Source organism: Pseudomonas sp. 3A(2025) (assembly GCF_054589175.1).
This window is the reverse complement of record NZ_BAAILM010000039.1, coordinates 41,117-93,292: the sequence shown is the minus strand read 5'-3', so window position 1 is coordinate 93,292 and position 52,176 is coordinate 41,117. Positions and strand designations below refer to the sequence as shown.

Genomic DNA, 52,176 nt, shown 5'->3' with positions numbered 1-52,176 from the left:
GCGACTGGCGGCCCGCCGCCTTGCACCCCATGCAAGGCGGCGGGCCGTTGCATATCGGTAGCACCGTAAATGAAATCCGTGCGAGTTAACCTGTCGTCCTCTTTGCAATCTGCCGAGCTTTGCATGCCTGATCTGCTTGACCGTTACCCCTTTTCGTCGGGGACCTACCACGAGATGCTCGACGCCCCAGGCACGCTGCGCGCGCACTGGCGGCGCTTGCACGCCCATCTGCAACGCAGCAGTTCGACGCAGTTGGTGCAGCGTCAGGCGCTGTTGACCCGGCAGATTCAGGAAAACGGCGTCACCTACAACGTCTATGCCGACCCCAAGGGCGCCGACCGGCCCTGGGAGCTGGACCTGCTGCCGCACGTGATTGCCGCAGACGAATGGCAACAGATCGAAGCCGGCATCGCCCAGCGCGCGCGCCTGCTCAATGCCGTGCTGGCTGATCTTTATGGCCCGCAAACCCTGATCGCCGAAGGCTTGCTGCCGGCCGAACTGGTGTTCGGTCATGACAACTTCCTGTGGCCGTGTCAGGGCGTGAAACCGCCGGAAGGCACTTTTTTGCACATGTACGCGGTGGATCTGGCGCGCACCCCGGACGGTCGCTGGTGGGTGACCGCCGACCGCACCCAGGCACCCTCGGGGGCCGGTTACGCGCTGGAAAACCGCCAGAGCGTCGCCCGCGCCCTGCCGGAAATCTACCGCGACCTCAAGGTCCGCCACCTGGCGGGCTTCTTCGACACCTTGCAACAGACCTTGGCTCGCCAGGCGCCAGCGGGTGATGAAGCGCCGCTGGTGGTGCTGCTGACGCCGGGGCGATTCAACGAAAGCTATTTCGAACACTTGTACCTGGCTCGCCACCTCGGTTATCCGCTGGTTGAAGGCGGCGACCTGACGGTGCGTGACGCCCGGGTTTATCTCAAGACCCTGAGCGGGTTGCGCCGGGTCCACGCGATCATGCGCCGGCTCGACGACGACTTCTGCGACCCGCTGGAGCTGCGCACCGACTCGGCGCTCGGCGTTCCGGGGCTGCTTGAGGCGGTGCGCCAGGGCCATGTGCTGGTCGCCAATGCCTTGGGCAGCGGCGTGCTGGAGTCGCCGGGGCTGTTGGGCTTCTTGCCCAAAATCTGTGAGTACCTGTTCGGCGAGACGCTGCTGCTGCCGTCGATTGCGACCTGGTGGTGCGGTGAGCCGCCGGTGCTGGAGCAGGCGCTGGAGAAGCTGCCCGACCTGCTGTTCAAGCCGGCGTTTCCATCGCAGCGCTTTGTCCCGGTGTTCGGCCGTGACCTCGATGACGAACAGCGTGAAGCGCTGGCGCGGCGTATTCAGGCACGCCCCTATGCTTATGTGGCCCAGGAACTGGCGCAGTTGTCCCAGGCGCCGGTCTTGCAGAGCGATGGCGCCGGCTTGCAGGCACGAGCGATCGGTATGCGTTTGTATGCCGTGGCCAGCGACGACGGTTACCGGGTGTTGCCCGGCGGCCTGACCCGGGTGGCGGCGCAGGCCAACGCCGACGTGGTCTCGATGCAGCGCGGCGGGGCCAGCAAGGACACCTGGGTACTGGGCGAACGTGCCCAGCCCAGCGAACCCTGGAAAGGCCGGCGCAGCATCGGCGTGCACGACCTGATTCGCCGTGACCCTTACCTGCCGTCGCGGGTGGTGGAAAACCTGTTCTGGTTCGGTCGTTACAGCGAGCGTTGCGACGACAGCGCCCGGTTGTTGCGCATCATGCTGGCGCGCTATATCGACGGCGACGACCCGCTGGCTTTGCAGGCAGCGGTCGAACTGGCCGAACGCCTGGGCCTGCTGCCCGAGGCCGAAGAGGACGAGACACTGGAGCAGCGCCTGCTGACCGCCGTGCTGGGCGAGGACTGGGTGTTCAGCCTGCGCGCCAGCCTGCAGCGTTTGCAGTGGGCGGCCTCGCAAGTGCGCGGCAAGCTGTCCCGGGAAAACTGGCAGGCGCTGGTCGAGCTGCAACGCGAGGCGCAGAGCCTGGAAACCGAAGAGCCGGATTTCGGCGAACTGCTGGATTTTCTCAACCGTCTGGTGATGTCGCTGGCGGCGTTGTCGGGGTTTGCCCTGGACGACATGACCCGCGACGAGGGCTGGAGCTTTCTGATGATCGGCCGGCGCATCGAGCGCCTGCGCTTTCTCAGCAACACCCTGGCGGCGTTCTTGCGCGGCGCGGCGGTCAAGGACCAGCCGGCGCTGGAATGGCTGCTGGAGCTGGGCAACAGCAGCATCACCTATCGTTCGCGCTACATGGCGGTGCCGCAATTGATTCCGGTGCTCGACCTGTTGCTGCTCGACGAACAGAACCCGCATGCCGTGCTGTTCCAGCTCAAGCAAGTGTCGCGTTCGTTGCGGCGCCTTAACGAGACGTTCGATTCGCCGCGTGACAATACCCTGGCTGTATTGGCCCGGCGGCTGGCGAGTGTCGACCTGGGTAACCTGGAAAACCCGTTGTTCGGCGACAGCGGCGTAGAGTCGGCGTTGCAGGCGCTGGCCGATCTGCTGCAAGCGGTGGGCGATGCCAGCGGTCTGGTGTCCGATCGCCTGGCGCTGCGCCACTTTGCCCATGTCGATGATGTCAGCCAGCGTACGGTGTCCGTCTGATGAGTGCTCATTACCAGATTTTTCACGATACCCACTACCACTACGACAGCCCGGTGTCCCTGGCTCAGCAACTGGCGCACCTGTGGCCGCGCAACAGTCCGTGGCAGCGCTGCATCGAGCAGCAACTGGACATCAGCCCGGTGCCGACCATGCGCCGCGACGAGCTGGATGTGTTTGGCAACCCGGTAACCCGCCTGGCCTTCGAGCGCCCACACGATGAATTGCAGATCAATGCGCAACTGCGCGTCGAAGTGCTGGAGCGTCCGCAGCTGGACTTCGAGTGCTCTGCGGCCTGGGAACTGACGCGCAACGCGCTGACCTACAGTGCCCTGCCCATGGAGGCGAACGTGCTGGATGCTTCGCGGTATCGCTTCCAGTCGCCTTATATTCACCTCAAGCGTGCGTTCGCCGATTTCTCCGACGATTGCTTCGTACCGGGGCGCCCGGTATTGCTTGGCGCGCAGGCCTTGATGGAAAAGATCTTCAAGGAATTCACCTTCGACGCCGAAGCCACTCAGGTGGCAACGCCGCTGGTCGAAGTGCTGGAGCGCCGCCGCGGCGTTTGCCAGGATTTTGCGCACCTGATGCTCGCCTGCCTGCGTTCGCGTGGGCTGGCGGCGCGCTATATCAGCGGCTACCTGCTGACCCAGCCGCCACCCGGCCAGCCACGGCTGATCGGCGCCGACGCCTCGCACGCCTGGGTATCGGTGTTCTGTCCGACGCTGGGCTGGGTCGACTTCGATCCGACCAACAATATCCAGCCGGCCCTGGAGCACATCACCCTGGCCTGGGGCCGCGACTTCTCCGATGTCTCGCCACTGCGCGGGGTGATTCTGGGCGGCGGCAGCCACGATCCCGAGGTCAGCGTCACCGTGATGCCGATCGAGTTTTGACACGGTATCGGTGGTACTGGCCGTCGTAGGAGCGGCTTCAGCCGCGAATATGCGTCGTCTGCTTCCCGGCTAAAGCCGGTCCGAGCTAATACCGACCAGTTAAGCCGGTTTTCACCCATTTTCCGTCTGGCACCGACCTGATAGGAGCGCACTCGGTCGCCGTGGTCTGGCATTCCGGCAGATCGGGACGCCGACCGGCCCCTCCTACGATCCAATGTTTGCTGTGCGACAGCGCGGCGCCGTGGCGGCGGGTGGGTTCCTACAGGTCCGCGTCGTGGCTTAACTGATCGGCATTGGTCCTACGAGCTAAAGCGGATCGCCGGCCGGTGAGTCATGTTGGCGCAGGTTCTTGGAACCGGGGGCCGGATCAGGCAGTCTGCAAGCCATACCGAATACCCTTCCAAGGAGATGTAGATGATTGGCAAACTTTTGGCGGCGTCTGTGCTGACGCTCGCCAGCGGTCAGTTGCTGGCCGCCGAGTGCAAGGCGACGGTCGAGTCGAACGACATGATGCAGTTCACTACCCAGAGCGTCGAAATCGACAAGAGCTGCAAGGCCTTCACCGTCGAGCTCAAGCACATCGGCTCATTGCCAAGAAACGTCATGGGTCACAACTGGGTGCTGAGCAAGACCGATGACGTGCAAGGCGTTGCTACCGATGGCATGAGCGCCAGCATCGACAAGGATCACATCAAGGAAGGCGATACACGTGTCATCGCCCACACCAAACTGATCGGCGGCGGCGAAAGCGACTCGGTCACTTTCGACGCCACTCAGCTTGATCCGGCGCAAAAATACACCTTCTTCTGCACCTTCCCGGGCCACGTCGCGATGATGCGCGGCGACGTGATCCTCAAATAACACCGGTCATTACGGTGCGTAAGGCAGCTCACGCTTGTGCTGGGTCTTGGCGTAGGTCTCGCTGATGATCCGGAAGGCTTCTTCGCGCACCGGCTCGCCATGCAGAAAGGCGTCGATCTCGGCGTAGGTCACACCATGCGAGGCTTCGTCCGGCTTGCCGGGGGCGAGGTCTTCCAGGTCGGCGGTAGGCACCTTTTCAACCAGAAATTCCGGCGCACCGAAGCTGCGTGCAATGGCGCGCACCTGGTTTTTCACCAGGCCACTGAGCGGCGCGATGTCGCAGGCGCCGTCGCCGAACTTGGTGAAGAAACCCATCACCGCTTCAGCCGCGTGGTCGGTACCGATCACCAGGCCCTGATAGGCGCCGGCGATGGTGTACTGCGCGACCATGCGCATCCGCGCCTTGGTATTGCCCACCACGAAATCAACCGCGCTGGCGTGTTGCTCGTCAAACGCCCGCACCTCGGCGGCCAGCGCCTTGACGCTCGGCCCGATATTCACCGTATGACGCTCATCCGGAGCAATGAAATCCACGGCCGCCGTGGCTTCGTGCTCGTCGTGCTGGACCTGATACGGCAGGCGCACTGCGACAAAGCGGTAGGCATTGTCGCCGCTGCTTTCACGCAGTTCGCGCACCGCGCGCTGGGCCAGCAGGCCTGCGGTCAGCGAGTCGACGCCGCCGCTGATGCCCAGTACCAGGGTTTTGAGGCGCGCATTGTGCAGTGACTGCTTGATGAACTCGACCCGGCGGGTCACTTCGGCCTGCAGGGCCGCCTGATCGGCAAACGGCGGCTGGACCTTGAGCTGTTCGGCGATCTGGCGTTGTAGGGCTTGCATGGAACGCTCCTTGTGGAAAAAAGATTTACTGGCCGGGCTCTGCCGGTACCTTGAACACATGCCGCAGGTAGGCGACGAAGTTGGGGTCCTTGCACTGGGCCTTGCCCGGCTCATCGGAAATCTTCGCCACCGGCTGGCCGGCGCACGCGGTCATCTTCAGCACCATGTTCATCGGCGCGACGCCTGGAATGTCGGCGGTCAGGTTGGTGCCGATACCGAAGCTGACGTTGATGCGCCCGCGCAGGGCACGGAAGATTTCCAGCGCCCGTGGCAGCGTCAGGCCGTCGGAGAACACCAGCGTCTTGCTCATCGGGTCGATGCCCAGCTTGTGGTAGTGAGCGATGCATTTTTCGGCCCACTTCACCGGGTCGCCCGAGTCATGCCGCAAGCCGTCGAACAGCTTGGCAAAGTACAGGTCGAAATCGCTCAGGAAGGCATCGGTGGTGATGCAGTCGGTCAGCGCGATACCCAGTAAACCCCGGTACTCACGCACCCAGCAATCGAGCGCGGCGCTCTGGCTGTCGATCAGCCGCGGCCCAAGTTGCTGATGCGCCATGATCCACTCATGGGCCATGGTACCCAGCGGCTTGATGTCCATCTTTTGCGCGAGATGCACATTGCTGGTGCCGACGAACTGGCCGGGGAAGTCACGCTTGAGCACATCGACCACGGTTTCCTGCACCGCATAAGAGAAGCGCCGGCGCGTGCCGAAGTCGGCCACTTTCAGTTCGGCCAGTTCATCGGGCGCGGCATTGGCGCTCAGCCAGTCGAACTTGGCATGCAACTGGTCGCGAGCCTGATCGAGCAGGATGTGCGGATGCCGCTGGCGATTGCGCACCTCGCTGACGATGGCCAGCAGCGGCACCTCGAACAGAATCACATGCAGCCACGGACCGTGCAGGCGAATGCGCAGCTCGTCGTTCTCGATGCTGGCTTTGACGTAACGGGTATTGAAGCGAAACAGCCCGAGAAAACGCAGAAAATCAGGCTTCAGAAAGCTGATGCCCTCCAGAAACCCCAACTGCTCATCGCCCAGTGACAGCTCGCACAACCGCTCGATCTGTTGCTGGATCTGCGGCAGGTAAGGGCGCAGGTCCTCGCCATTGCGGCAGCGAAACTCCCACTCCACATCCACGTTGGGGTAGTTGTGCAGCACCGCCTGCATCATGGTGAGTTTGTAGAAATCGGTGTCGATCAGGTTCTGCACGATGCGTTCTGAGAAAGCGCTCTCGCTCATCAAGTGACTCCGGCAGGGCTGCGCGCACGGCGCAGCCTGGACAAGAAATAGGTCCGGCAGCGCGAAGCTCAAGGGTCAGCCGCCTGATCGATGCGCGTACCGAGAGCGACATGATGCCAGCGGTGGACGGGTGAGGGGGATTTAAAAAGGTTTTTCGGTGGATTCTGAATGTGCTGCCTGTAAGGTGGCAGCGCTTGACACAGGAAGAATGATTGATTGCCCAGGCTGCCGGGCACTACAGGAGAGTGTGTGAGAAAAACCGCTTTATGCGTTATCGCCAGCCTTTTGATTCTGACGGGCTGCGACTCGATATTTCCATGGGAAAAACTCGCGACGCTGGAATTTGGCCGCTCTTATCTGGATCGACTGCCTGCCGATGCAGGCGTGCCGAAGCGCCGCTATGTCGGGCAGTTGCAAGCGGGCCTGTGGAAGCTAGGAATAAAACCTGACGATCTGGACATCGTCGTGGACAGCGATGACCGGGCCACGTTACATGTACACGTCAGAAAAGCCGCGCTTACGCCCGAGACGCGAGCCATTATCAAGGCCTACCTGATTGGTATTCTGCAGGCCCGTGATCAGGTCAACTTCGAGATGACGCTGACAGTGACGCCCAGGTTTGAGGCGGCCAAGCGTATTGATTTCGCAGCGCTGAGACGTTCTATCAGTGTCTCGGCCATCAAGTTTACCCACGACTGGCTGCGCATCGAGGCAGGGCCACAGGCAGGTATCGAAACGACCGGAATCAACTGGCGACGTGCGTCGGAGCAAAGGCAGTCACTGTGTTATATCGGCGCGTTCCTGCAAATACCGGTTCCTGATCGCTACGAGAGCATTGCGCCATTGCCGGGAAGTCGCTTCACGGACGAAAAAGGGCTTGAGATGCACCTCACCACCCGGCCCGATACTCAGGAAGCGCCACAGATTGCTTTGAATGCACGCCTGAAACTCAAGGATGCAAGTCTTGCCCGGTTGCTGGATGAGCGGGGCGTGGAGGTACGGCTCAACATGGCCCCATCCAAGCGATCGCTCACCTACAGAGACGGTACGCCGGTGCTCAGGATGATCGACAGTGCAGGCTTTGTTTTCGGTCATGTTGACGAGCCTGTAGCGGGTGCCCAGCCCCTCACACAATGGCAGCCCTACCTTGAGTGCGAAAAAAGGATTGCGGATCTTGGCCGTCCTTTCTCCTTTTATGCGGGCGATACGATTGATCGGCTCAAATACGCCACCTTTTGGGATGAGCCTTGAGCGTGAGCACGATGGAACGTCATTCATGCCCAAACGGAATGACGTCCCGCCCAAACCTCGTTTGCCCCGCGCCTCATGCCCGGTTATCAATATCCACTGGATCAACCGTGCATCCGGGCAGCAAATTCCGGCGTTACGGCCACAATCCACTAATCTCAAAATGGTGCGTCCCGTAGCGCACTCGCACCGTCGGTGTGCACTTCGGTGACAGATCCGGTTACCGTCTGGTTGCCCATCTCTGGAGGGGTGGGTTGCTGCTTTTTGCTTGTCTTGGTTGTACTGTTTTTCTTTTGGGTTGCAACTGCTTGAATTAGAGGGTTGCACCTCCTTGTGTTGCTGGCCCGCCGATGACCGAATGTCATCCCGGCGTTGAGTTTTGAAAAAATAAAAAATGATGGCACGGCGCTTGCTCAAAGCAATTTCGTAGTCGCAGTGCTAACTAAAAAAACCCAGGAGCACCACTCATGTCGCAGACGTTCTACCGGAAAGGCTTTCTTGCAATCGCAGTGGCAACGGCATTGGGCGTGTCGTCTTTTGCGCAAGCGGACGTGAAGATCGGTGTAGCCGGTCCGATGACCGGCGCCAATGCTTCGTTTGGCGAACAGTATATGAGGGGCGCACAGGCCGCTGCCGATGCCATCAACAAGGCGGGCGGCGTCAATGGCGAGAAGATCGTGCTGGTGCCAGGCGACGATGCCTGCGAACCCAAGCAGGCCGTGGCCGTGGCCAACCGCCTGGTTGACCAGGACAAGGTGATCGGTGTGGTCGGGCACTTCTGCTCTTCGTCGACCATCCCGGCTTCAGAGGTCTACAGCGACGCCGGTGTGATCGCCATCACCCCAGGCTCGACCAACCCGACCGTGACCGAGCGCGGCCTGAAAGAAGTGTTCCGCATGTGCGGTCGCGACGACCAGCAAGGCATCGTGGCGGGCGACTACATCGTCGATGTGCTCAAAGGCAAGAAAATCGCCGTCATCCACGACAAGGACACCTACGGCCAGGGCCTGGCCGACGCGACCCGCAAGCAACTGGCCGCGCGTGGCGTGAAAGAAGTGTTGTACGAAGGCCTGACCCGTGGCGAGAAAGACTTCAGTGCCCTGGTCACCAAGATCCGCTCCACCGGTGCCGACGTCGTCTACTTCGGTGGCCTGCACCCGGAAGCCGGCCCTCTGGTTCGCCAGTTGCGCGAGCAGGGCCTCAAGGACGTGAAGTTCATGTCCGACGACGGCATCGTCACCGACGAACTGGTCACCACCGCTGGCGGCGCGCAATACGTCGATGGCGTGTACATGACCTTCGGCGCCGACCCGCGTCTGCTGCCAGACAGCAAGGCGGTGGTCGACGAGTTCCGCAAGTCCGGTTACGAGCCTGAAGGCTACACCCTCTACGCTTACGCTTCGTTGCAGGCCCTGGCCGCCGGTTTCAACGGTGCCAAGTCGAACAAGGGCGATGCGGCCGCTGCATGGCTCAAGGCCAACCCGGTCAAGACCGTCATGGGCGAGAAGACCTGGGACGCCAAGGGCGACCTGAAGGTCTCCGACTACGTCGTCTACCAGTGGGACGCTACAGGCAAGTACAAGCAACTCGAAAAACAGAAGTAATCCCGATACGGGTGCCACAGCCGTGGCCCCGGATTTCTTCCGAGCCTGACTACCTGTTCGCCGCCTCCATCAAGGGGAGCGGCGGGCAGGACCCTGAGCGGCCTTCAAGTGTGTGAGCGTGCGTGATGGACGGTATTTTTCTGCAACAAATGGTCAACGGCCTGACCCTCGGGTCGGTCTACGGCCTGATCGCCATCGGCTACACGATGGTCTACGGCATTATCGGCATGATCAACTTCGCCCACGGCGACGTGTACATGATTTCCGCCTACCTGACCGCTATCGGTCTGGCGGTCCTGTCGTTCTTCGGCATGGAGTCGTTCCCTTTCCTGATTCTGGGCACGCTGGCATTCACCATCGTGGTCACCGCCGTCTACGGCTTCGTGATTGAGCGGGTGGCCTACAAGCCGCTGCGCAACTCGACCCGCCTGGCGCCGCTGATCAGCGCCATCGGCATTTCCCTGATCCTGCAAAACTACGCGCAGATCAGCCAGGGTGCACGCCAGCAAGGCGTCCCGACGCTGCTCGAAGGCGCCTGGCGCTTCGAGATCGGCAGCGGTTTCGTGCAGATCACCTACACCAAGATCTTCATCCTGATCGCCGCCTTCGCCGGCATGGCGATCCTGACCTACATCATCAAGTGCACCAAGCTGGGCCGCATGTGCCGCGCCACACAGCAGGACCGCAAGATGGCGTCGATCCTGGGCATCAACACCGACCGGGTGATTTCCTACGTGTTCATCATCGGTGCCGCCATGGCGGCGCTGGCCGGTGTGCTGATCACCATGAACTACGGCACCTTCGACTTCTACGCAGGCTTCGTGATCGGCATCAAGGCGTTCACCGCTGCAGTGCTGGGCGGTATCGGGTCGTTGCCGGGTGCGATGCTTGGTGGCCTGATTCTGGGCGTTGCCGAGGCGCAGTTCTCCGGCCTGATCAACTCCGACTACAAAGACGTGTTCAGCTTCGGCCTGCTGGTGCTGATTCTGATCTTCCGTCCTCAGGGCCTGTTGGGTCGCCCACTCGTGGCTAAGGTGTAAGCATGTCTGCTCCTATCAAACCAATCGATTACAAGAAAAGCCTGATCGATGCGGTGCTGGCCGGTTTGCTGGCGCTCATCGTCTTCGGTCCGGTCGTCGGCGTGGTGCTCGATGGCTACAGCTTCAACCTGCAACCGGGCCGCGTCGCGGCGCTGGTCGGGGTGGTCATGGTCGGCCGCCTGCTGTTGAGCCTGTTCCTGCAAACCCCGAAGGGCCTGCGTATTGCGGCGGGCATCGAGTCGGGCGGTTCAGGTGTGCATGTGCTCAAGCCCGATCACAAGTCGAGCCTGTACTGGATCATTCCGGCGCTGATCGTGATTGCCATCGTGTTCCCGATCTTTGCCAACAAGTACCTGCTGACCGTGGTCATTCTCGGGCTGATCTACGTGCTGCTGGGCCTGGGCCTGAACATCGTCGTCGGTCTGGCCGGCCTGCTCGACCTGGGCTATGTGGCGTTCTACGCCATCGGCGCCTATGGTCTGGCGCTGGGCTACCAGTACCTGGGCCTGGGCTTCTGGTCGGCCTTGCCGCTGGCGGCGATTGCGGCGGCACTGGCCGGGTGCATCCTCGGTTTTCCGGTGTTGCGCATGCACGGTGACTACCTGGCCATCGTGACCCTGGGCTTCGGTGAAATCATCCGTCTGGTGCTCAACAACTGGCTGTCGTTCACCGGCGGTCCGAACGGTGTACCGGTGCCGTCGCCAACCTTTTTCGGCCTGGAGTTCGGCCGCCGAGCCAAAGACGGCGGGATTCCGATCCACGAGTATTTCGGCTTCGAATACAACGGCGACCTGAAATTCCTGTTCATCTACACCGTGCTGTTCCTGGTGGTGCTGGCAGTACTGTTCATCAAGCATCGCCTGACCCGCATGCCGATCGGTCGTGCCTGGGAAGCGCTGCGCGAAGACGAGATTGCCTGCCGCTCGATGGGCCTGAACCACGTGCTGGTCAAGCTCTCGGCCTTCACCATCGGCGCTTCGACCGCAGGCCTGGCCGGGGTGTTCTTTGCCTCGTACCAGGGCTTCGTCAACCCGACCTCGTTCACCTTCTTCGAGTCGGCGCTGATCCTGGCCATCGTCGTGCTGGGCGGCATGGGCTCGACGGTGGGTGTGGTGATCGCAGCGTTCGTGCTGACCATTACCCCTGAGCTGCTGCGCAACTTCGCCGAATACCGCGTGCTGCTGTTCGGCATCCTGATGGTGGTGATGATGATCTGGCGGCCACGCGGCCTGATTCGTATCAGCCGTACCGGCGTCAAACCACGCAAAGGTGCCCTGGTTCAGGAAGGAGCTGCCCGATGAGCAATCAAATCGTTCTTTCGGTCGAGCACCTGATGATGCACTTCGGCGGTATCAAGGCGCTCAGCGATGTCAGCCTTGAGGTGCGCCGCAACTCGATTTTCGCCCTGATCGGCCCCAACGGCGCCGGCAAGACCACCGTGTTCAACTGCCTGACCGGCTTCTACAAGGCCACTGGCGGGCGCATCGAGCTGCACACCCGTGGCAAGACTACCAACGTGATCAAGCTGCTGGGCGAGTCGTTCCAGCCCACCGACTTCGTGTCGCCGGCCAGCTTCATCAGCCGCGTGTACTACAAGATGTTCGGCGGTACCCACCTGGTCAACCGCGCAGGCCTTGCCCGCACCTTCCAGAACATTCGCCTGTTCAAGGAAATGTCGGTGGTGGAAAACCTGCTGGTGGCCCAGCACATGTGGGTCAATCGCAGCCTGATCAGCGGCATCCTCAACACCCGTGGCTACCGCAAGGCCGAAGAAGACGCGCTGAACACTGCGTTCTACTGGCTTGAAGTGGTCGATCTTGTCGACTGCGCCAACCGTCTGGCCGGCGAGCTGTCCTACGGCCAGCAACGCCGCCTGGAAATCGCCCGCGCCATGTGCACACGTCCGCAGGTTATCTGCCTGGACGAGCCGGCGGCCGGCCTCAACCCGCAGGAAACCGAAGCCTTGAGCGGCATGATCCGCAAGCTGCGCGACGAGCACGACATGACCATCGTGCTGATCGAGCACGACATGGGCATGGTCATGGGCATTTCCGACGACATCGTGGTGCTCGATCATGGCAACGTGATTGCCAAGGGCGGACCGGAGCAGATACGTAACGATCCGAAAGTGATCGCCGCCTACCTGGGCGCGGATGAAGAGGAATTGGTATGAGCAACCCGATCCTCGAAATGAAGGATATCGATGTGTTCTACGGGCCGATCCAGGCCCTCAAGAAAGTCTCGCTGCACATCAACGAAGGCGAGACGGTCAGCCTGATCGGCTCCAACGGCGCGGGCAAGTCGACGCTGCTGATGTCGATCTTCGGCCAGCCGCGGGCGGCCGGCGGGCAGATCATCTATCAGGGCACCGACATCACCCAGAAGTCGTCGCACTACATCGCCTCCAATGGCATCGCCCAGTCGCCGGAAGGTCGCCGGGTGTTTCCCGACATGTCGGTGGAAGAAAACCTGCTGATGGGCACCATCCCGATTGGCGACAAGCACTGCGCCGAAGACATGCAGCGCATGTTCGAGCTGTTCCCGCGGCTCAAGGAGCGCCGTAACCAGCGTGCCATGACCATGTCGGGCGGTGAGCAACAGATGCTGGCGATTGCCCGTGCACTGATGAGCCGGCCCAAACTGTTGCTGCTCGACGAGCCGAGCCTGGGCCTGGCGCCGATCATCGTCAAACAGATCTTCTCGACCCTGCGCGAGCTGGCGGCTGGCGGCATGACCATCTTTCTGGTCGAGCAAAACGCCAACCATGCCTTGAAACTGTCCGACCGCGCCTACGTGATGGTCAACGGTGAAATTCGCCTGACAGGCAGTGGCCAGGAGCTGCTGAGCAACGAAGAGGTGCGTAACGCTTATCTGGGCGGGCATTAACGCTTTCGCAACTTGTCCACAGACGCCCCGGCCGGTTTTCCGCCCGGGGCTTTTTTCAAATTGTGGAAAACCTTTTTGCAAGTCGGCTACAGCGCGACATAAAACCGCTGTTCAGGCCTGTTTTGTCATACTTTCGACTTGTTCAGGATTACTGTGGAGCCGGCTGTTGATAACTTGGTGGTAGCTGGCTGTAGCCCTTTATATACAAGGCTTGCAGGCTTGCGATCAAAAAATGAACAGTGCTTTCCGGGTGGGGTTAAAGGCAGTTTGTCAACGCCTGAAAGGCTGTTTATTCATACAGTCTAAAAGTGTTGTCGACCTGTGGATAAGTCTGTGGGAAAGCCTTGGAAAGACCGCGCAATCCAGCGCTATCAGCGGCCTGCAGGACATTTTGCTTTTTTCTGTATGACCGAGATGTTACATAGCGCCCGCGCAAGTCAAGTGAAAAACCTGCCGTCCAGCGCTGCAGCCCCCGGAATGCGAGGCTTTCACCGATTAGCACTTGCCCCCAGAGACTGTGGGCCTGACTGTGGATAAGGTGAGCAAAACCTTCTGTAGCCCCCGTAGTGCCTGGCTTGCGCAGGATTGATCAAATTTTGCTCAAATACTCCGCCATTACACGCCTGTTTGCCCGTCGGACTTGATCCGGAGCCGCTGGCACGGGCATTCTGCCGCTCTTGTTACTTATCAACAGGCTGCGCGCACGCGCCCTTTCAGGAGAACGAAATGACTTCCACCGTATTCATTACCGGGGCCACTTCCGGATTTGGCGAAGCCTGTGCCCGCCGTTTCGCCGAGGCCGGCTGGTCGCTGGTACTCACTGGCCGTCGTAAAGAGCGCCTGGAAGCCCTGCAGGCCGAATTGTCGGCCAAGACCCGGGTGCTGACCCTGGAACTGGACGTGCGCGACCGTGCGGCCATCGAGAGCGCCATTGCGACCCTGCCTGAAGAGTTCGCCACCATTCGCGGGCTGATCAACAACGCAGGCCTGGCGCTGGGTATCGATCCGGCGCCCAAGTGCGATCTGGACGACTGGGAAACCATGATCGACACCAACATCAAGGGCCTGGTCTACACCACGCGCCTGCTGCTGCCGCGCCTGATCGGCCATGGCCGTGGCGCCAGCATCGTCAACCTGGGGTCGGTGGCAGGCAACTACCCGTATCCAGGCGGTAACGTCTATGGCGGCACCAAGGCCTTCGTGGGCCAGTTCTCGCTGAACCTGCGCAATGACCTGGTCGGTACGGGCGTACGGGTGACTAATCTTGAGCCGGGCCTGTGCGAAAGCGAATTCTCGCTGGTGCGCTTCAATGGCGACCAGGCCAAGTACGACGCCACCTACGCCGGCGCCGAACCGATCCAGCCGCAGGACATCGCCGACACGATCTTCTGGATCATGAACACCCCGGCTCACGTCAACATCAACAGCCTGGAACTGATGCCGGTGAGCCAGACCTGGGCCGGTTTTTCGATCGACCGTAACCGCGGTTGATCGCCTCCGTTCTTTACCGGTTCTGCAGGTAGTCGGCCAGGCCGATATAGCAGGTCGCCAGGTGATAAGGCGTGGTAGAGGGCATGTCGCTGCGGCTGACATGCCCTTTTTCATTCAGGCATTCATGCCAGCCCTTGGCATGTAGAAAGTCCTGCTGCAGGGTTTGCGCCTGACGCAACAGGTCGGTCTGGGCGCCCTCGCGCAGGGCCAGCGCGCGCAGGTATTCGGCCTGAGCCCAGATGCGCCGGGTACCGTCGATCACGCTACCATCCAGCTTGAGCATCCCGCTGACCCCGCCACTGTGCGCATCGACGCCCTGCACCTGTGCCTGGGCAAACGCTTTGTCGAGCGCACGGTGCAGGGGCTTGCCGTGCAGTTCGGGGGACGATTGCAGCAGGAAGAACCACTCGAACTGATGCCCCGGTTCGTACCAGTTATCCACAGCCCCGCGCGGTTTCTCCAGCATCAGGCCACTGGCCGGATCGATGAAGCGTTCATGCAAATGCTTGAGCAGGCCGTCCAGCAACCCGGCGGTCCCAGGGTCGGCGCGTACGTGCAGGGTGGCCAGAAAGGCTTCGGCCAGGTGCATCAACGGGTTCTGCAAAGGGCCGGTGCCCAGCGTCGACCAGTCTTCGGCCAGGCAGGCTTCGTACAAACCCTGTCCATCGGCAAAGCGTTCGCGCACTACATTCAGGGCCGCATTGAGCACCGACTCTGCCAAAGGCTCGCGGGTACGCTGCCAGTAATGCACACAGGCAAAAATGATAAAGGCGTGGGTGTACAGATCCTTGCGCCGGTCCAGCGGTGCGCCCTGGGCATCGATGCTGTAGAACCAGCCGCCGTGCTCGGCATCGTGAAAATGCCGTTGCAGCGAGCGAAACAGAGCATGCGCGCGCGATTCTGCTTCCTTGATATCAGGGTTGCCGATCAGGCTGGAGAACACAAACAACTGCCGTGCACAGGCCATGGCCCGATAGCGTTGCACCGGCAAAGGCTGATGATGGTTATCCACAGCCTCGTAGGGCAGGGCGAGGGCGGCGTTCCAGCCGGGGCCTTGCCACAAGGGCACGATGACGTGGAGAAAGTGCGCCTGTAGCGCGGCGAAAACCGCAGTCAGTTCAGGCTGGGGGGCGGAGCTGGGGGCGTGGGTCATCGGCTGGCGTCACGGCAGGATCGGGTGCGCGCAATGTTAACAGGCCGCGCACCCCCGTGGCCGCGAAAAAGCGATCAGCCCGCCAGCAACCACGCACCGGCCATCGCCGAAGCGGCACCGGCCACACGCACCAACGGTGCAGCGGCCTGCGGCAGATAACGCACCACGGCGTAGCCGGCGGCATGCAGGGCGGCGGTGGCGGCGACAAAACCTGCGGCATAGCTCCAGGCACTGCTCATTTCCGGCAGTTCAAGGCCATGCGCCACGCCATGGAACAAGGCGAAGATAGCCGTGGCAATCACTGCCAGTACCAAGGGCGGACGCACGGCCAGTGCCACCGCCAGGCCCAGTGCCAGCACCGAGGCGGCGATGCCGCTTTCCAGTGCCGGCAGTTGCAGCCCGGCAAAGCCCAACAGGCCGCCGACCAGCAAGGCGCCGACAAACGTCACCGGCAGCGCCCAGCGTGCGGCACCGCTCTGTTGCGCCGCCCACAGGCCGACAGCCAACATTGCCAGCAGGTGATCCAGGCCGCCCAGCGGGTGGCCGAGGCCGGCGATCAGGCCGTTGTCGCTGTGGCCTGGGTGAGCAAAGGCCAGGCCGGGCGCGATCAGCAAGGCCACAACGGCAAGGGTTTTCGAGACGTTCATGCGTGGGTTCTCCTTGGGCAATGAGGTTCAGGCGGCCGGGGTCAGCAGGCCCTGGCGTTCGATGAAGGCAATGATCTGCTCAAGGCCCTGGCCGGTTTTCTGGTTGCTGAACACAAACGGCCGTTCGCCACGCATCTTGCGCGTGTCGCGGTCCATCATCTCCAGCGAGGCGCCGACCAGATCGGCCAGGTCGATCTTGTTGATCACCAGCATGTCGGACTTGCAGATGCCCGGCCCACCCTTGCGTGGCAGCTTGTCGCCGGCCGACACGTCGATCACATAAATGGTCAGGTCCGACAGTTCCGGGCTGAACGTGGCCGACAGGTTGTCGCCGCCGGACTCGACCAGAATCAGGTCCAGGCCCGGAAAACGCCGGTTGAGCTGATCGACCGCTTCGAGATTGATCGAGGCATCTTCGCGAATCGCCGTGTGCGGGCAGCCGCCGGTCTCGACGCCAATGATGCGCTCCGGCGCCAGGGCCTCGTTGCGCACCAGAAAGTCGGCGTCTTCGCGGGTGTAGATATCGTTGGTCACCACCGCCAGGTTGTAGCGCTCGCGCAGTGCCAGGCACAGCGCCAGGGTCAGGGCGGTCTTGCCGGATCCGACCGGGCCGCCGATACCGACGCGCAGGGGTTGGCTGTTCATTGTGTTCTCCAAGGGTTCAGGACCGGAACAACCGGCTGTATTGACGTTCATGGGCCATGCTGGCCAGCGCCAGGCCAAACGGCGCGCTGCCCCATTGCGGGCAGCCCAGGCTCGTTGCGTGCTGGCGGGCCTGTTGCAGCGCCGGCAGCAGTTCGCTGGTCAGGCGCTGCGCGGCCTGCTGGCCCAGCGGCAAGGTTTTCATCAGCACCGCCAGCTGGTTTTCCAGCCAGCTCCAGAGCCAGGCGGCCAGCGCTTCCTGCGGCTCGATCTGCCAGGCACGGGCGGCCAGCGCCCAGCCCAGGGCGATATGCGGTTCGCCGATTTGTTGCAGAAAGCGCCGCGCCGGCAGGTCCAGTTCGCTCAGGCCGTTGAGCAGTTGCTGCAACGAATAGCCCATCTGCCGACTTTCCTGATGCAGCTCGCGGGTTTCCCGGCTGGCGCGGTGTTCTTCGCTCAGTTGCAGCAGTTGTCCCCAGTCTTGCTCAAGGGCAGCCGTGCAATGCGCCAGCAGCAGCGGCGCCTCGAAGCGCGCCAGGTTGAGCAGTAACTGATCGCTGATCCAGCGCCGGGCGCTGAGCGAGTCATGCACCAGGCCGTTGTCGACCGCCAGTTCCAGCCCTTGTGAATAGCTGTAGCCGCCGATCGGCAATTGCGGGCTGGCCAGGCGCAACAGCGCCCAGGCATTGTTCATGTGCGCACGCCGAACTGGTGCAGGCGCGGCGCATAGTTGAAGTCTTCTTCGCCTGCGCGGGAATGGTGATGGCCACCGCCATAAGCACCGTGCTCCGGCTGAAAAGGCGCCTCAAGGGTTTCGCAACGAGCGCCGAGCTGGTCGAGCATGGCCTTGAGCACATAGTCGTCGAGCAAACGCAGCCAGCCATCGCCCACTTGCAGCGCGACATGGCGATTGCCCAGGTGATAAGCGGCGCGGGTCAGCTCGAACGCGCTGCTGCAAGTGACATGCAGCAGTTGCTCGGGGCGGGCGCGAACGCGCACGATGCGCCCGTCTTCGGCTTGCAGGCATTCGCCATCGTGCAGCGGTGACTGGCCGCGGGCCAGGAACAGGCCGACATCTTCCTGCTCGGTGCTGAAACAGCGCAGGCGGCTTTTGCTACGCGCCTCGAAGGTGAGCAGCAATTCGGCGTCCCAGTGATCCCGGGCTTCGATGCGTTTATGAATGACCAGCATTGGCAGGCTTCCAGCGATTGGCAATGCTTCATGACAGAGCAAGGGGCTTGCCAACGTGCCTTGAGTGAGCAAAAAGCCACTTCAGGGCGTCTGGAATACGGATTTAGAGCATTTTTTCGCGCTATTTTGGTGCGGTCTGGCAAGTCTGTATCGAAATGGTGCCGAATCTGTCCTAGTGATTCAGGCCGCGCCAGTGCCGGGCGCCCATAAAGATAAAGCGCAACTGCTCGGTAATCTTGGCCTGCGGCGTCTGGTGCGCGGCCAGCGGTGTGGCGGGGGAGTCGATCAGTTCAGGCAGCATGGCAAACACACTCTTGACCACAAGGTCGGCGATGATCGCCAGCGAGGCGCTGCTCAGGTGCTGCCACTTGGACATCTTGCCAAGGTCGGTCGCAAGGTCGGCAACAATGCCTTCGCGCAGCGCGGCCAGCGCCTGGCGCACCTTGAGCGAGCCACCGTACTGCTCGCGGGCCAGAAACAGGAATTGCGCGCGATTGGCCGTCACGTCTTCAAGAAAAATGCGCACCGAGGCTTCGATCAGGCCACCCATGACCATCTCGTTATGCCGCACCAGACGGATGGTCTGCCGGAAGGTCTGGCCCACTTCGGTGACCAGCGCCAGGCCCAACTGGTCCATATCGTCGAAGTGCCGATAGAAGCCGGTCGGTACGATACCGGCGGTGCGCGCCACCTCGCGCAGGCTCAGGCTGGCGAATCCGCGCCCGCTCTCCATCAGCCGGTGAGCGGCTTCAAGCAGGGCTTTGCGGGTCTGTTGCTTTTGTTCGGCGCGGGCTGACATTACACGGTGCTTCTGGCGATAAACTGCGCCGCACTTTAGCACGCCCTAATTTGATTCACGATTGGGTCAAACCCTCTGGACTTTCAAGAGTCCTAAGCGATATGTCGTTTTCGGCGCGCCCCGGATGGCGCGCTGGTTTTAGGAGATTTGTGCAATGACGCGCAGCCGCAAGATTATCGCCTGGACAGCGGGCAGCCTGATTGCCCTGTTGGCCATCCTGATCGTGGTGATTGCCACCTTCGACTGGAACCGCATCAAGCCGATGCTCAACGACAAGGTCAGCCAGGCGCTGAACCGTCCATTCGCAATCAATGGCGACCTGAGCGTGCACTGGCAGCGCCAGACCCAAGAGGGCGGCTGGCGCGCATGGGTGCCGTGGCCACGGTTTGTTGCTCAGGACCTGAGCCTGGGCAACCCCGACTGGTCGAAGCAGCCGCAGATGGTCACCCTCAAGCAAGTCACCTTTACCCTGTCGCCCCTGCCGTTGCTGGTACAGCAGGTGGTGATCCCGCGTATCGAACTGACCGGCCCCGACGCAAAACTGGAGCGCCTGGCCGACGGTCGTGCCAACTGGGTATTCGATTTGCCAGCGTCCGACCCGGATGCCAAGCCGTCGGCCTGGGTGCTGGACATCGGTTCGATCAAGTTCGACAAGGGCCTGGTCAACTTCAAGGACCAGACCCTGAACACGCAGATGGAAGCGGTCATCACCCCGCTGGGCAAGCCGATCCCCTTCAGTGACATCGTCGGCGGCAAGGAGGCCAAAAAAGCCGCCGACAAAGGCCTTGTGCCGCAGGACTATGCGTTTGCCTTCACCACCAAGGGCCAGTATCGCGGCCAGGCCGTGACCGGCAACGGCAAGGTCGGCGGCTTGCTGGCACTCAAGGACGCCACGCAGCCGTTCCCGGTGCAGGGCGATGTGCGCATCGGCGACACCCATGTGGTGATCGCAGGCACCCTGACCGACCCGCAGAATTTCGGTGCGCTCGACCTGCGCCTCAAGCTTGAAGGCGCCAGCCTGAGCAACCTGTACCCATTGACCGGCGTGACCCTGCCCGATTCCGGGGCGTACTCCACCGACGGGCGCCTGATTGCGCGCCTCAAAGACCCGCAAGGCGCCAGCTTTCGTTACGAAGGCTTCAACGGCAAGATCGGCAACAGCGATATTCATGGCGACCTGGGCTTCGTCGCCAGCCAGCCACGGCCCAAGCTGACCGGCAAGCTGGTATCCGATCAGTTGCTGTTCAGCGATCTCGCGCCGTTGATTGGCGCCGACTCCAACGCCGAGCAGAAAAAACGCGGCGGGCAAAGCAAGCAGCCGTCGAGCAAAGTGCTGCCGGTCGAGACCTTCGAAACCGCCCGCTGGCGCGCCATGGACGCCGATGTCGAGTTCACCGGCAAGCGTATCGTGCAAAGCCCGGACCTGCCGTTTACCGACCTGTATACCCATGTGTTGCTCGACGATGGCCAGCTCAGCCTTAAACCGCTGCGCTTTGGCGTGGCCGGTGGCAAGCTGGATGTCGATATTCGCCTGGACGGACGCGCTCAGCCGTTGCAGGGCCGGGCCAAACTGACTGCGCGTGGCTTCAAGCTCAAGCAGTTGTTCCCCACCTTCGAGCCGATGAAGACCAGCTTCGGCGAACTGAACGGCGATGCCGACATCAGTGGTCGGGGCAACTCGGTGGCCGCTTTGCTGGGCACCGCCAACGGCGAGCTGCGCATGCTGATCAACGACGGCGCGATCAGTCGTGGCCTGATGGAAATTGCCGGGCTCAACGTCGGCAACTACGTGGTCGGCGAGCTGTTTGGCGACAAGGAAGTGAAGATCAACTGCGCAGTGACCGACTTCGGCATCAAGGACGGTCTGGCCGACAGTCGTCTGTTCGTCTTCGACACCGAAAACGCGATCATCCACATCACCGGTACCGCCAACCTCAAAACCGAGCAACTGGACCTGAACATCAACCCTGAATCCAAAGGTTTCCGGGTGTTCTCGCTGCGCTCGCCGTTGTACGTCAACGGCCCGTTCGCCAAGCCCAACGCCGGGGTGAAAACCGGCCCGTTGCTGCTGCGCGGCGCGGGTATGGTTGCCTTGGGTATTGCTGCAGGTCCCGCTGCCAGCCTGCTGGCACTGGTTGCCACGGGTGATAACGAGCCGGACCAGTGCACACCGTTGCTGGAGCAGATCAGGGCGGGGAAATTGAACAAGACGGTGAAATAAGGCGCAGGGCGCCGATCAAAGCAACACCCCATCCACCGCCTGAACCGGCGGTGGCGTGGGTTGGTCGAGCAACTCCAGCACGGCGATCTCGACACTGCGGCACATGGCTTCCAGCGGCAGGTCGTTGGGCTGGGTGTCGAACGGGTCAGAGATCTGGTCGCCCAGCGCATCGAGGCCGAAAAAGGTGTAGGCCAGGATGCACACCGCCAGTGGTGTGAACCAGCCGATGCTGTCGACCAGGCAGAAGGGCAGCAACAGGCAATACACATGTACCGTGCGATGCAGCAACAAGATATAGGGGTACGGAATGGGCGTGGTCTTGATCCGCTCGCAGCCGCCCAACACGTAGGAAAGGCGGCTGAGCTGCTGATCGATATTCACCGCCACGACATCGGCGGCCTTCGCGTGCCGGGCAGCGGCCATATAGCGTTCGCCCAGCAAGCCGAGCCAGACGCTGGGTGGGTTCTGGCGGCTCAAGACTGTCTCGGCATCGGCGCCCATCAGCCGTTGCTCCTGATCGCCTGGCGCACTGCCGCGCAAATGCTGTTTAAGCAAATAAGCAAAGCCAATCAATCCATCGGCCAGTGACCGGCGCTGTTCGGCGCTAAGCGCTGGCAGCAGGCTGCGTGTCTGGCGGGTCAGATTGCGGCTGACGATCAGCATCTCGCCCCATAGCGTTCGCGCCTCCCAGAAGCGTTGGTAGGCCACGGTGTTGCGAAAACCGAGAAAGATCGCCAGCGTCAGGCCCCATAGCGTAAAGGGCGTGGCCGTCAGGCTGAACTTGAAGCTGAACACGGTGCCATGCACGGCGACCACGGCAGTACTGATCAGCACGGTAAACAGCACCTTGCGCCAGATGGCCGGGATGATCGAACCCTTGAGGGAAAACAGCAGCGTGAGCGTGTCTGGGTTTTGCGGACGAGTGATCACGGCGGGACAAAACTCCGGATGCCTGGGGAGTCCGCCATGGTATTGGATCGATAACGCGGCCGGTAGCCGGCCGCGTTGTCTCGGTCGAACCTGTTACAGATCCGCCAGAATGTCCGCCATGTCGTCGGCGTGTTCTTCTTCCTGGGCCAGAATGTCTTCGAAGATACGACGGGTAGTCGGGTCCGATTCGCCGATGTACTGAATGATCTCGCGGTAGCTGTCCACGGCGATGCGCTCGGCGACGAGGTCTTCGTAGACCATTTCCTTGAGGTTATTACCGGCCACGTACTGGGCATGGGAATTCTTCGACAGGGTGTCGGGGTTGAACTCCGGCTCGCCGCCCAGTTGCACGATGCGCTCGGCCAGTTTGTCGGCGTGCTCGGCTTCTTGCTGTGCGTGTTCCAGAAACTCAGCCGCCGCGACGCTGGCCTTGAGACCGGTGGCCATGTAGTGGTGGCGCTTGTAACGCAGCACACAGACCAGTTCGGTGGCCAGCGACTCGTTAAGCAGACGCAGGATGGTTTCCCGATCAGCGCTGTAGCCTTCGGTGACCGCGCCGTTTTCCACATTGTGCCGCGCGCGTTCGCGCAGGGTGCTGACGTCGGACAGTTGCGGGGCCTGGTTAAGGCTGTTCATGGTGGTTCTCCTCACTCATCAGGGGTGACGCTCCGCTGTTTTACGGTCGGTGCCGGCGAAGTCGTTACAAGGTGTGAGTAATGAGCTCTCGGAAAGTTTTATCGAATATTCGAGCGCCCGACCGTTTGCATGCCTTCCTGGACGGTGAGTGCCCAATGAGGAAACTGGCCTGATAAGCAATCTGTTGCTTTAATCGTCCTGGCTCACTCTGCTTACACCCGGCACGGATCGTCGGGTGAAGAACAATAAAAGGACGTTCACATGATTCAATGGCGTTACGCGCCCATCCGCTTTCTGCGGCTGGTGGCACTCATCTGGTTGTTTGTCTTTGTACTCACCCGTGTGGTCCTGACAGTCGGTCATCTTGACCAGGCTGGGGGCGCTTACGTATCCATCTTCGCGACAGGACTGCTTTATGACCTGAGCTTTCTGGCCTATGCCATCCTGCCTCTGGGCCTCTACGTGCTGGTGTGCCCGCCGGCACTATGGTCGTCGCGATGGCACCGCAGGGCGCTGCAACTGCTGCTGTTTGTGACGGTTTTCGTGATGCTGTTCACCGCCGTTGCCGAATGGCTGTTCTGGGACGAATTCGGGGTCAGGTTCAACTTTATTGCCGTCGACTACCTGGTGTATTCCGACGAGGTCTTGAACAACCTGCTCGAGTCGTACCCCATCGGTACGCTATTGGCTGTGATTGCAGCGGTTTCGCTGGTCGTGACCTGGCTACTGCGCCCCTTGCTGCGGCGCATCCTCAGCGCGCCTTTACCTGGTTGGCGTCAACGCGCAGTTGCACTGTTGGCACTCTTTGCCGCCGCCGGTATCAGTCTTTTACTGGTCGATCAGGAGCACCCTCGGGCCAAGGGCGGTAATGCTTACAAAAGCGAGCTGGCCAGTAACGGGCCTTATCAGTTCTTCGCGGCGTTTCGTAATAATGAACTCGACTACGCACAATTTTTTGCCAGCCTTCCAGCGCAGCAGGCAGGTCGGCAGATTCGTGCCGAGCTGGCCGACAGCGAGGCGGCTTTCATCGCCGCAGACCCGATGGATATTCGGCGCCGCGTGACTTACGCGGGCGAGGTGCGCAGGCCCAACATCATTCTGGTGACGATCGAAAGCTTGAGTGCCAAATACCTGGGCAGCAATGGCGACACCCGTAATCTGACCCCCTACCTTGATGCGCTGCGCAAGCAGAGTCTTTATTTCAATAATTTTTATGCGACCGGAACGCGCACCGACCGGGGCCTGGAAGCGATAACCCTTTCCATACCGCCCACACCGGGCCGTTCGATCGTCAAGCGGATCGGGCGCGAAAGCGGTTTTGCCAGCCTCGGGCAGCAGTTGGCGGCGGTCGGTTATGACAGCGTATTTGTCTACGGCGGGCGCGGCTATTTTGACAACATGAATGCGTTTTTCAGCGGCAATGGCTACCGGGTCGTCGATCAAAGCAGCGTTGCCGAGGCCGATATCTCCTTCAAGAATGCCTGGGGCATGGCCGACGAGGACTTGTATGCACAGGCCCTCAAGCTGGCAGACGCCGATTTTGCAGCGAACACGCCGTTCTTGCTGCAACTGATGACCACCTCCAATCACCGTCCTTACACCTACCCGGCCGGGCGGATCGATATCGCATCGGGCAAGGGCCGTGACGGGGCGGTGAAGTACACCGATTATGCAATTGGCCAGTTCTTGCAGGCGGCCCGGACCAAGCCATGGTTCGATAACACGATCTTTGTATTCGTCGCCGATCACACGGCCGGCAGTGCGGGCAAGGAGGATCTGCCGGTGGAGAACTACCAGATTCCGCTGTTTATCTACGCTCCCCAGTGGGTGCAACCCGCAGAAGATGCCCAGCTGGCGAGCCAGATAGACCTGGCACCTACGTTGTTGGGCTTGCTGAACCTCAGCTATGAGTCGACATTCTTCGGGCGCGATCTGCGGGTAGCGTCTGATCTGCCGCCTCGGGTGGTCCTTGGCAATTATCAGCATTTGGGCCTGTTTGACGGAAACAACCTTGCCATCCTGAGTCCGCGTAACGGATTGCGTCGCCACGACGATGCGCTGGGAGAAAGCCGCGAGCAGTTATCCAGTGCCAGTGATCCACTGGTTGCCCGCGCGATTGCTTATTACCAGGCGGCCAGTCATGGCTTCAAACAAGGGTTATTGGGCTGGACGGGGGAGGTGGCGCAGTCGAATACGCCTTGGCCCTGAGCGGTTTTTTCATTTCTGCCTGACATATTTCAAACATGTGGCCCCTGATCATAGGGCACCTCACAGAGCCTGTTCGCGCCCTGTGACACGTCCTCTCGCCTTGGCCACTCAGGTAGATAACATGAACAAACTGCCACACATCACGTTTGCATTCTGGGTCATGAAGATCTGTGCAACGACGCTGGGCGAAACCGCCGGCGATCTGTTGTCCATGACCTTGAATGTCGGCTATGCGATCAGTTCAATGATATTGATCAGCGTGTTCGTGATTACCCTGGTCACGCAACTGGCGTCCAGGCGATACCATCCGGTGCTGTACTGGATCGTTATTCTTTCCACCAGTACGGCAGGCACCACGATGTCGGACTTCATGGATCGAACCTTGGGGCTGGGTTACGCCATGGGTTCCGCGATTCTGATCGCCGCGCTGATGGCTATTTTCTGCGCCTGGTATATGAGCGAAAAATCACTCTCGGTGAATCGCATCACCACCTTGAAAGGCGAAATCTTTTACTGGGTTGCCATTCTGGTCTCCAATACCCTGGGTACCGCACTGGGTGATTATCTGGCGGACGACTCGGGGCTTGGTTTTGCCGGCGGCGCACTGTTGATCGGTGCTGCCATCACGCTGGTGACTGTTTTGCACTTTACGACCAGGCTGTCCTCGGTGATGTTGTTCTGGCTCGCCTTCGTGCTCACTCGGCCATTCGGCGCGACATTGGGCGATGTGCTGACCAAGCCTTATGAAAAAGGCGGTCTGGATTTCGGGACGGTCGGGTCTTCGGCCGTACTGCTCGCGGTCTTGCTGGTGCTGGTGGCGCTGGCGACTTACTACACCCGTCTTCGGACAGCGCCTGACCGAGTGGCAAATTTATGAAACGACCAGATTGGCCAAGGGTCACAGCCATGAGACCTCTTTCTGGAGAAGCACAATGCTGAAGTTCCTCGGTGGCACCGTCGGTATCATTTTTCTGATCGGCCTGATCGTGGTCATTGCCCTGTTCAAGCTGGTCTTCTGACCCTCGAATATAAAAAAGGCCCGGTGCAGTGACTGCATCGGGCCTTTTTTATTTAATCAAGGGCGTTACATCGCGCGTTCGTTCTTTTCGCGTTGCTCGCACGTCATGAAGCCCTTGTGTACCACGCGCCCGTCGCTATTGAAGCTGACGTGGTACACCTGCTGATGACCTTCACGGGTCAACACATAGTTGTTGCAGGTGCCGGGGCTGACGGTGCGCTGCACCACGGTCGATGGCGTGCCGCCAATGGCCAGAACCTGCTGGCGGGTCATGCCGTCCTCGACCTGCTTGACCAGCGGCTGGTCGCGGTAGGTCACGTAATCCACAGGGTTCTGCACCGTGGTGTTGGTACAGCCGGTCAGTGCCACCAGCGCGCAGGTCGCTGCGATTATGCTCTTGTACATCGCTGCCTCTCCGTATGACAGAGCCAATTACCGGCTCGATAGCCGTTTGAGCAGCGACGGCTGGCGAGAGTTCGATGCAAATGTGGCCAGAAGGCATCAGTGTGTGTTCGTCATGTTCTGCGGCCTGAGTGCCAAACGCCGCTAGGCTCAACTGCATCCGCCTTTACCCTCATGATTCGCCCTCAGGAACGCCCCCCATGTCCAATGAATACGCGACCCGCTATCCGTTGTTACTGGTGCCCGGCCTGTTGGGGTTTGTCAGGTTCGTGGTCTACCCCTACTGGTTCGGCATCACCAGAGCGCTGGAGCAGGGCGGGGCCAGCGTCTATCCGGTCATGGTTTCCGGGGTCAATTCCTCTGAGGTTCGCGGCGAACAGCTGTTGCGGGTCGTCGAGCAAGTGTTGCGCGACACCGGTGCGACCAGAGTCAACCTGATCGGGCACAGCCAGGGCGCGCTGAGTGCGCGTTATGTCGCTGCCAAACGGCCTGACCTGGTGGCCTCGGTCACGTCCGTCGCCGGTCCCAACCATGGCTCGGAACTGGCCGATTATCTGGAGCGGCGTTTTCCGGTCGGCACACCGGGCGGGCGTCTGGTCAATGCGCTGATCAGCCTGATGGCCTGGTCGCTCTCGGTGTTCGAGACCGGCTATCGCGGGCCGAAGCTGCCCAATGATGTCAGTGCCTCGCACCGCTCGCTGACCACCGCCGGCGTCGGGGTATTCAATGGCCTGTACCCACAAGGTTTGCCTGAAACCTGGGGTGGGCAGGGGCCGGCGCTGGTCAACGGGGTGCGCTATTACTCCTGGTCGGGGATTATCAAACCCGGCATCACCAATCGCGGACGCAACCTCATCGACGGCTCCAATGTCACCTGCCGGCTGTTTGCGAGCACCTTCGTCAAGGAGCGCGGCCAGTGCGATGGCATGGTCGGGCGTTACAGCTCGCACCTGGGGGTGGTGATCGGCGACGACTATCCCCTGGATCACTTCGATATCGTCAACCAGATGATGGGCCTGGTGGGCAAGGGCGCCCGGCCGGTGCAGCTGTTTCTGGACCACGCTGCACGGCTGAAGGCCGCGGGTTTGTAGTATCGGTTAACACTGATGGTTGTCCGATCACTGGTTCTCGGTGTGGAAGGCTGGCAGACTGCCTGCCTGTTCATGCTGCCGGTATGAGGCTCTATGCCAACGTTTTCTTCGCGCCAGGTGTTCCTGGCCAGCTGGATCATCATGTTTGGCGGTTTGCTGATGGTCCTGCCGTTCAGGTTACTGCCGAGCCTGCTGGCCGGTTTGCTGGTGTTCGAGCTGGTCAACATGCTGACCCCCAAGCTGCAACGCCTGATTGCCGGCGAGCGTGCGCGCTGGCTGGCGGTGGCCTTGCTCGGCACGCTGGTGGTCAGCCTGCTGGCGCTGCTGTTTGCCGGGGCCTTCAGTTTTATCGTGCACGAGGCCGAAAACCCCGGCGCCTCGCTGGACAAGTTCATGACCCTGATCGATCGGGCACGCGGTCAGCTACCGCCGTTCATCGAAGGTTATCTGCCGGCCAGTGCCGCCGAGTTCCGGGTGTCGCTGGTGGTGTGGCTGCAAAAGCACATCGGCGAGTTGCAACTGATCGGCAAGGGCGCGGCGCATATGTTCGTGACCATGCTGATCGGCATGGTGCTCGGCGCGATCATCGCCTTGCAGCGCATCAGCGATGTCAGCAGCCGCAAGCCATTGGCGGCGGCGCTGTTCGACCGGCTGTACCTGCTCAGCCAGGCGTTTCGCAACATCGTGTTCGCGCAGATCAAGATTTCCCTGCTCAACACCGCGCTGACCTCGATCTTTCTCGCGGTGGTGCTGCCGTTGTGCGGTATTCACCTGCCGCTGACCAAGACCCTGATCTTCATGACCTTCCTGCTCGGCCTGCTGCCGGTGGTCGGCAACCTGATGTCCAACACGCTGATCTTCATCGTCGGCCTGTCGGTGTCATTATGGGTCGGGGTGGCCGCGCTCAGTTACCTGATCGTTATCCACAAGGTCGAATACTTCCTCAACGCCCGCATCGTCGGCGGCCAGATCAGCGCCAAATCATGGGAACTGCTGCTGGCCATGCTGCTGTTCGAAGCCGCCTTCGGTTTGCCCGGCGTGGTGGCGGGACCGGTGTACTACGCCTACTTCAAAAGCGAACTGCGCAAGGAAGGACTCGTTTAGCGGCAAGCTGGTAAGCCACAAGCCACAAGCCACAAGCCACAAGCCACAAGCCACAAGCTGGGCGCAGTGTTCTTGCCGCTTGTAGCTTGCCGCTATGTTTTACCCGTAGCGTTTCTTGGCTTCGATCGCCAGGCCGCTGCCGATGCTGCCGAAGATGTTGCCTTCCACGTGGCGGGCGTTGGGCAGCATGTGTGCGACGCTGTTGCGCAGGGCCGGGATGCCGCTGGAGCCACCGGTGAAGAACACGGTGTTGACCTGCTCGACACCGACGCCGGCCTTGTTCAGCAACTCGGTCACGCTGTTGCGCACCTGTTGCAGCTGCGAGTCGATGGCGGCTTCGAACAGTTGGCGGCTCAGCTCGACACTCAGCCCCGCCTCGATGCGGTCCATGGCGATAAGGCGCTGCTCGGCATGTGTCAGTTCGATCTTGCTGGCCTCCACTTCCATCGCCAGCCAGTGGCCGGCGCGCTGTTCGATCAGCTTGAACAGCCGGTCGATGCCGCTGGCGTCTTCGATGTCGTAGCGCATGTTGCCCAGCGCCAGGGTGGATTTCTGCGAGTAGACGCTGTTGATCGTGTGCCAGGTCGCCAGGTTGATGTGGTGGCTGGTGGGCATGAACGCGCCGCTTTTCATCCGGCTGCCGTGGCCGAACAACGGCATCACGCCTTGCAGGCTCAGTTGCTTGTCGAAGTCGGTACCGCCGATGTGCACGCCGCCGGTGGCCAGAATGTCCTGCTGGCGGTCGTCCTGATGGCGGCGCTCCGGTGACAGGCGCACCAGGGAAAAGTCCGATGTACCCCCGCCGATGTCGACGATCAGCACCAGCTCTTCCTGTTCGATGGTCGACTCGTAGTCGAAGGCGGCGGCGATGGGTTCGAACTGGAACGACACATCCTTGAAGCCGATCTTGCGCGCCACCGCAGCCAGGGTGTCTTCGGCTTCCTGGTCGGCCAGGGCGTCGTCATCGACGAAATGCACCGGGCGGCCGAGTACCACTTGATCGAACTCACGCCCGGCCGTGCGCTCGGCGCGCTTTTTCAGCTCGCCGATAAACAGCCCCAGCAGGTCTTTGAACGGCATGGCCGTGCCCAGTACGCTGGTGTCGTGCTTGATCAGCTTGGAACCCAGCAGGCTCTTGAGCGAGCGCATCAGGCGGCCTTCGTAGCCTTCCAGGTACTCGTGCAAGGCCAGGCGGCCGTAAGCGGGGCGACGCTCTTCGATGTTGAAGAACACCACTGATGGCAGGGTGATCTTGTCGTCCTCCAGCGCAATCAGCGTCTCCATGCCCGGACGCAGCCAGCCGACAGTGGAGTTGGACGTGCCGAAGTCGATGCCACAGGCACGGGCTGGGGATTGGTCATTCATGAGCGGTACGTTCCAGTGAAAAAAACGGCCGCGCAGTTTATGTCAGCAGGGCGCGATTGCGTAGTGCTGTTGTCTGATTGCTGTCGCTTCTACAAGGAAAATGCAATGTCGCCCCCTCATAAGCAATATAAGCAATCGCTGTCGCTGTATCTGGGCATTGGCCTGGTCCAGTCACTGTTGCTGGCCATTGCCGTGCACGGGGAATGGGCCTGGCTGGCCGCCGGTGGCATGGTGCTGGTCCTCAACCTGCAACTGCTCGGCCGCGAGGCCTTGCAGCGTCGGGTCTGGTTATGGAGTGTCCTGCTGGCGCTGCTGATCGCGCAGGTCACTGCATGGGCCTGGCATTCCTCGCCGGATGAGGCCTATGACCCGAGCTGGTCGATGACCAGTTGGGTGCTTGCCGGCACGCTGACTACTTACATCGTCACGGCATTTATTCTCGGCTGGCCGTCGGGCGAGCGCTGGCGGGTGCCGTATGAAGCCTTGTTCCGGCATGCCTGGAACAACGCCTTTATCGTGCTGCTGGCGTTGTTGCTCATGGGCCTGTTCTGGAGCCTGTTGCAGTTGTGCGCCAGCCTGTTCGAGATGATCGGCATCACGCAGCTCAAGCAGGCCATCGATAACCAGTACGTGATTATCCTTTGCCTGAGCCTGGTGTTTTCGCTCGGCATGCGCATGGGGCGCGATAACGAGCGCGTTATTGGCATGCTGCGCGGCATTTTGCTGAGCCTGTGCCATTTTCTTGCGCCGCTGGCAGCGCTGATCGTGCTGTTGTTCAGCCTGAGCCTGCCGTTCACCGGCCTGGAGTCAATCTGGAAGACCGGCCATGCCACGGCGATTCTGTTGTCGCTGGTGGCCGTCGCCGTGTTTTTGGTCAACGGCGTGTTTCAGGATGGGCGCCAGGGATGCCCATATCCACGTTGGCTGCGCTGGCTGGTCGACACCAGCCTGGTGTGCCTGCCGGTTCTGACCGTGCTGGCCGGTTATTCGACCTGGTTGCGCGTGAGCCAGTACGGCCTGTCGCCTTCACGCTTCATCGCCGCATTGATGGTGGTGGTTGCCGCGCTGTACAGCCTGGCCGCGTTGTACGCGGTGCTGCGCAATCGGGCACAGTGGCTGGGCAGCCTGCGGGTGAGCAACCCTTGCCTGGCGTTGCTGGTGTGTATCGTCCTGCTGGCGATTCACAGTCCCTGGTTCAACGCGCAGGCGCTGAGTGCGCGCAATCAGGTGCAGCGCTTGCTGGATGGCCGCACTTCACCGGTGCTGTTCGACGCCGATTACCTGTACTGGAAGCTGGGTGACGCCGGGCGTCGGCAATTGGAATGGTTGTCGTCGAACCTGGACCAGCAGCCGCAATGGGACGCCGCGACCCGCGAGGTGATTCGCACGCGGCTCGACGATGGCCGTGATGCGCGGTTGCGTCAGCGACCGGTGACCGAGATCAATCGGGTGTGGATCGGTACGCCGGTCGAAGGCCACGAGCAATTTGCCAATCCCAAACTGGGCAGTCTCGATTGCAACCGGTTGCAGTGCACGCTGTGGGCGGTCGACCTGAGTGGCGATGGCCGCGATGAGGTGCTGAGGTTTACCGCAAGTGGCGCGCAGATCGAGTTTTACCGGCGCACGGACGAAGGTCGCTGGGTGCTGGCCGGGTATCTGCAGGGTGGCTACGAAACACGGGATCTGGCGGACCTGATCCGTCAGGGCAAGGCGAAAATCGTAGCGCCGCGCTATCGCAACCTGCAGATCGACGATCAGACGTACATGCCGTATGAGGTGCAAGAGTAATGAAATGCACAAACGACCGCGATGCACTCGGCCATCGTGGTCGTTTGCCGATACACTCTGCGACTTTGAGCGGCTGCGGATGTCATTCTCTTGGCAGCGCCTGTGGGTGTCTGTGCAGCGGCCGATAATTGGTGACGGGTGAGCGTTCGATGGATTTCAAAGACTATTACAAGATTCTTGGGGTAGAACCTGCGGCCGACGACAAGGCGATCAAGGCGGCGTATCGCAAGCTGGCGCGCAAATACCACCCCGATGTCAGCAAGGAAGCCGGTGCCGAAGACAAGTTCAAGGAGGCCACCGAGGCCTACGAAGTGCTTGGCAGCCCGGACAAGCGCGCCGAATACGACGAAATTCGTAAATACGGCCATCAGGGCCGGCCGTTCCAGGCGCCTCCGGGCTGGCAGAGCCGTGCCGGTGCGGGTGGCTTTGGCAACGACACTACCGACTTCTCCGAGTTCTTCAGCTCCATTTTCGGCGGCCGCGCCCAGGGAGGTGCTCGACCGCGCGGGCGCAAGGGCCAGGACGTGGACATGGAACTGGCGATCTTTCTTGAAGAGAGCATTTCCGGCGAGTCGAAGAAGATCAGCTACAAGGTGCCGCAGCACAACGCCGCTGGTCAGCGCATGGCCGATGTCACCAAGACCCTGAACGTGAAAATCCCGGCCGGCGTGACCGATGGCGAGCGCATTCGCCTCAAGAACCAGGGCGCGCCGGGTTCGGGCGGCGGCGAAAATGGCGATTTGTACCTGACCATTCGCCTGGCGCCGCACCCGCTGTTCGAGGTCGAAGGCCACGATCTGGTCATCAACGTGCCGCTGGCACCGTGGGAAGCCGCGCTGGGCACCAAGGTCGCGGTGCCGACCCTGACCGGACGCATCAACCTGACCATCCGCCCCGACAGCCAGAACGGCCTGCGTTTGCGGGTCAAGGGTAATGGCTTGCAGGACAAGCAGGGGCAGCGTGGCGATTTGTATGCCCAGGTGAAAATCGTCATGCCGCCTCAGGCCGACGAGGCCACCCGCGCCCTGTGGCAGAAGCTGGCCGACAAGGCCGCGTTCGACCCTCGTAACGGCTGGGGCCGCTCATAATCCAGAGAGAGCGGCTAAAGCGGATCGCCGCCAAGCCGCGCCTGCGCAGTGGCCTCAGAACAGGAAGTACCGCTGCGCCATCGGCAGCACCTCGGCCGGTTCGCACCACAGCAGCACGCCATCGGCCTTGACCTGATAGGTCTGCGGATCGACATCGATGACCGGCAGGTAATCGTTGTGGATCAGGTCTTTCTTCTGCACGCTGCGGCAGCCCTTGACCACGCCGATCTGTTTTTTCAGGTCCAGTGACTGCGGCACGCCGGCATCGAATGCCGCCTGGCTGATAAAGGTCAGGCTGGTGGCGTGAATCGAGGCGCCGTAGCTTGCGAACATCGGGCGGTAGTGCACCGGTTGCGGGGTCGGAATCGAGGCATTGGCGTCGCCCATCAGGCTGGCGGCAATCGCCCCGCCCTTGAGGATCAGCGTCGGTTTGACCCCAAAGAACGCCGGACGCCAGAGCACCAGATCGGCCCATTTACCCACCTCGATCGAGCCCACTTCATGGCTGATGCCGTGGGTGATCGCCGGGTTGATGGTGTATTTGGCGATGTAACGCTTGGCGCGGAAGTTGTCGTTGCCCGGCGCGTCTTCCGGCAGCGGGCCGCGCTGCTTTTTCATCTTGTCGGCGGTCTGCCAGGTGCGCAGGATCACTTCGCCCACCCGGCCCATGGCCTGGCTGTCGGAACTGAGCATCGAGAACGCGCCCAGGTCGTGAAGAATGTCTTCGGCGGCGATGGTCTCGCGGCGGATGCGGCTTTCGGCAAAGGCCACGTCTTCGGCGATGCTCGGGTCCAGGTGATGGCAGACCATCAGCATGTCCAGGTGTTCGTCGATGGTGTTGCGGGTAAACGGCCGGGTCGGGTTGGTCGAACTCGGCAGCACGTTGGGCGAGCCGCAGGCCTTGATGATGTCTGGCGCATGGCCGCCACCGGCGCCTTCGGTGTGGTAGGTGTGAATGGTGCGGCCCTTGAACGCGCCCAGGGTAGTTTCGACAAAACCCGATTCGTTCAGGGTATCGGTGTGGATCGCCACCTGCACGTCGTAGTCGTCGGCCACGCTCAGGCAGTTGTCGATGGCCGCCGGCGTCGTGCCCCAGTCTTCGTGCAGCTTCAAGCCGATGGCGCCGGCCTTGACCTGCTCGATCAACGGCTCCGGCAGGCTGGCGTTGCCCTTGCCGGTGAAGCCGATGTTCATCGGAAACGAATCGGCGGCCTGGAGCATGCGCGCCATGTGCCACGGACCTGGGGTCACGGTGGTGGCGTTGGTGCCGGTGGCGGGGCCGGTACCGCCGCCGATCATGGTGGTCACGCCGCTCATCAGCGCTTCTTCGATCTGCTGCGGGCAGATGAAGTGAATGTGCGTGTCGACGCCGCCGGCAGTCAGGATCATGCCTTCACCGGCAATCACTTCGGTGGCGGCGCCGATGGCAATGGTCACATCGGGCTGGATATCCGGGTTGCCGGCCTTGCCGATGGCCGCAATGCGTCCGTTCTTGAGGCCGACGTCGGCCTTGACGATGCCCCAGTGGTCAATGATCAGCGCGTTGGTGATCAGGGTGTCGACAACCTCGGCCGCCAGCAACTGGCCTTGGCCCATGCCGTCACGGATCACCTTGCCGCCGCCGAATTTCACCTCTTCGCCGTAAGTCGTGAAGTCTTTTTCAACCTCGATCCACAGCTCGGTATCGGCCAGGCGAACCTTGTCGCCAACGGTGGGGCCGAACATGTCGGCGTAGGCTTGTCTGGAAATTTTCATGGTATTCCTTGAATTCGGTTACCCATTGGACGGCTATACGTAATTCGTAGGACCGGCCGGGCGGCGAACCGCTTTAGCCGGGAAACAGGCGGCACCGATTCGCGCCCTTCGCTGCTGAAGCAGCTCCTACAGGCTATAGATCGCCCATCACGCGGCCGGCAAAGCCGTACACCTTGCGCAGGCCGGCGAGATCGACCAGTTCGACTTCGCGCGATTGTCCGGGCTCGAAGCGCACGGCGGTGCCGGCCGGGATGTTCAGGCGCATACCGCGGCTGGCGGCGCGGTCGAAGGTCAGGGCGTCGTTGGTTTCGAAAAAGTGAAAGTGCGAACCCACCTGAATCGGCCGGTCGCCGCTGTTAGCGACCGTCAGGCTTAACGTGCGGCGGCCGGCGTTGAGTTCGATCTCGCCGGGCTGGATCTGGTATTGGCCAGGAATCATTGGGCGTGCCTCAAAGTCTTGAAGTAAATGGCGGTTGGCCGATAGCGGCCTTCGGGGGTGGCGCAGTAATCGGGCAGTTCGCCGACCCGGTTGTAACCCAAGGCGCGGTAGAACGCTTCGGCTGGTGACTGCGCTTCGGTGTCCAGGTGCAACAGGCCGCGTTGCTGCTGCACGGCGGCCTGTTCCAGCACCGCCATCAACTGGCGACCCAAGCCGCGCTGGCGGGCACGCTGCAGGACCATGAGCTTTTGCACCTCGGCGCGATTGAGGCCGTTGGCTTTCTGGCACAGCGCCAGTTGCACACTGGCCAGCACCTGTTCGTGCTCCACCACCACCCAGAGCAACAGGCTGCCGGCGCCGATCTCGATTTTCAGGCCGTCGACCCAGGCCAGCGCCTGGGTTTGATCCAGATCGGCCATGAACCCTACCGACGCGCCATGCTGCACGGCATCGAGCAACAGCCCGGCCAGCCCGTGGCGATAATGGGCAAAACTGTCCACAGTGACGCGTCGCAATTGTCCGGGGTTCATGGTGACTACCTGTCAGGAGTGTTGTGGGGCTTGCGACGCCGGGGCGGTAGCGCCCGGCGACAGATCCAGTTGCATGAAGGTCAGGTCCAGCCAGCGGCCGAACTTGGTGCCCACTTGCGGCATGTGTCCGGTAATGATGAAACCCAGCCGCTCGTGCAGGGCCACGGAAGCGGCGTTCCCGCTCTCGATGGCGGCGACCATGATGTGCTTGTCGCAAGCACGGGCGCGCTCGATCAGCGCTGTCATCAACAGTGGCCCCAACCCCCGGCCACGCTGGTCGGCGCGCACGTACACCGAGTGCTCGACGGTGTGCCGAAAGCCTTCGAAAGGCCGCCAGTCGCCGAACGACGAATAACCCAGCACCTCGCCTGCGGCATCGACTGCCACCAGAATCGGATAGGCCTGCGCCTGGCGGGCGGCGTACCAGGTCTGGCGGTTGGCCAGATCGACCGGTTGCTCGTTCCAGATCGCGGTGGTGTTTAGCACCGCATCGTTGTAGATCGCCAGCACGCCGGGCAGGTCAGCGGGCAGGGCGTCGCGAATCAGGATATCCATGGCAATTCTTTACTCGGGCAATAGGGCTCAGGCAATCGGTTGATGCACAGTCACCAGCTTGGTGCCGTCGGGGAACGTCGCCTCGACCTGGATTTCCGGAATCATCTCCGGGATGCCCTCCATGACCTGTTCGCGGGTCAGCAGGGTGGTGCCGTAGTGCATCAGCTCGGCGACAGTCTGGCCGTCGCGCGCGCCTTCGAGCAGGGCAGCACTGATCAGCGCCATGGCTTCCGGATAGTTGAGTTTCAGACCGCGGGCCAGCCGGCGTTCGGCCACCAGGCCAGCGGTGAAAATCAGCATTTTGTCTTTTTCGCGGGGCGTCAGGTCCATGGGGATTCCGTTTGGATATTGATCACGTGTTCCAGATTCGTGGCACAACCGCTTCGCGGCCGAGCAAGGCCGGGCGCAGGCGGTTCCAGATTTCGATCAGCCAGGCCCGCGCATGCAGCGCCTCATCGGCCAGGCAGCGGGCCACGATCAGCCCCGGCACCTGGCTGAGATCGCCGCGCACCGGGTTGGGCATGATTAACGAGCGGCAGGTTTCGAGCAACTCGCTGTCGATCTCGCCGGTCATTAGCAAGGTGGCAAACACGGTCTTGCCATCCAGGCCGATGGGCGAATCCAGCAAGCCGTCGCCACCCTCGATGCGCTGGCGCTCGTGCCAGAGCAGGCGGCCGTCGCGGCGGATCTGCAGGTGCGACTGAAAATAGCCTTCATCGAAGCGCTCGCCACTGGCCGGTCGGCCCAGCGCCACCACGTCCCAGTAACACAAGCGCGCATCGCCGTGCAGTTCGATATGGGTGTCCAGTTCGGCCTTGGCCTGGCTGAAGACAATGGTTTCCTGTGGCAGCCATTCCAGCGTCGCACCGGCGTCGACGTGCAGGTTCAAGTGCTGAAAGGCAGGGCCGGCGGCGCGATACCACTTGGCCGCGCCAGGGCTGGTCAGTTGCGCCCAGGCCTGTTGCCCGACACGTGCAGAAATATCCAGGCGGTCGCCGCCGGCAATGCCGCCGGGCGGGTGGACGATGATGTGTTGGCACACCTCGGGGCCTTCGGCATACAGGTGCTTTTGCACCCGCAGCGGCCCGAGATGGCGGCGCTGCACCGGCCGGGTGCTGTCGCCAAAGCGCGCATAGCCCAGTTCCAGTTCGGCATTCCAGCTGGGCGTGAACAGCGCGGTGTGGGCAGGCAGGTTCATGGTTTCATGGCTCTATAAACAGACGGACACACCTTAACCAGTCCATCAGATCGTCACCAGCCCGCGTACGCCTTCGGCCTCCATGGTTTCACCACGGCCTTGCTGGACGATCTCGCCGCGCGACATCACCAGGTACTGGTCTGCCAGTTCGGCGGCGAAGTCATAGAACTGCTCGACCAGCAGAATGGCCATGTCACCCTGTTCGGCCAGGCGCTTGATCACCGCGCCGATTTCCTTGATCACCGACGGCTGGATGCCCTCGGTAGGCTCATCGAGAATCAGCAGGCGCGGGCGGCTGGCCAGCGCACGGCCGATGGCCAGTTGCTGTTGTTGACCGCCCGACAGGTCACCGCCACGCCGATGCTTCATTTGCAGCAACACCGGGAACAGTTCGTAGATATGCGCAGGCACTTCCCTGGCCTGGCTGCCAGGAAAGCGCGACAGGCCCATCAGCAGGTTTTCCTCGACGGTCAGCCTGCCGAAAATCTCCCGGCCCTGTGGCACGTAAGCGATGCCCGAATGCACCCGTTGATGCGGCTTGAGCGAGGTGATGGGTTTGCCTTCCCACTGCACGCTGCCTTCTTTGGACGGCAGCAGCCCCATCAGCACCTTGAGCAGCGTGGTCTTGCCCACGCCATTACGGCCCAGCAGGCAGGTGACCTCGCCGACCTTTGCCTCGAACGACAGCCCACGCAGAATGTGGCTGCCGCCGTAATATTGGTGAAGCTTTTCGACTTGCAACATAGAAGAGAGCCCCCTTTGGGCAGCTATAAGCTTCAAGCGGCAAGCTTCAAGCGAAAGCAGATTTGTGGTGTACGCAGCATTGCTTGCAGCTTGAGGCTTGCCGCATGTAGCTGGCCGCATCAGCGGCCCAGGTAAACCTCGATCACGCGTTCGTCGGCCTGGACGTCGGCCAGCGAGCCCTCGGCCAGTACGCTGCCCTGGTGCAGCACCGTCACGTGGTCGGCAATCGAGCCGACAAAGCCCATGTCGTGCTCGACCACCATCAGCGAGTGCTTGCCGGCCAGGCCCTTGAACAGCTCGGCGGTGAATTCGGTTTCGGCATCGGTCATGCCCGCCACCGGTTCGTCGAGCAGCAGCAGTTGCGGGTCCTGGACCAGCAGCATGCCGATCTCCAGAAACTGCTTCTGGCCGTGCGACAGCAAACCTGCCGGCCGGTCGCGCGAGGTGTTCAGGCGGATGGTGTCCAGCACTTCATCGATGCGTGTCTGCTGCTCGCCGTTGAGTTTTGCCCGCAGGCTGGCCCACACCGACTTGTCGGTCTTGAGCGCCAGCTCCAGGTTCTCGAATACGCTCAGCGCCTCGAACACCGTGGGCTTCTGGAACTTGCGGCCGATGCCCGACTGGGCAATCTGCACTTCGCTGAGGCGCGTCAGGTCCAGGGTTTCACCGAACCAGGCTTCGCCGTGGCTGGGCCGGGTCTTGCCGGTGATGACGTCCATCAGCGTGGTCTTGCCCGCGCCGTTGGGGCCGATGATGCAGCGCAGCTCACCCACGCCGATGTACAGGTTGAGGTTATTGAGTGCCTTGAAACCGTCGAAGCTGACGCTGATGTCTTCCAGCGTCAGGATCGTGCCGTGGCGGGTGTTCAGGCCCTTGCCGGCGCTGCGCCCAAGGCCGAGCGCATCGCGGCTGGTGCCGGCGTCGCTGTTAGGGTCGAGCACAGGCTCCAGCATGAGGGCCGGTGATGGCGTCGGGGCTATCATGATTCGCTCCTTTTCTTCAGCAGGCCGATCACGCCCTTGGGCAGGTACAGGGTCACGACGATGAACAGCGCGCCGAGGAAGAACAGCCAGTATTCGGGGAAGGCCACGGTGAACCAGCTCTTCATGCCGTTGACCACACCGGCACCGAGCAGCGGGCCGATCAGCGTGCCGCGCCCGCCGAGAGCGACCCAGACGGCGGCTTCGATGGAGTTGGTCGGCGACATTTCGCTGGGGTTGATGATGCCGACCTGGGGCACGTACAACGCGCCGGCCAGGCCGCACAGCACCGCGCTCAGCACCCAGACGAACAGCTTGAAGCCGCGCGGGTCGTAGCCGCAGAACATCAGGCGGTTTTCCGCATCGCGCAGCGCGGTCAGTACCCGACCGAATTTGCTCTGCGCCAGGCGCCAGCCCAGGTACAGGCTGGCCACCAGCAACAGCACCGTGGCCAGGAACAGCACGGCACGGGTGCCCTGACTGCTGATCGAAAAGCCCAGAATGCTGCGGAAGTTGGTGAAACCGTTATTGCCGCCAAAACCGGTCTCGTTGCGGAAAAACAGCAACATGGCGGCGAAGGTCAGCGCCTGGGTCATGATCGAGAAGTACACGCCCTTGATCCGCGAGCGGAAGGCGAAGAAACCGAACACCAGCGCCAGCAAACCGGGCGCCAGCACCACCAGGCACATGGCCCAGAGGAAGTTGTCGGTGCCGGCCCAGTACCACGGCAGCTCGGTCCACGACAGAAAGGTCATGAACGCCGGCAGGCCGTCGCCGGCCGCTTCGCGCATCAGGTACATGCCCATCGCATAGCCACCCAGGGCAAAGAACAGCCCGTGGCCCAGCGACAGCAGCCCGGCGTAGCCCCAGACCAGATCCAGGGCCAGTGCGACAATGGCGTAGCAAAGGATCTTGCCGACCAGGGTCAGGGTGTAGGCCGACACTTGCAGCGGATTGTCGGCCGGCAGCAACGACAGCAGTGGCATGGCAATCAGGATGGCCAGCACGATGATGCCAACCGCCAGGGTCACTCGCGGGCCTGCTTTTTGCGTTGCAGTCAGTAGTAGTGGCTGGCTCATCAGTCGATCACCCGTCCTTTCAGTGCGAAGAGGCCTTGCGGGCGCTTCTGGATAAACAGAATGATCAGCCCAAGGATCAGAATCTTGCCCAGTACGGCGCCGATCTGTGGCTCGAGAATCTTGTTGGCGATGCCCAGCCCGAAGGCTGCCAGCACGCTACCGGCCAGTTGCCCGACACCGCCGAGCACCACCACCAGGAACGAGTCGATGATGTAGCTCTGGCCCAGGTCAGGCCCGACGTTGCCGATCTGGCTGAGGGCCACGCCACCCAGGCCTGCGATGCCGGAACCGAGCCCGAAAGCCATCATGTCGATACGCCCGGTCGGCACGCCGCAGCAGGCGGCCATGTTGCGGTTCTGGGTCACGGCGCGCACGTTCAGGCCCAGACGGGTCTTGTTCAGCAGCGCCCAGGTGAGCGCCACCACCAGCAGGGCGAAGACGATGATCGCGATGCGGTTGTACGGCAGCACCAGATTGGGCAGTACCTGAAAGCCGCCGGACAGCCAGCCGGGGTTGGCGACCTCGACGTTCTGCGCGCCGAAGATCAGGCGCACGGCCTGGATCAGCATCAGGCTGATACCCCAGGTGGCGAGCAGGGTTTCCAGCGGGCGGCCATACAAATGGCGGATCACTGTGCGTTCCAGCGCCATGCCGATCAGGGCGGTGACGAAAAACGCCACCGGCAGCGCGACCAGCGGGTAATACGCCAGCACATCGGGGACGTAACGCTGCATCAGCACTTGCACCATGTAGGTGGTGTAGGCGCCGATCATCAGCATCTCGCCGTGGGCCATGTTGATCACCCCGAGCAAGCCGAAGGTGATCGCCAGGCCCAGGGCGGCCAGTAGCAGGATCGAACCCAGCGACAGACCGGTGAAGGCCTGGCCCAGGATTTCGCCCATCAGCAGCTTGCGCTTGACCTGCGCCAGGCTGGTTTGCGCGGCAATCCGCACGCTGGCGTCCGGCTCGACGCCGGGCTCAAGCAGGCTTTCAAGGCGGGTGCGAGCCAGCGGGTCGCCGGTTTCACCGAGCAGGCGCACGGCGGCCAGACGCACGGTGGGGCTGCTGTCGGTCAGTTGCAGGTTGGCCAGCGCCAGGGTCAGGGCGTCATGGACTTTACTGTCGGTTTCACTGGCCACGCGCTGGCTCAGTACGTCGAGTTGCGCGGGGCGAGCGTTGCGTTGCAGGTGCTGCGCGGCGGCCAGGCGTACGCCTGGATCAGTAGCCAGCAGTTGATGGCTGGCCAGCGCGGTCTCGACCAGGCCGCGCAGACGGTTATTCAGGCGCAGTTTGCGCGGTTCTTCATTACTGATCTGGATCTCACGGCCATCGCGCAGCGCTTCGAGCAAGGCTACGCGTTCAGGCAGCGGCTTTGCCGCCCAGCTTTCGAGCAGCGCGGCCTGCTCCGCGGAACCGGCGGCAACGAACTCGCTGGCGTCGTCGGCGTGAGCCGCGATGGGCAGCAGCAGGGTAAACATCAGGATCAAGCGGTAAACAATAGTGGGCATGGCGAGTGGCCTGTGTTGCGGCGATCTGGAGGTGCTGCATAGTCCCGTCGGACCGATTTCGGTCGGTCCGGCGGGATCATCAAAAACGCCGCTTCTTAGTTGCTCTTCACCGCATGGTCGGGCTTCTTGTCGTTACCCGGAATGTACGGGCTCCACGGCTGGGCGCGGATCGGCTCTTTGGTCTGCCACACGACGTTGAACTGGCCGTTGTCCTCGACCTCGCCGATCATTACCGGCTTGTGCAGGTGGTGGTTGGTCTTGTCCATGATCAGGGTAAAGCCCGACGGCGCGGCGAAAGTCTGGCCGGCCATGGCTTCACGCACTTTGTCGACGTCGGTCGACTTGGCTTTCTCGACCGCTTGCGCCCACATATGAATGCCCACGTAGGTGGCTTCCATCGGGTCGTTGGTCACTGCCTTGTCGGCGCCCGGCAGGTTTTTCTTCTTGGCGTAGGCTTGCCAGTCGGCCACGAACTTCTTGTTGACCGGGTTCTCGACCGACTGGAAGTAGTTCCAGGCTGCCAGGTGACCGACCAGTGGCTTGGTATCGATGCCACGCAGTTCTTCTTCGCCCACCGAGAAGGCGACCACCGGTACGTCGGTGGCTTTCAGGCCCTGGTTGGCCAGCTCTTTGTAGAACGGCACGTTGGAGTCGCCGTTGACGGTGGAGATGACCGCCGTCTTGCCGCCCGCCGAGAACTTCTTGATGTTGGCGACGATGGTCTGGTAATCGCTGTGGCCGAACGGGGTGTAAACCTCTTCGATGTCGCTGTCCTTCACGCCTTTGGAGTGCAGGAAGGCGCGCAGAATCTTGTTGGTGGTGCGCGGGTAGACGTAGTCGGTGCCCAGCAGGAAGTAGCGCTTGGCCGCGCCGCCGTCTTCGCTCATCAGGTACTCGACCGCAGGAATGGCCTGCTGGTTAGGCGCGGCGCCGGTGTAGAACACGTTCGGCGACATCTCTTCGCCTTCGTACTGCACCGGGTAGAACAGCAGGCCGTTGAGTTCTTCGAACACCGGCAGCACCGATTTACGCGACACCGACGTCCAGCAGCCGAACACCACGTCGACCTTGTCCTGGGTCAGCAGTTGACGGCTTTTTTCTGCGAACAGCGGCCAGTTCGACGCAGGGTCGACGATCACCGCCTCCAGTTGCTTGCCATTGACGCCGCCCTTGGCGTTGATTTCCTCGATGGTCATCAAGGCCATGTCCTTGAGCGAGGTTTCGGAAATGGCCATGGTCCCCGACAGCGAATGCAGAATGCCGACCTTGATGGTCTCGGCGGCCTGCAGAGTCCAGCTCATGCCCATCGCGGCGATGGAGGCGGACAGGGTAAACGCTTTGATCAGACTGCGACGCTTCATTGGGACGGCTCCGTTTTTCGAATTATCGAGGGCGAATCATTTTCCTGGAAAAACACAAAGCAAAGGCTGTGCCTAGCCGCGCAAAAGCCTCAAGTGTGGGAGTCATGGAGTCTTTCTGGCCTGACCGGTCGCACCACGCTGGCACTGTTGCAAGACAGGGTGCGAACGGGTGCCCCTTGATGGTGCGCCTGGCTCAGATCAGGTGCTCAGGGGCACCGGAGAACAGGTCGAACCACTGTGATGCCAGTTGTTGCGGGGCCGAGAAATAGGCGTACCACTGTTGTTCCACTTCACGAATGGCCAACAGTTGCAGCGGTGTGTCGGGCGCTATGGCCACATGGTCACCCAGAAACGTGGTGAACAGGTTTTTCTTGGGAATACAGGCATCGAAAATCATATAGATCGGCAGCGTGTCAGGGTTGGCATGTTGGGTGATGATCGGGTCGACGCTCCATAACGTGGCATTGACCCTGTTAAGAGAGGCTGATTGCACACCGTGATCGGCGAACAGGCCACCCAGGTTGTCTTGCAGGCGCTGCAGGCCGGCGCGGCTGATATTGGTGGCGCGATAGGCTTGCTCGCTGCAGGCGTGCAGGCGGTAGAAGTCATTCAGGAAAAGCTTCAGTTCGGCACTCTGGCGCTGGCTGCGCAGCAGGCTGTTGAAAGGGGATGAACCACCTTCGCAATAGTCGGTGATGTGTGTCAGGTCTTCTGTATTGGAACTGCGGGCAAGGGCCATGTACCTCGCCTCGAAGTCAGTCCGCTCTTGGGCACTCAGTTCGTTCAAGGTTTTCGGCCAGCTTTGCACCAGTGCGTCGAGCCGGCTGCCGGCGATCCGCATGGCCTGGGTCTGAGCCGCCGCCGAGTTGTAGATGAAGCGCTTCCACAGCCCTTGGCTGTCACGCAGACCAAACTCACCATAATGGAGCAACTTGCCAGGGTGGAACGGGTCCTGGCGGTAGAGGCGACAATGGCCAAACAGGTTGAAGCGGTTCCTGAAAAAGAACGTTTGCCGGTCGACTTGCACGGCATTGAATTTGCTGGCTGCGGCTTCCAAAGGTTTGCCGGGTTCGATCAGGCGCGGCGCGCCGGCGGGGGAGAGCAGGTAGCCGATGTGTTCATTGCCATCCGGGCCGATTCGCCTGACCAGCGCGGGGGCAGGGTTGTCGGGCCGAATCGGTGTCGGTAGCTGCTCGGGCAAGGTCAGTCGGCCAACCTCAGCCACCACCAGATAGCCCAGAGCATTGAGCAACTCTTTGGCGGCGCCCTTGTAATCATCCTGGTCGATCAGGTGAAAGCCTTCCCAGGCGCAGAACAGCGTCGCACCCAGTGCCAGCGGGATCACCATGGGCGCAGGCAGAAAGAACAGGGCCACGTCCAGTGCCAGGTGCGCCAGAGCCTGCGGGCTGCCGCTGTCGTTAACCCGCATCTGTTGCCAGTGCTGGCGTGCATTGGTTTGAATGTGATCTATGCAGGTGTGGTAATTGTCGCTCAGGCAATCGGTACTCGGCTGGCTGAAACTGACCAGGCTCCAGAGGACCGCCGGCAATGGCAGCGGGTTGGCCAGAAAACGGAACACACCCGGCAGACGGTAGGGCCGCAGTTGCGTATCGAGCGCGATATTGCCCAGGACCACCGCACGTTTGTGTTCAGGTAACTGAAGCAATAAGTACTGGGTATAGGCTGCCTGAGTCAGGAAATTACGTTGCATGGCCTCCTGTGAGGAAAACCAGCGAAACATCACGCCGTCCGGTGCGTTCAAGGTGCAGAGCACCAAGGGTTTGCGTGCATCGCTGTCGCTGGGCTGGATCAGCAGGATGTTGCTCAGGGTGGCATTGTCTATCCGCAGAAAGCGCACCTGGATGCTGTTGCCGTTGACGGACGCGCGAGTGCTGGACACGGGGTTCTCGAGCACGGCTTCAATCCATTCAAGGCCGGTAGGGGCAAACGACTCGCTCTTGGCAACCAGCAGACCCTGGCGCATTTGTGCGCGGATCAAACGGCCAGATTTTTCCTTCAGGGTGGTCGCGTAGTCGCCGCTTTTCAGGCGCGTGTCCAGAAAACGCTCGAAAGCCCCATCGGTGTCCATGCGGGCAAACAAATCGTGAAGCGTTTTATGACCCAGAGCCGGAATCGGTTGCCCGTTGAGCGCGTCGGTTGCCAGGATATCCTCGGCCTGGGACAAGGCCAGCTTGGCCTGCGCATTGAGGCCCAATGTGCTCAAGGTGTAAGACTCGGTCCCTGGCGTCCGGACACCGAGCGTAGTGGGCGAAGGAAAGGTCGTATCGACAGTGAGGGTCAGCCTGATCCGTGAGGCGGGCACGGTGATCTTGTTGCGCGCCAGGCACTCGTTGATCAAATCGTCCGTGTATTGCTGGATAAAGGCTGTGCTATCGAGCTGATCGCCTTGCTCATGGGTCAGGCTGTGGATCTCGACAATCGAGGTGGCGCAGGTCTTGGCCGCTTCTAGCCATTGTTGGCGTTGCGGCCTCGGCATCGCCTGCCACCAGGCGGGCATTCGGGCCTGGACGATGCTTTTTTCATTGCGCTCCAGGGCCAGATAATTGTCGAACTGATGACGTGGATCGAGCACTTGCAGCAGCAGGTCGTTGAAGCTCCGGGCGTCCAGTGCCTGATTGCGCGCAGTCTCTACGGCGTAGATGAAGTCAGCCTGTTGCTTGGCAATTTGCTGCTGCAACTGATGCATCAGGAAATTGCCGTTCAAGGATTCAAAGCGCCACGCAGTGACCGCTGGCAAAGGCGTGGTCGAGGGCAACCAGCGCAACTCGGTGTTGCACCACAGCCCTTTGTGTTCCTCTGGATCGGCGAGCCGCCGGTTCAGCGATTCGCTCAGCCTGGCAAAGGATTCGAATCCTTCCACGCCGGTAGTGGGTGTGTAGAGCACCACCGGCCCAAGGCGTGCATCTTCAGTATGGGGCGTACCGGAGCAGGCTGCATGACTGAGTACAAAACAACCGGCAAAGGCCAGAGCGTGCTCCGGCGTTGCCAGGGTCAGGTTGTAAACACCGTGCATTTTCAGGCGCTGGTCGTCGTTTGCCAGGCTGTAGCCCAGCATGTTACGCAGCATGCTGGCCTGGGTTGTGCTCAGGCGACCCTGCTCGGTCCAGACCTGGGCTTCGGCGTACAAGACCTTGGCGCGCTCTTCGATGAACCGTGTCTGACGGCTCTTGCCCTGAGGATCGAGGATGGTCCAATAGTCGGCCAGCGATTGTTGATAGGCAGACGCAAAGCCTGCGCTGAAAGCTGTGTAGAGCGCGATGATTTGCGCCCGGTCGAGTGACAAGGCCCGGTTGTTTTCGCCCACGGCTGTGGGTGTTGTAAACCAGCTCAGGTCGTTTTCGTCAGTCAGTTTCAAGGTATCGAGAAAGTGCTCAAGCAGACTGTCGAACAGGTTGATCGAGCGTATCAGGCGATAGCTATACAACGGCGGGTCCGATTCCACCGTTTCGGCCTGGCGTGTTTCATAGAGGTTAAGCCAGGTAGTATTGAAATTCAGGGTCAGGCCCGGATGCCGTTCCTGAACGAGCCTGTTCAGGGTCAGTTCGACGATGTCGGGCAGCCATGACGGGAATATCGTGGGCACTGGAGGCTGAGAGAGGATCGCTGTATTCATTGCAAGGCTCATGGTTGCAGAAGGTTGCAAACCATGTAGTCATGCAGTTCAAGAGGCTGCTATCAGCCCGTGCCGTTGCCTGTATGCGGCCTTGTTGACTGAGGCTGTAGGAGAATGGCCCGAGTGGTCACGCCAGCGTGCGTCGCTCATGAGGGCCGGCTGAGAAAGGAACGGGGCCTGAAACGTGTCGAGTGAGGAATTCATCACAAAACCGCTCGTCGGCTTCAGGCCCCGTTGTTGCAATTTAAGCTGCCGCCGCCGTTTTGGCAAAGCGTGAAAGAACGATTCGATCAAATACCCACACAACAATCAGCGAGGCGCCGACCAGCGGAAAGATAATCGCCAGAGCAAGCATGACCAGCATCGCGGTTTTCCAGCGCGGCAGGTCGTGGCGCAACGGTGGTACACCCAACCCACCCTCGGGCCTGCGCTTCCACCAGATCACCAGGCCGCTGGCCGAGCCGAGCAGAATCATCAGGCACACCAGCAGCATCAACAGCTGGTTAAGCCAGCCGAAAAATTTACCTTCGTGCAGCATCACGCTCATCTCGGTGGCCCTGGAGACCAGGCTGTAATGCTCCCAGCCGACCTTGGCGAGCACCTTGCCGCTGTACTGATCGATGTGCAGCGTGGCGTCGTTGCGCGGGTCGTCGGCGAACACCGAGACGGTGAACACGCCTTCGGCGGTTTTGGGCGCGGTAATGCTGTAGCCGGGTTCGATGCCGTATTGCGTGGCGATATCGACCACTTGTTGCAGGCTCACCTGCGGCGCGGCCGGTCCCCTGGACGGGCCATGCGAGTGCATGTGTTCGGCATGTTCGCCCGACGACTGCGGCAGCGGGGTGTTTTCCAGCGCCCAGGGCACGGTCTGCGCGCTGGCAGTATTGAGTGTGCCGGCCAGTTGCGTCGAGCGCGGCACCTCATTCCACATGGCCACCGGAAAGGTGTTCCACAGGTCGGCGTATTGCTTGCCCCAAAAGCCGGTCCAGGTCATGCCGCTGAGCAACATGAACAGCAATAGCAGGGAGCCCCAGAAGCCGGTCACCGCGTGCAGGTCGCGCCACAGCACCCGGCCGCGCCGCGACAGCCGAGGCCAGAGCACGCCCGCCGGGTTGCTGCCGCGCGGCCACCACAGGTACAGCCCGGAAATCACCAGCATGATGCCCCAGCCGGCAGCCAGTTCGATCAGCCGGTCGCCGACCTTGCCGATCATTAACTCGCCGTGCAGGGCGCGGGCGATGGCTTGCAGGTTGTTCTGCGCATCCTGGCTGCCCAGCAGCGTGCCGCTGTAGGGGTTGACGAAGACGTTCAGTTCGCGGCCCTGATCACGGATCACAAACTGCGCGCTGCCCTCGGCATCGACGGGCGGGAAGTACTTGCTCACCGTAGCCTGCGGCCAGGCATGCAGCACATGCTGTTGCAGCATGTCGGCACTGTGGCGCTGATCGCCGGCCTCTACGTGCAGCAGGTCACGGTACATCAGGGTGTCCAGTTGCGGCTTGAACAGGTAAATAATCCCGGTCACGGCCAGCAGGATCATGAAGGGCGCGACGAACAGCCCGGCATAGAAGTGCCAGCGCCAGGCCAGGTTATAAAACGATGGTCGGGTGGTTTTCATGGCAGGCACTCGTGGTCGAGGGCCGAAACGTACGCGGCGCAAGGCCTGCGCACAGTGGAGGCGAGAGAAGGGTTCATGCTTGTATTCCGTCCAGCAGTCAGGATCGCGCAGCCTCAAGGCTGCGTGGGTTAGCGGATCAAGACAGCGTCAGGAACGGCGGCGCCCGGCTCAGGGCGTTGAGGAATACGGTGTGCCGCGCATGGCCGTCGCGGGTCAGGGCGGTATAAAAGTCGGAGGGCTTGGGCGGCGTGACGGCCACCAGCGTCAGCACTTGCGGCAGGGCCGGGCAGCCGAACAGCAGGGTGCAATAGCCGCACTTGGCCCACAGGGCATGGTCCATGTCGGCGCTTGCAGAAGAAGCTTTGGCGGTGGCATGCCCGGCATGAGCGCTGTCGTGATGGCTGTGATCACCGTCCATTTCCATGCCAGCATGCTGCGCGGCGGGCATGGGCATACCGGCGTGATGCTCCATCGGCATCGACTGGGAAATCAGTGGGCCGATAAAGATCATCAACATGGCGAACAGGCTTAGCCACGTGCCTCGCGAATGACGAGGCCGGACCAGGCCTGCACGGCTTGGGCGCAGGGCGCTCACGGCAAGCGTTTACTCAATGGTTGTGCTGGGGTTCTTGAGTGGATTCCGGGGGCTGCTTTTGTACCATGACCTGTACGGGCACAGCGCCTGCTTTTGCAAAATGCAGAATCAGCTCAAAGCGCTGGCCATCGACCAGTTGCGAGCGGTCTTTAAGGTCCAGCAACATCACATGGTAGGCCATCGGTGCAAAACTTACCCGGCCATTAGCTGGCACTTCGACACTCTGCACCTGACGCATCTTCATCAGGCCGTCGACCTGCACATGCTCATGCAACTGGGCAGCGCCTGCGACCGGGCTGTCGACGCTGAGCAAGCGGTCGGCTTCACCTTTATTGTCGATGACGAAATATGCTGCCACCGCCGGCGCATTGGGCGGCAGTTGCATCGACCACGGGTGCTCGATCAGCAGGCTGCCGGCCTTGTATTCGTGGGCATGGGCGAACAGCGCAGGCAGCATGAGTGCGGCCAGTAGCAGGGCTTTTTTGAGCATGGCAGGCTCCATGGCCTGAGGATGAGTGCGTCATTTAGCCTGAATGGGGTGGCGATGTAAAAAGACAAGGTGTCGCGCTTACTTCGAGCTCAACAACCGATAACTCTCCAGCCGCGTCTCGAACGCATACGTCACGGTGACGATCCCAATCTCCTGTGTACCGAACTGTTCGGCCAGTTCAAGAATCTGCCGGCGGCAACTCGCAGGCGAGCCCACCACCATATTGCCCAGCGTCTGATCGAACCCGGCCTTCTGACCCGGCGACATGTCCCGGTAAATCTGCGCCACCTCTTCGGGGCTGCGCAACGGCTGTTGCGGGCGTTGGCCGCTGGACAGTTTGCGGTACGCCGCCGTGCCGGCAATGAAGCGCGCCTGTTCATCGGTTTCGGCGCAGATCACCGCCAGGGCCAGCAAGCGTGGCGGTTGCTGAGTATGAGCGCAGGCTTGAGCATGATGATCGAAGATCACCGGGTCGCAGGTTTCGGGTGCAATAAACCGGGCCAGCGCCAGGCCCATGCCCAGTTGTCCGGCCAGGTATGCGCTGGCGCCGCTGGAGCCCAGCATCCATAGCGAGGGCCGGGTCTGGTCGTCGACCGGGCAGTGCAGGGCGGCGAACGGGTGGCTGGCCGGCAGGTTGCCGCGCAGATAGCCGCACAGTTCGGTGGCCTGTCGGGCGAAGTCTTCGCCATGGCCGGGTACGCCTGAGGCCAGCGCCCGCGAACTGAGATGTCCGCCGCCCGGCGCCCGGCCGATGCCCAGGTCGATGCGGCCGGGGAACAGGCTGCCCAGCAGGGCAAAGGTCTCGGCGACCTTGAACGGGCTGTAGTGACTGAGCATGACGCCACCGCTGCCGACCCTGATCGTGTGCGTGGCACTGGCGATACGAGTCAGCAAAATCTCCGGCGCGGGGCAGGCGAACTGGATGCTGTCGTGGTGTTCGGCCAGCCAGTAGCGGTAATACCCCCAGCCTTCGCAGGCCATGGCCAATTCCACCGAGGACTGCGGCGCGGCCAGCGCAGGGCGGTCACCGTGTACGGGCGTCTGGTCTATCACGGTCAGGCGTAAGGCCACGGGACGAGTTCCTGTCGGGCGGGAGGTGGAGGGCGATGATAGCGTTTGCCGGGCAGGCATCGCAGAGGCATTGGCAAAAGTGCAAGCGATTCTGTGGAAAGTCCCTGGTCCTACGCGTTTAACGCCTCCAGCACCGCCGCCACGCTGTCCAGTTCGCGGTCCACTTTCGGTAGTTCAGGCCGCTTGAGGATCAGCACCGGTATGCCGCGCTCTCGGGCCACTTGCAGTTTGGGTTCGGTGGACTGGCTGCCGCTGTTCTTGCTGATCAGCACATCGATGCCGCGTTGTTCGAATAACGTCCGCTCAGCGTCGAGATGAAACGGCCCGCGTGCGGCGATCACTTCACAGCGCTGGTTGCCCGCAACGCTGTCCAGCGCACGCAAGGTCCAGAATTGCTGCGGCGGGATTTCATCCAGGTGCTGCATCGGCTCACGGCCCAAAGTGAACAACGGCCGGCTAAACGGCGCCAAGGCCTCGATCAGACCGGCCCAGTCCGCGACCTCGCGCCAGTCATCGTCAGGGCCTGGCTGCCAGGCCGGGCGGCGCAAGGCCCAGCAAGGCACGCCGCTGAGCTGTGCGGCGCTGGCCGCGTTATGGCTCATCTGCGCGGCATACGGGTGGGTGGCGTCCAGCAACAGGTCGATGCCTTGTTCAGCGATAAAGCGCGCCAGTCCCTCGGCGCCGCCATAACCGCCGACGCGCACTTGGCAGGTCAGGTCGGTCGGCACCCGGCCGACCCCGGCCAGGCTATAGATGTGCTCAGGCCCAAGGGTGCGGGCGATGGCCAGCGCCTCGGTGACGCCACCGAGCAGCAGAATACGTTTCATCCAGATTGCTCCGAGAAACCCCTTCCTTCAGGTGGGGGAGGAAAGGAGCGCGGCGTAGCCGCACAGGCTGTACATAAACACAGCTTTATGGCACTGTCCACCGATGAGCAAGCGCGCCTATAAATTCAGGTTTTATCCCACTTCAGAGCAGGAACTGCTGCTGGAGAAAACCTTTGGCTGTGTACGCTACGTCTACAATTACATCTTGGATTTTCGCTCCAAAGCTTACGCCGAAGACAAGACGAACATTGGCTTTACTGGCGCTAATGCGGCATTGACCCAATTGAAGAAGGATCCAGAGAAGGCATGGCTCAACGAGGTCTCCTGCGTTCCTCTGCAGCAGGTGCTTCGCCACCAGCAAAAGGGTTTCACTAATTTCTTCGAAAAGCGTTGCGGATACCCTTCATTCAAAAAGAAACACCATCGTCAGTCCGCCGAGTTCACGCGCAGCGCCTTCAAGTATGTCGACGGCAAGCTTTTCATTGCGAAAAGCAAGGTGCCCCTTGATATTCGCTGGAGCCGAGGCGTTCCGGGTGAGCCTTCCACCGTCACGGTTTCAAAAGACAGGTCTGGTCGTTATTTCGTGTCCCTGCTGTGTGACTTTGAGCCCGAAAAACTCACGGTTTCGCCAAACATGATCGGCATTGATCTGGGTATCACGGATCTGTTCACCCGGTGCGATGGGCAGAAAGAGCCCAATCCAAAGCACACGGCCAAATACGCCGCCAGGCTAGCGCTGCTACAGCGCCGATTGGCCCGGAAGAAGCTCGGCTCAGCCAATCGCCTGAAAGCC

At 61.5% G+C, this 52,176-nt stretch carries 48 protein-coding genes; 19 read left to right on the top strand and 29 right to left on the bottom strand.

Annotation, left to right across the window (positions count from 1 at the left end):
• Window positions 1–123: 123 nt before the first annotated feature.
• The 3 genes from ACYP2A_RS16070 to azu all read left to right on the top strand — a co-directional run bounded on the left by ACYP2A_RS16070 (window position 124) and on the right by azu (window position 4,373).
• Entirely contained in the window at window positions 124–2,619 is a 2,496-nt protein-coding gene (locus ACYP2A_RS16070) for a circularly permuted type 2 ATP-grasp protein (protein WP_459746464.1), read from the top strand.
• Window positions 2,619–3,512 (top strand): transglutaminase family protein, encoded by an 894-nt coding sequence (locus tag ACYP2A_RS16065; protein ID WP_459746463.1) that lies wholly within the window; start codon window positions 2,619–2,621, stop codon window positions 3,510–3,512. Before ACYP2A_RS16070 ends, ACYP2A_RS16065 begins: the two co-directional genes overlap by 1 nt.
• A gap of 414 nt (window positions 3,513–3,926) precedes the next feature.
• Window positions 3,927–4,373: an azurin gene (gene azu / locus ACYP2A_RS16060; protein WP_459746462.1), complete on the top strand. Its 447-nt coding sequence runs from the start codon at window positions 3,927–3,929 to the stop codon at window positions 4,371–4,373.
• A 9-nt stretch (window positions 4,374–4,382) separates the two neighbouring features.
• Here azu and nadE read toward each other — a convergent pair whose 3' ends face one another.
• Together nadE and pncB are read right to left on the bottom strand one after the other, a co-directional pair.
• Window positions 4,383–5,210 carry an ammonia-dependent NAD(+) synthetase gene (gene nadE, locus ACYP2A_RS16055; protein ID WP_459746461.1) on the bottom strand — a complete coding sequence of 276 codons (828 nt, stop codon included), beginning with the start codon at window positions 5,208–5,210 and terminating at the stop codon, window positions 4,383–4,385.
• 25 nt (window positions 5,211–5,235) lie between these two features.
• On the bottom strand, window positions 5,236–6,447 hold the full coding sequence (gene pncB / locus ACYP2A_RS16050; protein WP_459746460.1) for a nicotinate phosphoribosyltransferase: 1,212 nt from the start codon (window positions 6,445–6,447) through the stop codon (window positions 5,236–5,238).
• Window positions 6,448–6,696: 249 nt separating this feature from the next.
• Between pncB and ACYP2A_RS16045 the strand changes: the two genes are divergently transcribed.
• The 7 genes from ACYP2A_RS16045 to ACYP2A_RS16015 all read left to right on the top strand — a co-directional run bounded on the left by ACYP2A_RS16045 (window position 6,697) and on the right by ACYP2A_RS16015 (window position 14,716).
• Window positions 6,697–7,698 carry a hypothetical protein gene (locus ACYP2A_RS16045; RefSeq protein WP_459746459.1) on the top strand — a complete coding sequence of 334 codons (1,002 nt, stop codon included), beginning with the start codon at window positions 6,697–6,699 and terminating at the stop codon, window positions 7,696–7,698.
• A 464-nt stretch (window positions 7,699–8,162) separates the two neighbouring features.
• A complete protein-coding gene (locus tag ACYP2A_RS16040) occupies window positions 8,163–9,299 on the top strand; it encodes a branched-chain amino acid ABC transporter substrate-binding protein (RefSeq protein ID WP_459746458.1) in 1,137 nt (378 codons plus the stop codon).
• A gap of 125 nt (window positions 9,300–9,424) precedes the next feature.
• Complete coding sequence (locus ACYP2A_RS16035) at window positions 9,425–10,339, top strand: ABC transporter permease subunit (RefSeq protein ID WP_459746456.1); 915 nt, start codon at window positions 9,425–9,427, stop codon at window positions 10,337–10,339.
• Window positions 10,340–10,341: 2 nt separating this feature from the next.
• A complete protein-coding gene (livM, locus tag ACYP2A_RS16030) occupies window positions 10,342–11,640 on the top strand; it encodes a high-affinity branched-chain amino acid ABC transporter permease LivM (protein WP_459746454.1) in 1,299 nt (432 codons plus the stop codon).
• The gene (locus tag ACYP2A_RS16025) at window positions 11,637–12,512 is read left to right on the top strand and encodes an ABC transporter ATP-binding protein (protein ID WP_459746453.1); all 876 of its coding nucleotides are present in this window, start codon (window positions 11,637–11,639) and stop codon (window positions 12,510–12,512) included. Before livM ends, ACYP2A_RS16025 begins: the two co-directional genes overlap by 4 nt.
• A complete protein-coding gene (locus ACYP2A_RS16020) occupies window positions 12,509–13,225 on the top strand; it encodes an ABC transporter ATP-binding protein (protein ID WP_459746451.1) in 717 nt (238 codons plus the stop codon). Before ACYP2A_RS16025 ends, ACYP2A_RS16020 begins: the two co-directional genes overlap by 4 nt.
• A gap of 726 nt (window positions 13,226–13,951) precedes the next feature.
• Complete coding sequence (locus ACYP2A_RS16015; protein ID WP_459746449.1) at window positions 13,952–14,716, top strand: SDR family oxidoreductase; 765 nt, start codon at window positions 13,952–13,954, stop codon at window positions 14,714–14,716.
• 13 nt (window positions 14,717–14,729) lie between these two features.
• On the opposite strand, the gene ACYP2A_RS16010 is transcribed toward ACYP2A_RS16015, so the two are convergent.
• From ACYP2A_RS16010 to fabR, 6 genes are all read right to left on the bottom strand, one after another.
• Window positions 14,730–15,869, bottom strand: coding sequence for an AGE family epimerase/isomerase (locus tag ACYP2A_RS16010; protein WP_459746448.1), 1,140 nt, complete (start codon window positions 15,867–15,869; stop codon window positions 14,730–14,732).
• Window positions 15,870–15,943: 74 nt separating this feature from the next.
• Window positions 15,944–16,516, bottom strand: coding sequence for a HupE/UreJ family protein (locus ACYP2A_RS16005; protein WP_459746447.1), 573 nt, complete (start codon window positions 16,514–16,516; stop codon window positions 15,944–15,946).
• A gap of 27 nt (window positions 16,517–16,543) precedes the next feature.
• On the bottom strand, window positions 16,544–17,161 hold the full coding sequence (gene ureG / locus ACYP2A_RS16000) for an urease accessory protein UreG (RefSeq protein ID WP_459746445.1): 618 nt from the start codon (window positions 17,159–17,161) through the stop codon (window positions 16,544–16,546).
• 16 nt (window positions 17,162–17,177) lie between these two features.
• A complete protein-coding gene (locus ACYP2A_RS15995) occupies window positions 17,178–17,852 on the bottom strand; it encodes an urease accessory protein UreF (RefSeq protein ID WP_459746443.1) in 675 nt (224 codons plus the stop codon).
• A complete protein-coding gene (gene ureE, locus ACYP2A_RS15990) occupies window positions 17,849–18,349 on the bottom strand; it encodes an urease accessory protein UreE (RefSeq protein ID WP_459746442.1) in 501 nt (166 codons plus the stop codon). The genes ACYP2A_RS15995 and ureE overlap by 4 nt, the downstream gene beginning before the upstream one ends.
• Before the next feature lie 172 nt (window positions 18,350–18,521).
• The gene (gene fabR, locus ACYP2A_RS15985; RefSeq protein ID WP_459746440.1) at window positions 18,522–19,148 is read right to left on the bottom strand and encodes an HTH-type transcriptional repressor FabR; all 627 of its coding nucleotides are present in this window, start codon (window positions 19,146–19,148) and stop codon (window positions 18,522–18,524) included.
• Window positions 19,149–19,302: 154 nt separating this feature from the next.
• Between fabR and ACYP2A_RS15980 the strand changes: the two genes are divergently transcribed.
• Window positions 19,303–21,369, top strand: a complete 2,067-nt coding sequence (locus tag ACYP2A_RS15980; RefSeq protein ID WP_459746438.1) for an AsmA family protein — start codon at window positions 19,303–19,305, stop codon at window positions 21,367–21,369.
• Between the two features lie 15 nt (window positions 21,370–21,384).
• Here the strand turns inward: ACYP2A_RS15980 and ACYP2A_RS15975 are convergent, their stop codons facing one another.
• Together ACYP2A_RS15975 and ACYP2A_RS15970 are read right to left on the bottom strand one after the other, a co-directional pair.
• Entirely contained in the window at window positions 21,385–22,299 is a 915-nt protein-coding gene (locus tag ACYP2A_RS15975) for a bestrophin family protein (protein WP_459746437.1), read from the bottom strand.
• 93 nt (window positions 22,300–22,392) lie between these two features.
• Window positions 22,393–22,935, bottom strand: a complete 543-nt coding sequence (locus ACYP2A_RS15970) for a ferritin-like domain-containing protein (RefSeq protein WP_459746436.1) — start codon at window positions 22,933–22,935, stop codon at window positions 22,393–22,395.
• 261 nt (window positions 22,936–23,196) lie between these two features.
• Between ACYP2A_RS15970 and ACYP2A_RS15965 the strand changes: the two genes are divergently transcribed.
• The 3 genes from ACYP2A_RS15965 to ACYP2A_RS15955 all read left to right on the top strand — a co-directional run bounded on the left by ACYP2A_RS15965 (window position 23,197) and on the right by ACYP2A_RS15955 (window position 26,162).
• A complete protein-coding gene (locus ACYP2A_RS15965; RefSeq protein ID WP_459746435.1) occupies window positions 23,197–25,143 on the top strand; it encodes an LTA synthase family protein in 1,947 nt (648 codons plus the stop codon).
• A gap of 121 nt (window positions 25,144–25,264) precedes the next feature.
• On the top strand, window positions 25,265–26,020 hold the full coding sequence (locus tag ACYP2A_RS15960) for a COG4705 family protein (RefSeq protein ID WP_459746433.1): 756 nt from the start codon (window positions 25,265–25,267) through the stop codon (window positions 26,018–26,020).
• Window positions 26,021–26,075: 55 nt separating this feature from the next.
• Window positions 26,076–26,162, top strand: coding sequence for a small membrane protein YohP (locus ACYP2A_RS15955; RefSeq protein ID WP_442963079.1), 87 nt, complete (start codon window positions 26,076–26,078; stop codon window positions 26,160–26,162).
• Window positions 26,163–26,227: 65 nt separating this feature from the next.
• Here the strand turns inward: ACYP2A_RS15955 and osmE are convergent, their stop codons facing one another.
• Window positions 26,228–26,566: an osmotically-inducible lipoprotein OsmE gene (osmE, locus tag ACYP2A_RS15950; RefSeq protein ID WP_459746431.1), complete on the bottom strand. Its 339-nt coding sequence runs from the start codon at window positions 26,564–26,566 to the stop codon at window positions 26,228–26,230.
• A gap of 197 nt (window positions 26,567–26,763) precedes the next feature.
• Here osmE and ACYP2A_RS15945 point away from each other — a divergent pair, with 197 nt between their 5' ends.
• Together ACYP2A_RS15945 and ACYP2A_RS15940 are read left to right on the top strand one after the other, a co-directional pair.
• Entirely contained in the window at window positions 26,764–27,654 is an 891-nt protein-coding gene (locus tag ACYP2A_RS15945; protein WP_459746429.1) for an esterase/lipase family protein, read from the top strand.
• A 93-nt stretch (window positions 27,655–27,747) separates the two neighbouring features.
• Window positions 27,748–28,758, top strand: a complete 1,011-nt coding sequence (locus ACYP2A_RS15940) for an AI-2E family transporter (protein ID WP_459746427.1) — start codon at window positions 27,748–27,750, stop codon at window positions 28,756–28,758.
• Window positions 28,759–28,857: 99 nt separating this feature from the next.
• On the opposite strand, the gene ACYP2A_RS15935 is transcribed toward ACYP2A_RS15940, so the two are convergent.
• Entirely contained in the window at window positions 28,858–30,123 is a 1,266-nt protein-coding gene (locus ACYP2A_RS15935; RefSeq protein WP_459746425.1) for an Hsp70 family protein, read from the bottom strand.
• A 105-nt stretch (window positions 30,124–30,228) separates the two neighbouring features.
• Here ACYP2A_RS15935 and ACYP2A_RS15930 point away from each other — a divergent pair, with 105 nt between their 5' ends.
• Both ACYP2A_RS15930 and cbpA read left to right on the top strand, forming a co-directional pair.
• A complete protein-coding gene (locus ACYP2A_RS15930; protein ID WP_459746424.1) occupies window positions 30,229–31,911 on the top strand; it encodes a DUF4153 domain-containing protein in 1,683 nt (560 codons plus the stop codon).
• Window positions 31,912–32,060: 149 nt separating this feature from the next.
• Window positions 32,061–32,999, top strand: coding sequence for a curved DNA-binding protein (gene cbpA / locus ACYP2A_RS15925; RefSeq protein WP_459746422.1), 939 nt, complete (start codon window positions 32,061–32,063; stop codon window positions 32,997–32,999).
• Between the two features lie 54 nt (window positions 33,000–33,053).
• Here the strand turns inward: cbpA and ureC are convergent, their stop codons facing one another.
• The 17 genes from ureC to ACYP2A_RS15840 form a co-directional block, all read right to left on the bottom strand.
• Entirely contained in the window at window positions 33,054–34,754 is a 1,701-nt protein-coding gene (ureC, locus tag ACYP2A_RS15920) for an urease subunit alpha (RefSeq protein WP_459746420.1), read from the bottom strand.
• Between the two features lie 133 nt (window positions 34,755–34,887).
• On the bottom strand, window positions 34,888–35,193 hold the full coding sequence (locus ACYP2A_RS15915) for an urease subunit beta (protein WP_459746419.1): 306 nt from the start codon (window positions 35,191–35,193) through the stop codon (window positions 34,888–34,890).
• Complete coding sequence (locus ACYP2A_RS15910; protein WP_459746417.1) at window positions 35,190–35,723, bottom strand: GNAT family N-acetyltransferase; 534 nt, start codon at window positions 35,721–35,723, stop codon at window positions 35,190–35,192. The genes ACYP2A_RS15915 and ACYP2A_RS15910 overlap by 4 nt, the downstream gene beginning before the upstream one ends.
• 12 nt (window positions 35,724–35,735) lie before the next feature.
• Window positions 35,736–36,278 carry an N-acetyltransferase family protein gene (locus ACYP2A_RS15905; RefSeq protein ID WP_459746415.1) on the bottom strand — a complete coding sequence of 181 codons (543 nt, stop codon included), beginning with the start codon at window positions 36,276–36,278 and terminating at the stop codon, window positions 35,736–35,738.
• Between the two features lie 27 nt (window positions 36,279–36,305).
• Window positions 36,306–36,608, bottom strand: a complete 303-nt coding sequence (locus tag ACYP2A_RS15900; protein ID WP_459746414.1) for an urease subunit gamma — start codon at window positions 36,606–36,608, stop codon at window positions 36,306–36,308.
• A gap of 22 nt (window positions 36,609–36,630) precedes the next feature.
• Window positions 36,631–37,476 (bottom strand): urease accessory protein UreD, encoded by an 846-nt coding sequence (locus tag ACYP2A_RS15895; RefSeq protein ID WP_459746413.1) that lies wholly within the window; start codon window positions 37,474–37,476, stop codon window positions 36,631–36,633.
• A gap of 45 nt (window positions 37,477–37,521) precedes the next feature.
• Window positions 37,522–38,220 (bottom strand): urea ABC transporter ATP-binding subunit UrtE, encoded by a 699-nt coding sequence (gene urtE / locus ACYP2A_RS15890; RefSeq protein ID WP_459746412.1) that lies wholly within the window; start codon window positions 38,218–38,220, stop codon window positions 37,522–37,524.
• A gap of 119 nt (window positions 38,221–38,339) precedes the next feature.
• The gene (gene urtD, locus ACYP2A_RS15885) at window positions 38,340–39,203 is read right to left on the bottom strand and encodes an urea ABC transporter ATP-binding protein UrtD (RefSeq protein WP_459746410.1); all 864 of its coding nucleotides are present in this window, start codon (window positions 39,201–39,203) and stop codon (window positions 38,340–38,342) included.
• Window positions 39,200–40,279, bottom strand: coding sequence for an urea ABC transporter permease subunit UrtC (gene urtC / locus ACYP2A_RS15880; protein WP_459746409.1), 1,080 nt, complete (start codon window positions 40,277–40,279; stop codon window positions 39,200–39,202). Before urtC ends, urtD begins: the two co-directional genes overlap by 4 nt.
• On the bottom strand, window positions 40,279–41,787 hold the full coding sequence (urtB, locus tag ACYP2A_RS15875; RefSeq protein ID WP_459746407.1) for an urea ABC transporter permease subunit UrtB: 1,509 nt from the start codon (window positions 41,785–41,787) through the stop codon (window positions 40,279–40,281). Before urtB ends, urtC begins: the two co-directional genes overlap by 1 nt.
• A gap of 95 nt (window positions 41,788–41,882) precedes the next feature.
• The gene (gene urtA / locus ACYP2A_RS15870) at window positions 41,883–43,148 is read right to left on the bottom strand and encodes an urea ABC transporter substrate-binding protein (RefSeq protein WP_459746405.1); all 1,266 of its coding nucleotides are present in this window, start codon (window positions 43,146–43,148) and stop codon (window positions 41,883–41,885) included.
• A gap of 193 nt (window positions 43,149–43,341) precedes the next feature.
• The gene (locus ACYP2A_RS15865) at window positions 43,342–46,782 is read right to left on the bottom strand and encodes a dermonecrotic toxin domain-containing protein (RefSeq protein ID WP_459746403.1); all 3,441 of its coding nucleotides are present in this window, start codon (window positions 46,780–46,782) and stop codon (window positions 43,342–43,344) included.
• 244 nt (window positions 46,783–47,026) lie between these two features.
• Complete coding sequence (locus tag ACYP2A_RS15860) at window positions 47,027–48,400, bottom strand: PepSY-associated TM helix domain-containing protein (RefSeq protein ID WP_459746401.1); 1,374 nt, start codon at window positions 48,398–48,400, stop codon at window positions 47,027–47,029.
• A gap of 136 nt (window positions 48,401–48,536) precedes the next feature.
• Window positions 48,537–48,995, bottom strand: coding sequence for a DUF2946 domain-containing protein (locus ACYP2A_RS15855; RefSeq protein WP_459746399.1), 459 nt, complete (start codon window positions 48,993–48,995; stop codon window positions 48,537–48,539).
• 13 nt (window positions 48,996–49,008) lie between these two features.
• On the bottom strand, window positions 49,009–49,485 hold the full coding sequence (locus ACYP2A_RS15850) for a copper chaperone PCu(A)C (protein ID WP_459746397.1): 477 nt from the start codon (window positions 49,483–49,485) through the stop codon (window positions 49,009–49,011).
• Window positions 49,486–49,563: 78 nt separating this feature from the next.
• Window positions 49,564–50,556: an MsnO8 family LLM class oxidoreductase gene (locus ACYP2A_RS15845; RefSeq protein WP_459746395.1), complete on the bottom strand. Its 993-nt coding sequence runs from the start codon at window positions 50,554–50,556 to the stop codon at window positions 49,564–49,566.
• 110 nt (window positions 50,557–50,666) lie between these two features.
• A complete protein-coding gene (locus ACYP2A_RS15840; RefSeq protein ID WP_459746394.1) occupies window positions 50,667–51,383 on the bottom strand; it encodes a cobalt-precorrin-6A reductase in 717 nt (238 codons plus the stop codon).
• A 103-nt stretch (window positions 51,384–51,486) separates the two neighbouring features.
• Between ACYP2A_RS15840 and ACYP2A_RS15835 the strand changes: the two genes are divergently transcribed.
• The coding region (locus tag ACYP2A_RS15835) for an RNA-guided endonuclease InsQ/TnpB family protein (RefSeq protein ID WP_459746392.1) at window positions 51,487–52,176 on the top strand (690 nt) is incomplete at its 3' end.

Bases quoted from the DNA above. Each gene is read 5' to 3' on its own strand.
- pncB (WP_459746460.1), bottom strand. From the start codon at position 6,447: ATGAGCGAGAGCGCTTTCTCAGAACGCATCGTGCAGAACCTGATCGAC.
- cbpA (WP_459746422.1), top strand. From the start codon at position 32,061: ATGGATTTCAAAGACTATTACAAGATTCTTGGGGTAGAACCTGCGGCC.
- urtB (WP_459746407.1), bottom strand. From the start codon at position 41,787: ATGCCCACTATTGTTTACCGCTTGATCCTGATGTTTACCCTGCTGCTG.
- urtC (WP_459746409.1), bottom strand. From the start codon at position 40,279: ATGAGCCAGCCACTACTACTGACTGCAACGCAAAAAGCAGGCCCGCGA.
- ACYP2A_RS16010 (WP_459746448.1), bottom strand. From the start codon at position 15,869: ATGACCCACGCCCCCAGCTCCGCCCCCCAGCCTGAACTGACTGCGGTT.
- ACYP2A_RS15865 (WP_459746403.1), bottom strand. From the start codon at position 46,782: ATGAATACAGCGATCCTCTCTCAGCCTCCAGTGCCCACGATATTCCCG.
- ACYP2A_RS16040 (WP_459746458.1), top strand. From the start codon at position 8,163: ATGTCGCAGACGTTCTACCGGAAAGGCTTTCTTGCAATCGCAGTGGCA.
- ACYP2A_RS15935 (WP_459746425.1), bottom strand. From the start codon at position 30,123: ATGAATGACCAATCCCCAGCCCGTGCCTGTGGCATCGACTTCGGCACG.
- ACYP2A_RS15860 (WP_459746401.1), bottom strand. From the start codon at position 48,400: ATGAAAACCACCCGACCATCGTTTTATAACCTGGCCTGGCGCTGGCAC.
- ACYP2A_RS15840 (WP_459746394.1), bottom strand. From the start codon at position 51,383: ATGAAACGTATTCTGCTGCTCGGTGGCGTCACCGAGGCGCTGGCCATC.
- ACYP2A_RS15905 (WP_459746415.1), bottom strand. From the start codon at position 36,278: ATGGATATCCTGATTCGCGACGCCCTGCCCGCTGACCTGCCCGGCGTG.
- ACYP2A_RS16005 (WP_459746447.1), bottom strand. From the start codon at position 16,516: ATGAACGTCTCGAAAACCCTTGCCGTTGTGGCCTTGCTGATCGCGCCC.
- ACYP2A_RS16025 (WP_459746453.1), top strand. From the start codon at position 11,637: ATGAGCAATCAAATCGTTCTTTCGGTCGAGCACCTGATGATGCACTTC.
- ureC (WP_459746420.1), bottom strand. From the start codon at position 34,754: ATGAAAATTTCCAGACAAGCCTACGCCGACATGTTCGGCCCCACCGTT.
- ACYP2A_RS16020 (WP_459746451.1), top strand. From the start codon at position 12,509: ATGAGCAACCCGATCCTCGAAATGAAGGATATCGATGTGTTCTACGGG.
- urtE (WP_459746412.1), bottom strand. From the start codon at position 38,220: ATGTTGCAAGTCGAAAAGCTTCACCAATATTACGGCGGCAGCCACATT.
- ACYP2A_RS15980 (WP_459746438.1), top strand. From the start codon at position 19,303: ATGACGCGCAGCCGCAAGATTATCGCCTGGACAGCGGGCAGCCTGATT.
- livM (WP_459746454.1), top strand. From the start codon at position 10,342: ATGTCTGCTCCTATCAAACCAATCGATTACAAGAAAAGCCTGATCGAT.
- ACYP2A_RS15850 (WP_459746397.1), bottom strand. From the start codon at position 49,485: ATGCTCAAAAAAGCCCTGCTACTGGCCGCACTCATGCTGCCTGCGCTG.
- ACYP2A_RS15960 (WP_459746433.1), top strand. From the start codon at position 25,265: ATGAACAAACTGCCACACATCACGTTTGCATTCTGGGTCATGAAGATC.
- ureG (WP_459746445.1), bottom strand. From the start codon at position 17,161: ATGAACAGCCAACCCCTGCGCGTCGGTATCGGCGGCCCGGTCGGATCC.
- ACYP2A_RS16065 (WP_459746463.1), top strand. From the start codon at position 2,619: ATGAGTGCTCATTACCAGATTTTTCACGATACCCACTACCACTACGAC.
- ACYP2A_RS15995 (WP_459746443.1), bottom strand. From the start codon at position 17,852: ATGAACAATGCCTGGGCGCTGTTGCGCCTGGCCAGCCCGCAATTGCCG.
- urtA (WP_459746405.1), bottom strand. From the start codon at position 43,148: ATGAAGCGTCGCAGTCTGATCAAAGCGTTTACCCTGTCCGCCTCCATC.
- ACYP2A_RS16035 (WP_459746456.1), top strand. From the start codon at position 9,425: ATGGACGGTATTTTTCTGCAACAAATGGTCAACGGCCTGACCCTCGGG.
- ACYP2A_RS15915 (WP_459746419.1), bottom strand. From the start codon at position 35,193: ATGATTCCTGGCCAATACCAGATCCAGCCCGGCGAGATCGAACTCAAC.
- ureE (WP_459746442.1), bottom strand. From the start codon at position 18,349: ATGCTGGTCATTCATAAACGCATCGAAGCCCGGGATCACTGGGACGCC.
- ACYP2A_RS15910 (WP_459746417.1), bottom strand. From the start codon at position 35,723: ATGAACCCCGGACAATTGCGACGCGTCACTGTGGACAGTTTTGCCCAT.
- ACYP2A_RS15955 (WP_442963079.1), top strand. From the start codon at position 26,076: ATGCTGAAGTTCCTCGGTGGCACCGTCGGTATCATTTTTCTGATCGGC.
- ACYP2A_RS15965 (WP_459746435.1), top strand. From the start codon at position 23,197: ATGATTCAATGGCGTTACGCGCCCATCCGCTTTCTGCGGCTGGTGGCA.
- ACYP2A_RS15940 (WP_459746427.1), top strand. From the start codon at position 27,748: ATGCCAACGTTTTCTTCGCGCCAGGTGTTCCTGGCCAGCTGGATCATC.
- urtD (WP_459746410.1), bottom strand. From the start codon at position 39,203: ATGATAGCCCCGACGCCATCACCGGCCCTCATGCTGGAGCCTGTGCTC.
- ACYP2A_RS15900 (WP_459746414.1), bottom strand. From the start codon at position 36,608: ATGGACCTGACGCCCCGCGAAAAAGACAAAATGCTGATTTTCACCGCT.
- ACYP2A_RS15970 (WP_459746436.1), bottom strand. From the start codon at position 22,935: ATGAACAGCCTTAACCAGGCCCCGCAACTGTCCGACGTCAGCACCCTG.
- osmE (WP_459746431.1), bottom strand. From the start codon at position 26,566: ATGTACAAGAGCATAATCGCAGCGACCTGCGCGCTGGTGGCACTGACC.
- ACYP2A_RS16070 (WP_459746464.1), top strand. From the start codon at position 124: ATGCCTGATCTGCTTGACCGTTACCCCTTTTCGTCGGGGACCTACCAC.
- ACYP2A_RS15945 (WP_459746429.1), top strand. From the start codon at position 26,764: ATGTCCAATGAATACGCGACCCGCTATCCGTTGTTACTGGTGCCCGGC.
- fabR (WP_459746440.1), bottom strand. From the start codon at position 19,148: ATGTCAGCCCGCGCCGAACAAAAGCAACAGACCCGCAAAGCCCTGCTT.
- ACYP2A_RS15930 (WP_459746424.1), top strand. From the start codon at position 30,229: ATGTCGCCCCCTCATAAGCAATATAAGCAATCGCTGTCGCTGTATCTG.
- nadE (WP_459746461.1), bottom strand. From the start codon at position 5,210: ATGCAAGCCCTACAACGCCAGATCGCCGAACAGCTCAAGGTCCAGCCG.
- ACYP2A_RS15895 (WP_459746413.1), bottom strand. From the start codon at position 37,476: ATGAACCTGCCTGCCCACACCGCGCTGTTCACGCCCAGCTGGAATGCC.
- azu (WP_459746462.1), top strand. From the start codon at position 3,927: ATGATTGGCAAACTTTTGGCGGCGTCTGTGCTGACGCTCGCCAGCGGT.
- ACYP2A_RS16015 (WP_459746449.1), top strand. From the start codon at position 13,952: ATGACTTCCACCGTATTCATTACCGGGGCCACTTCCGGATTTGGCGAA.